Here is a 57261-nt window from a genome sequence, read left to right on the forward strand (position 1 = left end):
TGAAGCTCAGCTGAAACTAGCGCGCGATTTTGATTTACCGGTGATCGTGCATATCCGCCGCAGCCAGGATCAGGTGCTGAAATACCTGCGCAAATGGCGGGTAAAGGGCGGTATCGCTCATGCTTTTAACGGCAGCGAGCAGCAAGCGTATGAATTTATCAAACTGGGTTTTGCCCTCGGTTTTGGTGGCGCCATGACCTACAGCGGCTCCCAACGCATCCGCCGCCTCGCCCAAACTTTACCGCTCGAGCACATCGTGCTCGAAACCGACGCCCCCGACATCCCCCCCAGCTGGCTCACCGGCCCACCGCCAGAGCGTAATGAGCCAGCGCAGCTGCGCGAGATCGCAAATACCCTCGCAGCGCTACGTGCACAATCGGTGTTTGACATTGCTCAGATTCAACACGCAGCAATATTTGGCGCTTTGAATCTCAAGTGTGTGTAGCGTTCGGTAAAAGTTCGCAACTTTCTTTCTCTGAAAGTTGACGTGTATTAAACAAGGTGTTTAAATGCGATCAAACAAAAAGTGTTTAAATATCAATCGGTTAGTAATTAATTATTTACTTATGGAGTATATGATGACTTTGAAAAAAACTGTGCTTGCTGCCGCTTTGTTAGCAGTTTCAACTCTGGCTCAAGCCAAATTGCATGATATTTCAGTGCCACGTGGTTCGTTTGACTGGTGGGATATTCAAGTTGGTAGCGCAGCACAAGCAGGCGCCTACAATATCAACTTTGCACTTACCCCAATCAATGCCCAACAAGGTAATTTTGCTAATCTGGATATCTATACTACAGACGCGAAAGGAACCCGTTATCTGTTTCAGACAGTGAACCTGAACTCAAACACTTTCTCAACTGCGGGCAAGCCTTTCACAATCAATTTGAATGCCCCTGGGAATATTTATTTTGGCGTGCGTGGTGTAGTTGCCGGTTTCCAAGGTTGGAAAGGCACTCTGGATGCAAACGTAGCCCCCGTTCCGGAGCCAGAAACTTATGCGCTGATGGGCCTGGGTCTGGTTGGCTTGCTGGCTGCGCGTCGTCGCAAAATGGCGGCCCAAGCCTAATTTGGCAGACGCCTAATAAAAAAACCGCCCTGTTGGGCGGTTTTTTTATTGCAGCAATCAAGGCAGCCCTCAAAGCACGCTAAACGCCACCATCCCAACCAGCGCACCTGTGCTGCCCAGTATGGTTTCCATTACCGTCCAAGTTTTGAGGGTTTGGACTTCATTGGCGCCGGTGAATTTACCAAATAGCCAGAAGCCCGAATCATTAACGTGGCTCAGTACAATCGAGCCACCGGCAATACAAATCGAGAGCGCGGCCAGTTGGGCGCCGCTAAAACCGGCCAGCTCAATCACTGGCAGCACCAGGCCCACGGTTGTGAGGCAGGCGACGGTGGCCGAGCCTTGAATGACACGCACCGCAGCAGCCAGCACAAAGCAGGCGATGGCAATCGGCAAGCCCGCGCCGATCAGCGCGTTGCCCAGCGCGGGGCCGACGCCTGAATCAACCAGCACTTGCTTGAATACTCCACCAGCACCCGTTACCAGCAGGATAATCCCAGCGGGCTGCAACGCCGCGCTGCAGACTTCCATGACTTTTTCCCGGCTCATACCCCGGCGCAGAGCCAGGCCGTAAATGGCCAGCAAGCAGGCGGCGAGGATGGCGGTGAAGGGGTGGCCAATCAGTTGTAGCCAGGCATAGAGCTGACCATCGGCGGGTACAAAACGCGCCACAATCGTTTTCAGGCCGACCAGCAGCAAGGGGAACAATACCAGCGCCACACTAAAGCCGAATGATGGCAGCTGGCCTTTGCCCAGACTTGGCTCGCTCACCTCGGCAGGAATCGTTAGTGTGACATGGCGGCTAATGAAGTTGCCATACAGCGGCCCGGCCAGCAGCATGCCCGGAATGGCGGCTGCCAAGCCCAGCAAGATCATCCAGCCAAAGTCGGCTTTCATCTGCGAGGCCACCAGCATGGCGGTGGGGCCAGGTAAAAGGAAGGCGGCTGAGGCGGCAACACCGGCAAAGAGTGGAATCGCCAGTTTGACCACATTGCCGCCAGTGCGCCGCGCTACCGCGAAGACGACGCCGATCAGCAACACAATCGCAACATCAAAGAAGAGCGGCAGGGTACAGATCAGGCCGGCAATCCCAAGGGCGACATTGGCGCGGCGCTCGCCAAAATGGTCGAGTAGTTTCACCGCGATCTGATCCAGCGCGCCGGTTTCATGCAAGATTTTGCCAAACATGGCACCCAGCGCCACCACCACCGCCAGAAAGCCTAGCGTGCCGCCCATGCCTTTTTGCATGGTATCGGCAATTTTATCAACCGGCATGCCCGAGAAGATCCCGGCCCCGATCGAGACAATCATCAGTGCCACAAAGGCATGCAGGCGGGCTTTCATCACCAAAAAGAGCAGCAATAGCACCGAGCCCAGCGCGGTAAAAATCAGCGTAAGGGTATCCATGATCAGGCTTCTCCTTGTGCAACAATCGCCGCTTGGGCGGCGGCCACGACTTCAGCTAGCGTGGGCGTGATGTCGATGTGGAGTACATCGGCTTCATCGGCGCCGGGCACTTCCAAGGTGGCAAATTGCGATTCGAGCATGCCGGTTTTCTGGAAATGACCTTGGCGCGCGGCAAGGCGCTCGGCAATTACTTCAAACGGGCCGTGCAGAAAGACAAAGCGCAGATTGGGATTGCCCGCGCGCAATTGATCACGATATTGCTTTTTCAGTGCCGAGCACACAATGAATGACAAAGCATTGGTGCGCTGCATGGCAAAGGCCGCGTCGTTAATCGCCGCCAGCCAAGGCGCGCGATCGGCATCATTCAGCGGCTGGCCAGCCGCCATTTTGTTGATATTGGCACGCGGATGCAGAAAGTCGCCATCGAGCAAGGCGGCTTGCAAATTGTGCGCCAGCTGGGCCGCGACGGCGGATTTACCGCAACCCGAGACCCCCATCAAAACATAAATACGTGGTGAAGACATATCGACCCCCATCGGTTTGTTACCGATAACATGTTATGGGTAACATTCTGCCGTTGCCGATTTGTAGTGGCAATAGGGAGAAGTACATACAAGTAAGAAATCGGTGAAAAATCTGATCTAGCGCAAACTACTATTTGGCATGGCGCGGGGTATTGCTACCAAATCATTTTATTGATTGAATTTGGTGGGTATACAACATGGGGGTATAGGATTAGACGCTACCGCCCATATCCAGCACATAACCCACATCTTGTACTTGGGCGGTAAAAGTTTCACCGTTGATCCGCGCCAAAAGCCGCTCAGCGGCTAGTTCGCCGATTCGGCGGCGTGGGGTAACGATACTGGCCAGCCGCGGTTGCAGGGCCTGGCCAATATCCAGTTGATTAACGCCAGCAATTGCGAGCTCGGTGGGGATCTTGAGGCCTTGTGCTTGGGCCGCCAGCAGGGCGCCGGCGGCGATGTCATCATTGGTGCAAAATAGGCCATCCAGCTGCGGATATTGGCGCTGCGCCTCGCGCAATAATTCGCCCCCCAAGCTAAAACTGGAGGGCCGATCTGTTTGGATAATCTGGCTGGGCAGGCCCGCGGCCTGCATCGCTGCGCGATAGCCTTCGGCGCGCAACTGGGTGCGCGAATCGAGCCGGGCGGCCAGATAGCAGATTTGGCGTTTGCCGGTGGCCAGCATCGCCTGCACCATGGCCTCGGCGGCCGCCCGATGATCGAGGCCAACCGCTTGGTCGATGGGATCGGGCGGCAAATCCATCATTTCCACCACCGGAATACCGGCGACGGCCAGCATCTGGCGCGTACGCTCCAAGTGCTGGGCTTCCGAGAGCAAAATGCCGTCGATGTGAAATGACAATAGCTGCTCAACCTGGCGGGCTTCTTCGGCGGGGTCGTAGCCATAGTGGCCGTACAAAACATGGTAACCCGCCGGCGTGGTGATGGCCTCGATGCCATGCGCTACCGCAGAAAATACCTGGTTGGAAATCGATGGCAGCAGCACGCCGATGGCGCGGCTGCGATCGTTGGCCAGCATTTCCGGTACCCGGCTGGGGATATAACCCAGCTCGGCCATCACCGCGGCAATTCGCTCGGCGGTGGCGGTGGCCACCAGATCGGGCGAGCGCAAATAGCGGCTGATGGTCATTTTGGAGGTGCCGACCCGCTCGGCCACATCCTGCATCGTGGGGCGGCGGCGGGGCTTGTCGCTGGGGTGATTCATCGGCCAGCTCCAGCATGGCGCTGAGCGCAGACTGGGCAGGCTGGATCACGGTGGTATTTCATTTCCTTCCAGCGGGCGCTGCGGGCGTCGTAGAGCTGCAAGCGACCGCGCAGGATTTCGCCGCAACCGCTTAAGAGTTTCAACGCTTCGGCGGCTTGCGCCGTGCCGATAATGCCGACCAGGGGCGCAAAAACGCCAAAAGTCGCGCAGGGGCTATCGCTGTCTTCGCCTTCTTCGGCAAACAGGCAGTGATAGCAGGGCGCATCGGCTTCGTGCAGCGCAAAGGTGGTGAGCTGGCCACTAAATTGCACGGCGGCGCCGGACACGAGCGGTTTGCCCGCCAACACGCAGGCGCGATTCACGGCATGGCGGGTGCTGAAATTGTCACAGCAATCGAGTACCACATCGGCCGCGGCTACCAGCTCAGCCAGCCGCGCAGGCGTGGCGCGCTCGGCGAGCGCGTGCACCTGCACTTGTGGATTGAGCGCGTGCAAGGTTTGCTGAGCCGAATAGGCTTTGTTCTGCCCCACCCGGGCTTCGGTGTGCACGATTTGTCGCTGCAGGTTGGTGAGATCCACCACATCGTCATCCACAATGGTGAGTGTACCCACCCCGGCGCTGGTCAGATACAAGGCCACCGGTGAGCCCAGCCCGCCCGCGCCAATCACCAGCACATGCGCGCTGCAAATACGCTCTTGTCCCTCCACGCCCAGCTCATCGAGCAAAATATGCCGGCTGTAGCGCAACAGGCCTTGATCATCCAGCTCTATGTGGGCCGCGCGGGTAGGGCAAACAGACATGGGTAAGCTCAATCGATGGCAATCTGCGCAGTATACCGCGTGCACTGGCGGGCGGCTTGCGCTGAGTCAGGCTGCCGAGGGAAACCCCGACAAGAAAAGGCCCGCTCTAAGCGGGCTTTGGCGCTGCTGGCCAGTCGGGGCTGGCGGTGTGCGGCGGCTAGAGATAGCGGCGCAGTTCTTCTGGCGTATCGTCGTGATCGCCGTGCGGGTGGTTTTCCCACACTTTGGCGTAGACGTCGCGGCTTTTTACATTGTGTTCGGGGATGTGCTGATTATCGTGATGCACTTCTTCGCTGTAATGCGCGAGCGCCCGCAGAATCTTCTGCAAAATGCTGTTGTCCAGATGAAAGCCCGCCGCTTGCAGGCGCTCTTCCAGATCGACCAGCCGATGCTGGTTCAGATTGTATTGCAGCGAGACTTTATGTTGCTCGGGATGCGCCTGACACTGAATGCCCTCAAGGCGATTGAGCAGGCGCATGGCTTGGCTGGCCTGATCCAGCGGCAGCGCCGTGAATACAATATCCCGATGTTTGATATCGTTAGCGTTGGTTTTCATTTTTCCCCCACTCGATAAGCCTTATCGTCGATTTAGATTAACGCTTTTCGGATTGGTTCGCAGCCTTTTTTTGCACCTGTCGTGCAATGGTGGGCTGCATTGAGCTGAGCTTGGGGGTATATGGCTGGTTCGCTTAATTGGTATGGCTGAAATAAAAACACCCCTGCAGGGTATGCAGGGGTGTGAGTGGGGTGGTGCAGATTACTTGCTAGCTGGTTTATTCAGTAACAGCTGCTGCACTTTCAGTACATTCAGGGCTTGCTGCAACTGATAGTCTGATTTAGACGCCAACTCGCGTGGATTTTCTTCGCTCTCGCTGCTGCTGGCTGCTTTCGTAGCCGGTTTTGGCGTCGCTTTCGGCGCGGCAGCTGGGCTTGGGGTGGCCTTGCCGGCATCTTTGTCGGTCGGGTTATCCAGATGGCGGCCCAGATCCGCTTCGCGCAGGCGGAAGGCATTGTCTTCTTTGCCATTCAGCGTTGCGTCTTCCACCACGATATCCGGGGTGATGCCTTTGGCCTGAATTGAGCGGCCATTTGGCGTGAAGTAGCGAGCGGTGGTGAGCTTGAGCGCGCTCTTGGCATCGATCGGCAGAATCGTCTGCACCGAGCCTTTACCAAAGGTTTGCGTGCCGACGACCAATGCGCGTTTGTGATCTTGCAAGGCGCCAGCCACGATTTCCGACGCCGAGGCCGAGCCGCCATTCACCAGCACCACCAGCGGTACGGTTTTGACTTCTTTCGGGGTGTTTTTGAAATAATCTTTGCCGGCATCGCGCTGATAGAACTGTGGATTGGCCGTTAGGCGGATTTTTGCATCCGGGGTGCGACCCTCGGTGTACACCACCAGTACGTCTTTAGGCAGGAAGGCCGCAGATACACCGACTGCACCATCGAGCAAACCGCCCGGATCATTGCGCAGATCGAGCACCAAGCCTTTCAGCGGCGCTTTGTTTTCCTTGTACAGCTCGTTAATGGCCAGCGCGAGGTTTTCGGTGGTTTTTTCCTGGAATTGGGTCACGCGGATATAGCCATAGCCCGGCTCAGCCAGCTTGGATTTCACGCTTTGGGTTTTGATAATGGCGCGTTTCAGGCTGATCACCAGCGGTTTGGATTCGCCTTTACGCAGAATCGTGAGCGTCACGCTGGTGCCCGGTTTGCCGCGCATATTCGATACCGCTTCGTTCAAGGCCATGCCTTGTACCTGCGCGTCATCGATTTTCATAATGTAATCGCCGGCTTTGATGCCTGCGCGAAAGGCCGGGGTGTCTTCGATCGGCGACACGATGCGCACCAGCCCGTCTTCCATATTCACTTCCAGCCCCAGCCCGCCAAATTCGCCCTGGGTGCTTTCTTTCAGATCTTTGAAGGCTTCTTCATCCAGATAGCTGGAATGTGGATCCAGCCCGGTGACCATGCCTTTAATCGCTTCGTTGATCAGCTTTTTGTCTTCAACGGGTTCGACATAGCTTTGTTTAATCAGGCCAAACACGGTCGAGAAAGCGCGCAGCTCGTCGATCGGCAGTGGATTGCCGCCGGCTTCTTTATTGGCAACGGCGTTATACGACAAACTCAGTACGGCACCGAGGCCGGCACCGGCCGCCAGAAGGCTGATTTTTTGCCAGCGGCTGTATGGCTTGTTGGACATCCCTGTTTTTTCCTGTGGTCTCGGGTTTATTTGGCCCACTGTTGCGGGTCCAGAGGTCGGCTGTTGTAGCGGATTTCAAAGTATACGCCAGATTCTGCCATGCCACCGCTGTTGCCCACGGTAGCAATCACATCGGCGGGTTTGACGCTATCACCCACCCGTTTCAGCAGGCTTTCATTGCCGCCGTACAGGCTCATATAGCCACCGCCATGGTCAATAATCAGCAGATTGCCAAAGCCACGCAGCCAGTCGGCAAACACCACCCGGCCGGTGGCTACCGCGTGCACGGTTTGGCCGTTATTGGCTTTAATCATCACCCCTTTCCAGGTGCCACCTTCACCACGTGGTGCACCAAAGCGGCCAATCACCGTGCCACGGGCGGGTAGGGCCAGCTTGCCCTTGAGTGCGGCGAAATTACTGCCAGCCTGGGCCGGATCAGGTAAGACTTCATTGGTTTTGCCGCTTTCTTCTTTCGGCTCGGGTTCGGGCGTAGGGATCGGTTTGCCGGCGGCTTTGGCGGCTTGCTCTTTCTTGGCTTGGCGCGCAGCGCGTTCGGCTTTGGCCTTGGCTTGCGCCTCGGCACGTTTTTTCGCTTCTTCGCGTTGTTTGGCCAGCTGGCGGGCACGCTCGGCTTCCTGTTGGCGAATGATGGCATTCAGGCGTTCGGTGAGCGCAGTGAGGCGTTTTTCATCGGCCGCCAGCTTTTCAATCTGGTCGCGCTGCACGGCAATCTGCTTAGATAATTTGCTGACCACCGCCTGTTTTTCTTGCTGTTCGTTCACCAGTAGGGCGCGTTGCTGTTGCTTATTGCGGGCAATGTCTTGTAGCTCGGCATTTTTCTGGCGGATTTCTTCGGCCAGCTGGTTAAGCTCGCCAAGCTGGGTTTCCAGCTGCTTGGCCAGTGCCTGTTGCGCACGAGCAAGGTGTTTGTAATAAGTCAGATCACGGCTGACTTGGTTGGGGTCTTTTTGGTTGAGCAGTAGGCGCCAGGCTTCGAGCTGGCCGGTTTTATAGCGACTGGCCAACAGCTGGCCCAGCCGATCTTGGCTGGCGCGGATGTGCGTGCGGGTGCGGGCAATGTCGGCCTCGAGGCGTGCCAGCTCATTGCTGGTGAGCTCGCGCTGTTGGGCTAGCTCACGCAAGACACGATTGGCTTCGGAGATGGCCTGCTCGGAATCTTTGAGCGCATCGGCCGCTTCGCTGCGCGATGACTCATTGGCGGTGAGCTGTTTTTGCAGTTGCTGAATCTGCCCACGCAGGTCTTTCAGCTCGGCCTGTTTGGCCGCACGGTCCTTGACCGCATTCTGGCTGGGGGTTGGGCTCGGCTTAGCCGCCGCGAACCCGAACGGGGTGGCGAGCAAAAAAAACAGCGAAACAAGTAAACGTCGTGGCACCGGTTGATCCGTCAGGGAGGCTACGAGTGCATAACTTTACTTGATTCGCCGTGTTCGCTAAACCCAATTACGACTTTTTACAGGAAATTGATCAGCGATTGACCCGTCATTTCCTCAGGCTGAGACAGACCCATCATCGCCAAGAGCGATGGGGCGATGTCTTTCAGTGCGCCGCCCGGTGACAGGCGGGCTGGACGGCCGATGTAGCAGAACGGCACCAGGTCGGTGGTGTGCTGGGTATGCGCCTGGCCTGATTCTTTATCGAACATCATTTCGCAGTTGCCGTGGTCGGCGGTGATCAGTACTTCACCCCCGGCAGCCAATTGCGCGCTCACCACGCGGCCTACGCACTCATCCAGCGCTTCGACCGCTTTCACCGCTGCGGCGAAAATACCGCTGTGGCCGACCATATCGCCGTTGGCGTAGTTACAAATGATGGCGGCGTATTGCTTGCTGTTGATCGCATCCACCAATTTATCGGTCACTTCTTGCGCTGACATTTCCGGTTTCAGATCGTAAGTTGCTACTTTGGGTGATGGCACCAAGATGCGGTCTTCACCGGCGAATTCTTTTTCTTCACCACCGGAGAGGAAATACGTAACGTGCGGGTATTTCTCGGTTTCGGCGATCCGCAGTTGTTTCAGCCCCAGGCCGGCAATGTATTCACCAAAGCTGTTTTTCACTTTTTCTTTGGTGTAGGCCACTGGATGGCTGTAGGCCGAGCCGTAATCGGTGGCCGAGCAGAAGAAGGCCAGTTGAGGCTGGCGTTGTGGATGCTCAAAACCATTAAAATCGGCTTTGGTCAGCGCAGTGGTGATCTGGCGCGCGCGGTCGGCGCGGAAATTCATAAAGATCACCGCATCGCCATCGGCCATCTGGGTTGGGGTGCCAATCACGGTGGCCGATACAAATTCGTCGTTTTCATCGCGGGCATAGGCGTCTTTCAGGCCTTCCAGCGCTGTGTCGGCGGCGTACAGGCCCACCCCATCAACCAGCAGTTTGTAGGCAGGCTCGACGCGCTCCCAGCGGTTATCGCGATCCATCGCCCAGTAGCGGCCTACGATACCGGCGATTTTGGCGCCATTGGCATCACACACGGTTTGCAGACGTTGCAGATACACTTCGGCGCTGCGCGGTGGGGTATCGCGGCCATCAAGGAAGGCATGCACGCGGATGTCGCTGACACCGGCTTGGGCGGCGGCTTCGATGATGCCGAAAACGTGGTTTTCGTGGCTATGTACGCCACCATCCGACATCAGGCCCATGATGTGCAGGGCTTTGCCATTGGCTTTGGCGGTGTCGATGGCTTGTTTGAACACCGGATTATTGCCGATGGTTTTGTCGGCCACATCACAGTCAATGCGGCTGATATCCTGTTGCACGATGCGGCCGGCGCCGATATTCAGGTGGCCCACTTCCGAATTACCAAACTGGCCAGCCGGCAGACCCACGAATTGCTCAGAGGCATTGATGGTGGTGAAAGGGTACTGGCTAAACAGGCGATCGAAATGGTGTTTGCGGGCGTGCAAAATGGCATTGTCATCTCCGCCGGTGCGGTAGCCAAAGCCGTCAAGAATAAGTAGTAATACCGGAGTAATCTGTTGCGACATGACAAAGTCCTATGGTGATTCGCAGTGACCTTGCTAAAATACTCAGCTGTCTGGTGGTTGCGAATAGATTTCAAACACGGTTAGTATTCTAACTCAAGCGAAGGCAATCTCGCCGCTATTTGGCATTATGCTGATACGGCTCAAGTCTGCCCGCCAACAATACCAATAAAAAGAATTCACGATGATTGATTCGATTGAAGAAATGGATGATGAGCACATCGACCAGGCGTCACGGGCGATGAAAGCGATGTCGCACCCGCTGCGGCTAAAGATTCTGTGTGTGCTGGCTGATCAGGAAGTCAGTGTGCAGGATATTGTGGAGCGGGTGGGTACCACCCAATCCAATATCTCCCAGCATTTGGCGCTGATGCGCGAAAAAGGCGTTTTGCGCACGCGCAAAGACGCTAATCGCGTGTACTACCGGGTGGGCGATATTCGCACGCTGGTGGTGGTGGCGATGATGCGGGATGTATTCTGCGGATTCTAGTATTTCTGCTGGTTTGGCGGGCAATACCCCGCCAGAGTATGCCAAGCGCCCCATGGGGCGCTTTTTCTTTGTCTGCGCTTTAGCCGCGTGCGGCGATTAGCGTGCGTTCAGCAGACGTTTGATCTGCTCTTCGAGTTGCGCGTGGCTGATTTTGCCTAAATGCTGGTGCACCCGCTGGCCTTTGCCATCAAAAAACACGGTAAATGGCAGCCCGCCCATGGCGTTGCCTTGCTGGCGCATCAGCTGCATCGCGCTATCGCCGCCGATCAGAATCGGGTAGTTCACTTTGAGCTGCTTGGCAAACTGCGCCACGGGTTGGGGCTCATCAATCGCGATCCCGATAAACTGAATCTTTCCGGCATATTGTTTTTGTAGCGCCACCATTTCCGGCATTTCCTGCCGGCAGGGGCCGCACCAGGTAGCCCAGTAATTCACGATCACCGGCTTGCCTTGCCATTGCTGCAGGGCCTGGCTTTTGCCTTGCTGGTCGGGTAATTTAAGCGCCCATAGCGGGTCGCTGGCGTAGCTCAGACTGGTTAGCAAACTGGCTGCCAGCCAAAGAGTCAGACGATGAGTGAAACGCATAAGGTGCTCGCTGTATCAGTTTGGCCGGTGGCGCGGCGCCACCCGGCGCGGGGTTAGGGCAGACTGCGCAAAGTGGCCAAGAAGGCGCTTGGGGCTTGAAAACCGATCACCCGGCGCGGCACCTCTTGCCCGGCGCGATCATAAAAAATCAGTGCCGGCGGCCCATAGAGCTTGTAGCGCGCGAGTAGCTCAGCGTCGGCTGGGCTATTGGCGGTGACATCCACGCGGATGAGCTGATAATCAGCCAGCGCCGCTTGCACCTCCGGCTGGCTCAGGGTTTCGCGCTCAAACTCGATGCAGGCCACACACCAGTCGGCATAAAAATCCACCATCACCGGCTTGCCTCGTGCAGCCTGTAGCGCGCGATCGAGCTCGGCGCTGCTGCGCACGGTTTGCATGGTTAAAGCATGAGCGGTGGTGCTGGCGGGCAGATAGGGGCTCCAGAGCGGGCGGGCAATCCAGATTGCCATCGCCAGCATGCCGATGCCGAACACGATTTTCACACCCTGCATCACGCGCCCGGATAGGCGGGGCAACACGGTGGAGCCAAACGCCCCAATTGCCAGCAGCGGCAGGCCCAGCCCTAATGCCATCATGTATAGCGCGCTGCCGCCCAGCAGTAAATCGCCGCTCTGGCCGATATAGGCCAAGGCCGCCGCTAGCGGTGGCGCGATGCAGGGGCCAATAATCAGCGCCGACAGTAGGCCCATCAGCAGCACTGATAGCCATTGCCCACCGGGCAGGCGCATTGAGAGTTCATTCAGGCGGCTTTGCCAGCCCGCTGGCAGCTGCAGGCTAAATAACCCGAACATCGACAAGGCCATCAGCACAAAAAACAGCGCAAACAGCGCAATTACCCATGGCTGCTGCAGGGCCACCACCAGCAAAGTACCGGTGGCTGCCGCTGCCAGCCCGATGGCGGTGTAGGAGATCGCCATCCCCTGCACATAAACGAAGGTGAGGCCAAAGGCATGCCAGCGGCCACGCTGCGGCCCGCCGATCACAATGCCCGACACAATCGGGATCAGCGGATACATGCAGGCGGTGAGCGCCAAGCCAATCCCGGCGAGGAAAAACACCCCCAGCGTGCCCAAAAAACTACCCCCGAAGTAGTCAGGTTCGGGGGCGGTGTCGGAGGGGCTGCTTTGGCCGAAAAGTTGTTTGATGGCTGGGGGCTTACTGCTTTGCCCCGGCTGCAAGACTTGCGTTTGTGGTGGGTAGCAGATGCCTGCTTCGGCGCAACCCTGAAATTTGATATTGAACGGTTGCTGGTCGGCAATTGGCTGATTGCTGCTCACGCGGACAATCAGGGCATTATGAAACACCGCCACTTTGCCAAAGCTGGGGTCGTCTTTGATTTCGCCCTGGGGTATCTGCGTGGAGAGCTGATGGCCATTGGCGCTGATCGAGATACGGTCGCGATAGAGGTAGTACTTGGGCGCAATCGCGAAGCGGATTTCCACCGTGTTGTCGTTAATTTTCACAATCGACGGTTTAAACGCCTGCTCGGGCGGTAAAAAGTCGCTACTGGCTTGGGTGGTGATTGAAATCAGGCCCAAGCAGGCCCATGTCATTAGGGTAAGTAACCAGCGGTGCAGCATCGTTTATTGCGTTTCCTGTGCCAACCATGCGAGATAACTGGCGCTGCCAGCCACGATGGGCAGGGCAATAATCTCGGGGATTTCATAGGGATGATGGGCCAATAGCCAAGCCTCTAGGGCTGGGTAAGCTGCGCGGGTGGTTTTAATCATCAGCGGAACTTCTAGGCTGGTTTCGACACCATCATGCCAGTGGTAGATGGACTTTACCGAAGGCAGTAAGTTCACACAAGCAGCCAGCCGACCGGCTAGCAGGCCCTGCGCCAAAGTGGTGGCGCTGGCCTCGTCGGGGCAATTACACCATACTACCAGCGATTCTGAAGGAGCATTCATGCCGTATTTTATCCTGGCCAGCGTGCTGGCTTATCCGTTTCTGGAAATCATGTCACTGATCTGGCTCGCTGACCAAATCGGCGGGCTGGCAACCTTGTTGGTGGTGCTGGCCAGTTTTGCTGCCGGCGTCCTGATGTTGCGCCACCAGCGCCTAGGCGTGGCCCTGACGCTGATGAATGATCTGCGCAGTGGCCAGATCGGCTGGCATAGCCTACTCAGCGTGGCCCGCTATTATATCGCAGCGGTGCTGCTGATTATTCCAGGTCTGCTGGGGGATGTGATTGCGATTGCGCTGCTGCTGCCGTGGGGCCGGCAAGGTGTGCCGTTTCAAGCGCGCCCGACTGCCGCGCGCGAAGAGGGCGTGATTGATGGCGAATATCGCCGCGTAGATCCGCAAGCTGATCCTCATCAGCGCCGTATTGGTGAGTAAGCCTTATTAGGGCTGCTTTGCAGGGCAATACCCGGTCGGGTATATTTTGAAGTGGTGATGCTGATGGCAATCGGCCGGCCAGCGGCCTCGCCTCCAGTGCTAGCGCTGGCAAGGGAAGGGTGCGCAGTCAACATCTCGTCACCCCGCCGCAATCGGCGCGATCGAAATAAAAAAACCGCAGCCCCGCTGCGGTTTTTGGTTTGACGCTCGGCTGCTTTAGCCGATGATCTGCACGCCTTGCAAGATAATCACTTCCAGCTGGGCGATGACCACATTCAAAATCAGCTGAATCAGCAAAATCAGCACCATCGGTGAAATATCAATCCCGCCAATCGGTGGGATGATTTTCTGAATTGGCCGCAAAAACGGCGCCGTCAGGCCAGTCAGTGTGGGCATCAGCGGGTTGTACGGTGACAACCAGCTCATCAGCACTTGCCCGATCACCGCCGCAAATAGCAGATACAGCGACATTTTGATCAGCTCTAGCGTGGCCGTGAGCCCCAGTGCAATCAGCGAGCCGGCAGCCGAGAAATCAAATGGCCAGGGCGTAATCGCCAACAGCAGCGCATGCATCACCAGCGCCGTTACCCACGCCATGACCAAGCTAGTGCTGTCGTAGCCCTTAAAAGGCGGAATGAGCTTGCGTACGGGCAATACCAGCCAGTTGGTCAGTGCTAGCACAAACTGCCCCAGCGGGTGACGGAACGACACTTGCGCCGCTTGCAGATAAAACCGCGCCAGCAACAGCAGAATCAGAAATTCCAGCAAATTGCGGATCAGAAAATCCAGAATGCCTGTCAGCATAGGTCTCTCCCGGGCTGGGGCTTAGGGCTCGATGTCGCGGCCGAGCTCTTCGCCCAGCTCGCGCGAACGCGCAGCCGCTGCCGCTGCGGCGGCAATAATGGTCGAGCGCACCTGGCTGGTTTCCAGCGCTTTGATCGCCCGCTCGGTGGTGCCGCCTTTGGAGGTCACTTTTTGCTGCAAAGTGCCCGCATCATCGGCGCTATTGAGCGCGAGTTTCACTGCGCCGGCAAAGGTTTGATAGGCGAGTTTGTGTGCGATATCGGGGCTAAAGCCTTGCGCCCGCGCGGCGGCTTGCAGCGCTTCCATAAAATAGAAAATATACGCTGGGCCACTGCCAGAAATGGCGGTAATGCCATCAATCTGGCTTTCTTCCTCAACCCATACCTGTTCGCCAATCGAGGCCAGAATGCGGCTGGTGAGGGCGCGATCAGCTTCGCTCACCGCTTCGCTGGCATACACGCCAGAAATTCCGGCTTGCACCAACGCAGGGGTATTGGGCATCACGCGAATGATTCTGCTGTGTCCCTGCAGGAACCGGGAGAGGGTATCTACGCGAATACCGGCGGCAATCGAGATCACCAAGGCATTGCCCAGATGTGGCAATACTTCGGCGGTCACCGCTTTAAATTGCTGCGGTTTCACTGCAAACAGCACCGCTTCGCTGGCCGGAAAGGCCTCGCCGGGGGGCGAGGTGCTGATGCCGTATTGTTGGGTCAGCTCGGCGCGTTTGCCGGCATCCGGTTCGATGACGTGGATGTCTTGGCTGCTAAAGCCTTGGCTTAACATGCCGCCGATCATGGCGGTGGCCATATTGCCGCCACCGATAAAGGTAATAGTCATTCCGCTTCCTGTGTTGGGTAGTGGCGGGTGCCAAAAATGGCGGTGCCAACCCGAACTAAAGTTGAGCCATGCGCAATCGCCAGATCCATATCGCCCGACATGCCCATCGAAAGGGTGTCCAGCGCGAGGCCGGGCGCTTGCAGCATAAGCTGACATTGTTTCAGCATTTCAAACTGTTTGGCGAGCTTTACTGTATCCAGCGTTGCCTCGGGGATGCACATCAGCCCGCGCAGTTGCACTCGCGGCAACTGACTGATGGCTTGCGCCAGTGGCAGTAATTCCTCGGGGCTGACGCCGGATTTACTGGCCTCCCCAGAGACATTCACCTGCAGGCAAAGTTGCAGTGGCGGCAGCTGCGCCGGGCGCTGCTGGCTCAAGCGTTCGGCAATCTTCAGGCGTTCAATGCTATGTACCCAGGTGGCACATTCGGCCACCATGCGGGTTTTATTGCTTTGCAGCGGGCCGATAAAGTGCCAGATCAGCTCCGGGCAATCGCTGAGCTCGGCGTGTTTTTGCTGTAACTCTTGCGCATAATTTTCACCAAATGCGCGCTGGCCCGCCGCATACAGCGCGCGCACATCGGCGGCGGGAAAGGTTTTACTCACCGCCAATAAAGTGATTTCTGTCGCTTTTCGACCGCAGGCCGTGCTCGCAGCGTCGATCCGGCTCTGTACGCCTTGCCATGCTTCAAATAACGTTGCCATAATGAACAGAATTTTGTCAGGCTCAAACGCCGCTAGCCTAATAAATACGGGCTACGCGGGGCTGTCGCGAATGGATGAGAGGAAGAATTATAAATGGAAATTTCAGAACTCTTAGCGTTTTCAGTTAAGAATAAGGCTTCCGATCTGCATTTATCAGCAGGCTTGCCGCCGATGATTCGTGTGCATGGTGATGTTCGGCGGATTAATTTGCCGCCGATGGATCACAAAGATGTGCACGACATGGTGTACGACATCATGAACGACGGCCAGCGCAAAATTTACGAAGACACGCTGGAGTGTGATTTCTCGTTCGAGATCCCTAATCTCGCGCGTTTCCGGGTGAATGCCTTTGTGCAAAATCGCGGTGCTGGCGCCGTGTTCCGGACGATTCCTTCCAAAGTACTGACGCTGGAAGAGCTCAACGCCCCGAAAGTTTTCCAAGATATCGCCATGAACCCGCGCGGGCTGGTGCTGGTGACCGGCCCCACTGGCTCGGGTAAATCCACCACCCTGGCGGGGATGATTAACTTCATCAACGACAATGAATACGGCCACATTCTGACCGTTGAAGACCCGATCGAGTTTGTGCACCAATCCAAAAAATGTCTGGTCAACCAGCGTGAAGTGGGTCCGCACACCATGTCGTTCTCCAATGCGCTGCGCAGCGCCCTGCGGGAAGACCCGGATGTGATTCTGGTGGGCGAGATGCGCGATCTCGAAACTATTCGCCTGGCACTCACCGCGGCGGAAACCGGCCACTTGGTGTTTGGTACGCTGCACACGAGTTCGGCGGCAAAAACCATCGACCGGGTTGTGGACGTATTCCCGGCGGCGGAAAAAGAAATGGTGCGGGCGATGCTGTCCGAATCATTGCGCGCGGTAATTTCGCAAACGCTGCTAAAAACCAAAGACGGCACCGGCCGGGTGGCGGCGCATGAAATCATGATCGGGATTCCGGCGATTCGTAACCTGATTCGCGAAAACAAAATCGCGCAAATGTATTCGGCGATCCAGACGGGGTCGCAATTTGGCATGCAAACGCTGGATCAGTGCCTGCAAAACCTTGTCCAGCGCAATATTGTTTCGGTGGGCGAAGCGCGCAATAAAGCCGCGATCCCGGATAACTTCAAAGGCTAAGCCCGCTAGGTAGATGCAAGATGGAAAAAGAACAAGCCGCCAAATTTATGCATGACTTGCTGCGCCATATGCGCGCCAAGAATGCATCCGACCTGTTCATCACCGTGGATTTTCCGCCGGCAATGAAAATCGATGGCCGGGTAACGCCAGTCTCCAATCAGCAGCTCAGCGCGCAGCACACCAAAGAGCTGGCGCGGGCGATCATGAATGATCGGCAGGCCGAAGATTTTGAGGCCAATAAAGAGTGTAATTTCGCGATCAGCCCCGGCAATATGGGGCGCTTCCGGGTGAATGCCTTTATGCAGCAAGGCCGGGTCGGCATGGTGCTGCGGACGATTAACTCGGAAATTCCAAAACTGGCTGAGCTTAATCTGCCGCCAGTGCTGGAAGACATCGCCATGACCAAGCGCGGCTTGGTGATTTTTGTCGGCGGTACCGGTTCGGGTAAATCAACTTCGCTGGCAGCGATGATTGGTCACCGCAATGACAATGCTTATGATCACATCATCACGATTGAAGACCCGATCGAATACGTGCATGAGCATAAAAACTCGATCATTACCCAGCGCGAAGTAGGTGTGGATACCGATTCATGGATGGCCGCGCTGAAAAACACCCTGCGCCAAGCCCCCGATGTGATTTTGATCGGTGAGATTCGCGACCGCGAAACCATGGATTACGCCATCGCCTTCGCCGAAACCGGCCACTTGTGTATGGCCACCTTGCACGCCAACTCATCCAATCAGGCGCTGGACCGGATTATCAACTTCTTCCCCGAAGAGCGTCGCCAGCAGCTGTTGATGGATTTGTCGCTGAACTTGAAAGCCTTTGTCTCGCAGCGCTTGATTCCGCATGCCTCGGGCAAAGGCCGGGTGGCGGCGGTAGAGGTCATGCTTAATTCACCACTGATCTCTGAATTGATCTTCAAAGGCGAAGTGCACGAGATCAAAGAAATCATGAAGAAATCGCGTGAGCTGGGCATGCAAACCTTCGATCAGTCGCTGTTTGATCTGTTTGAAGGTGGCCGGATCACTTATGAAGATGCATTGCGCAATGCCGATTCGGTGAATGATTTGCGACTGCAGATCAAGCTGAACGGCTCGGATGCCAAAAAACGCGATGTGCTGTCGGGTCTTGAGCACCTGGACATCGTGAAGTAAACCTAGCGCTGCGGGATCTATGATTTTAACTTCCATGCCACAGTTTGCCCTGCGGGCCGGACTGTGGATTTGGCTGACAGCGGGCCTTGCCCAACCAGCCCTGGCCGCCATGCTTGGTGAGATCCAGGTGCGTTCGGCATTGGGTGACCGCTTTAATGCGGTGGTGACGGTTGCCGCGGCCGATGATGAAGAACTGAGCGCGGCCTGTTTTCGGCTAGTTAGCCCGCAAGATGAGCAAGCCAGCGGTGTATTGCGCCGCGCACGGCTGGTGTACCAATACGAAGCCGGTGGTGGCCGCCTGCTGATTCGCGGCGAAGACACGCTGAACGAGCCGCTGGTAACGCTTGCCATCAAAGTAAAATGCCCCGGTGAAGATGAGCGGGTATTCCAGCGTGATTACCGCATCATGCTCGATCCGCCCGAATACCGGCCCAATTTGCCAGCCATTGGCCAGAGCACGCCGGCTACCAAGCCTGCCACCAGCCGCCGCAAACTGCCGCCGCTGGGCACGGCTTGGCTGAGTGAAGAGGGTGATTCGGTTGCCAAAATCGCCGCCAGCTATTACCCCAATGATAAAGCTCGCCAGCAAGCGCTGGTGGCCGGGATTTACGAGCTAAACCCCGATCTGCCGCAAAGCACGACGGCGCGGCTGACCGGTGACTGGCGTATTCAGCTGCCGCCGGGCGTTAACCTGAGCAAACCTGCTGCCGCGCCAGCGCCGCGCCCGCTTGAAGCGATGCGCTTGGCACCGTTGCCACTCCCGCCCTTGCAGGCCAATCCGCCAGCGGATCGGCTGACGCTGGATGGCGACAACGTACCCGCGCCGAATAATAGCGGCAGTAGCGAATTCCGCCTGCGCCTGTCGATGCCGCAACTGGATACCCAGCGGCAAAATACCCTGACGCCCGAACAAACCCTGCAATTGCGAGAGCAACTGCTTTCGCTCGAGTCGGACGAGCAGGCCGCGCAAATGCTGCAGCTGAAATACCAGATTGCCGATCTGGAAAAACAGCTAGCCCACCTGAAAGCCAAGCCCGCCAGCACCGAGCCGGATGCCGAGGGCGGCAATTCGCCGCTCGGTGATTGGGTTTGGGCGCTACTGGGGCTAGTGTGCGTTCCGGCGCTGTGGCTGGCATGGCGCTATTGGCAAGGCCGGCGGCAAGATGAGCAAGAGCTCTACACGGCTATTCCGATTTCCACCACGTATCTGGCGCAAAACCAATACGAGACTAGCGCGCCACGCCATACCCTCACCTCAGGTGGGCTAGACACGCGTGAAATCGCCACGCCGATTCATCGCGAAGCCCGCGAAGAGTGGCACGATGCCGATATGGATGTCGTGTCGCCCGGCAATGTCACCGAAGAAGCCCAGCTGCTGCTCGATCATGGCCTGGTGCCGCAGGCGATCAATCTGCTAAATCACGAAATCCAGCAATACCCCACTGCGCTGGCGCTGTGGATGAAGCTGTTTGAAATCTTCCAACGCAATGGCCTGGCCGATGAATTTCAGGAAAAAGCCGTAGCTTTCCGCCTGCAATTTTCCAGCGATGGCATGTGGCGCAATGTGCAGGATATGGGCCGCCAGCTCGATCCTTCCAACCCCTTATATCAAAACCTAGAGCCGGCCGAGCCGATGCTGCTGGCCCCGCAAAATCAGCAGCAAGAGCAAGCCTTTGCCAGCGCCATGCAGGCCGCCGGCAGCGCCGCAGTCGCGGACGAAGCGCCTGCACCAACGCTGGATGAGCCCAGCGGCTGGACGTGGGAAGAAGGGCAGGCCAGCCAGCTCGATCGCGATACCATTTTCAACCCCGAGCTGGTGTATCACAGCCCCAGCGAGGGCCTCGCGCTCGATTCGGTGCACGAATCGGCTTTGAGCGAGCTCAGCGCTAGCCCAGTGGCCGAGCAGGCCGACGCCGAAGAAATCGAAATTTCAATCGATGCGGTTGAAACGCTGGATGAAGTGGAGTTGCAGCCGGTTATTGAAGACATCGTCACCCCGCTTGAAGTGGCCGCACCGGTTGCCAGTGCGCCAGCCACCAGCCCCGCCGCCGCGCCGCGGGCCACCAGCAGTGGGTTTAATTCGGACGACCCGGCGCTGAAAGAAATCGCTGAGCTGATCGAAGCCGGCGCCCGCTCGGAAGCCTTTCAGCGGCTGGAGGAAATGCTGTATCGCGGCAGCATGTCGCAGCGGCTGACCGCCAGTAAATGGCTGGATCGACTGTTGTCGGTAGGCGGCTGATCGAGCGTAATTGGCTGTGATGAAAACCCCGCTGCGGCGGGGTTTTTGTTTTGCTGCCTTCTGGCTTAGCGATTGTGGCATGGCCTGCTGGCGCAGGCGGTTTCGTCCGCCGGACGAGCAAGGCGTGACGAAGCTTGGCGCTCTAGCGCCTTAGCGAAGGCCGTGGCCTTAGGCCAGTCGGTCTTACTCCGCCCCTTGCAACCCCCGCGCGCCCGATCACCGCGAAACCCCGTCCGTCCAGCGCTTGGCAAGGCGCGGCAAACTCGCTGCGCGAGCTTGGGTTTTATGCGGCTACGCCGCGATGTTTTGATGCGCGTTCCGCCGCGCGGGCAGGTTGGGGGCTTTACTTGCACCCCACAAAGTCTGCGACTTTGCGGGGACCCCGCGCTTCTCCAAAGCCCCCAACACCCCAAAGGAGCCCCCCGCCTGCGGCCCTCCGGGCTTCCCTCAGTCGGTCGTGAGCCAAACGAAAAGCTGTTTGTCTCACTCCACTCCATCGGCGATGGGCGACAGGGGATTTAAGCCCCAAGCCACACAGCGCGAATATAGCAACTGCATTGGGGTGTTGAGGTATATGCGCCAAACCAAAGTACAGCAATGCCTTCAGCATGATACTGCTGGCAGTATTTACCGCACTGGTGAAGTTGGGGCTGGGTTTCCCGTGTAGCGAAAACCGCGGCGAGGAGGGAGACAAACGGCTTTATCGTTTGGCTCACGACGAAGCAAGGGCAGCGCGGAGCGCTTTTCGCCCGGGGCGCCTTTGGGGTGAAGGGGTATTTGGCGAAGCAAATACCCCTTCCCGTCTGCGCGGCGGAACGCGCATTAAAACATCGCGCCAACGGCGCAAAAAACCTGCTGACTTTAAAGGTTCACGATGGCATGGCCTGCTGGCGCAGGCGGTATACCGGCGGTTTCGCCCGCCGGACGAGCAAGGGGCAGTCTTGCCTTGCCCCTTGCAACCCTAACGCGCCCGATCACCGCGAAACCCCGTCCGTCCAGCGCTCGGCAAGGCGAGGCGGGAACTCGCGTTGCGCTAGCGTCGCAACGCTCAAACAGCCGCATCTTAAAACCTTGCCAACCGCCTCCCGACCGGCGCGGCTCCACGGGCGACTTGTGCTAACCACGCTAGGGGTATATTCACCAAGCCAAATTCCCGCAATGCCTTCAGCACAATACTACTGCCAGTATCTACCGCGCTGGTGAAGCTGGGGCTTGGTTCCCCGTGTAGCGAAAACCGCGGCGAGGAGGGAGACAAATGGCTTTATCGTTTGGCTCACGACGACGCAAGGGCAGCGCGGAGCGCTTTTCGCCCGGGTTGCCTTCTCTTGCTTACTTCTCTTGGCAAAGCAAGAGAAGTAAGTGCCGCGGCGCATAGCCGCCAATCCGTGGTGGATTACAGATTGCAGGCAAATAAAAACCGCCGTGGATGGCGGTTTGGGGGGGGGCTGCAAGCGGCGTAATGCCTTTGGCGATTACTTTCCCTTGCTATTTACAGAATAAAATATCCCTAATCTTGTTGTCCAAGCTTTCACCAGAGGGCAGGTTTGGTCCTGAGATAAATCTTGCAGAGAATTCATCCAGCTTAAATTTTAATTTTCTGGTTTCAGTAAGTGTTCTAGTAGTTCCCAGTGCAGAAGTTGGCCCAAGGTCGTATGTATGTACCGTAATAATATCTTTTCCATTTTCTTCAATAAGTGGTATGTCATCACCAATAATCTCTTCGAATCGCTGATAAACAGGTTCTGGTACGATGAAATATAATCCTTGTGTTACTAAGCTTGATTTCGAGTAGACCAAACTTTTTCTAATTATCTGTGGTATCAATCGCTTGTGAACATTAGCCCAATTTAAGCCATGTTCGGAAGGTGGGATACTCGATTTTTGGTCACGTGCTGCATACCAAGCATCACGATAATTCCCTGTGATATCTATGCTCTGAACTTCAATGCCCACATAGCCTACAAGGGCCCCATCAACAATATGAGCCAAAACCCAATCCATGCTCATTTTGCTTAATTTAACTTCTTTGCCAGAATTCTGGCCGAGCGCTACAACGCATGCCAATGATGCTTCGGGTTTCGTAGCTTCCTTGATGTACTCATCAAAAAGCATAAATTGCACGTCACCAAAAACTTCTGTACTAACTCTTTTGATTGTAGCATAACCATCTGCATAGAGTCTGTTAGGACAGATCACCACATTTTGACCATTATTTGTTACAGAGCATGTTCCGTAACAAATAGTATTGGTGTGGTCATATTTTGAACATGCTTTCCCAATGAAGGGACATGCATTCAATTGCCAAAACTTTCTAGCATTTGGTGTTATGTCTGTTGGGCTAAACCCAAAAACCTCAACTAATGATCGTGTTGTTGAAGCTTGTGCCATTATGAAATCAACCTTTTTATTGTTTCTCCAATTGCTTTAGCCATCAGCGGTGGCACCGCATTTCCTACTTGTTCAAATTGTTCCGTCAAACTGCCAGTAAAAATATAATGGTCAGGGAAACTTTGAATTCGCGCCGCTTCTCTTACAGAAATTGCGCGATCCTGAGTTGGATGAAAGAAACTTCCCCAGTGAGGGTCGCACTTGGTTAGGATGGTTGAGCACAACTCATCTGGGTGAAGTCGTCCGTAGCGTTTTGTATGATCACTTCTTCTTGCTCGTTGCAATCCAGCAGGTAACAATTCATGTGGAATGTCTCTCCAGCTCCCGCCTTGTGGGATGTACTTTAATCGTTCAAGGTTGGCTTTCCCTAGTTTTGCACAACCGTGATTGAAAATTTTCGTTGAGCCTTCACGTAGGATTTTCTGAAATTCTGATTGCGGTGTTTTGGTGTATTCAACATCATCAATCAATTGTCCAAGTGCGAGTTCTGGTAAATCAGAAAGAGCATCCCAAACAGTAGTTTTGTTTTTCAAGTCTTGCGCAAACAATGGTGGTACTTTGATACATAGTTCTCTTGCCCCAGCAAAATTTGCAACTGCTGTTGCATTGTGGGTTGGTTCTGGAAACTCAATCTTTGCACTGTCCCGAAGCGCAATAAAGATGGTTCTAAAGCGCATTTGTGGAACACCATAATGGCCAGCAAAAAGAATTCGATGATCAACGGCATAACCCATGTTTTTTAGATGGGCATAAATTGCCTGCACTGCAGTACCTTTGCCAAGTGAAACAATGCCAGGTACGTTTTCAATCAGAATGGCTTTCGGTTTTAAAATTTCTGCAATTCTTAGGTATTCTTTGAAAAGATGATTTCTTTGATCGTCAAGAGTACGGATTGGAGCATTAATTGAAAAGCCTTGACATGGCGGGCCGCCGGCAATCAGATCTAGCTCGCCCGGTTTTAAACCTGTTAACTTTAATATTTCATGTTCCGATAAATCACGAATATCATTCGTCACAACATGGGTGTTAGGATGATTTTTTGCAAAAGTAGTTGCGTAGGTAGGATGAATGTCTGAGCCGAGAATTGACTGAAAACCAGCCATGTTCAAGCCACAGGTCAAACCGCCAGCCCCTGAGAAAAAATCAACTAATTTCATTATTCTATCCAATTGTAATGATGATCAATTTTTGAAGTCATCATTTTGTTCAATATTCGATTTGTTTTAAATTATTTGCATAAATTGCGCGTGTTGGTATATGTCACTAGCTCAATCTAATAAATGGCCACAACCATATACCCATAAACCAATTACTCCCGCGCTATCCCCAACGTCCTCGCCAAATACAACCCCGTATGACTCGCCTGATTGCGCGCCACTTCTTCCGGCGTGCCGGTGGCGACGATCTGCCCGCCGCCGGCGCCGCCTTCGGGGCCGAGGTCGACGATCCAGTCGGCGGTTTTGATCACGTCCAGATTGTGCTCGATGATCACCACAGTATTGCCGTGGCTAGACAGGCGCTGCACCACTTTTAGCAGCAGGTCGATGTCGTGGAAATGCAGGCCGGTGGTCGGCTCGTCGAGGATGTACAGCGTGCGGCCGGTGTCGCGTTTCGAGAGTTCGAGCGCGAGTTTCACCCGCTGCGCTTCACCGCCCGAGAGCGTGGTGGCGCTTTGGCCGAGGCGGATGTAACCGAGGCCGACGTCGAGCAGCGTTTGCAGTTTGCGCGCCACGGTGGGGACGGCGCTGAAAAATTCCAGCGCGTCTTCCACCGTCATTTCCAGCACTTCGGTGATGTTTTTGCCTTTGTATTGCACTTCCAGCGTTTCGCGGTTGTAGCGCTGGCCGTGGCAGACGTCGCAGGGTACGTACACATCGGGCAAGAAGTGCATTTCGACTTTCAGTACGCCATCGCCCTGACAGGCTTCGCAGCGGCCGCCTTTCACATTGAACGAGAAACGCCCCGGGCCGTAGCCGCGTTCGCGGCTGGAGGGCACGCCGGCAAATAGCTCGCGAATCGGGGTAAACAGGCCGGTGTAGGTGGCTGGATTCGAGCGCGGGGTGCGGCCGATGGGGGACTGATCGACGTTGATGACTTTGTCGAAATGCTCCAGGCCAGTCACTTCACGATACGGCGCGGGCTCGGCGCTGGCGCCGTTGAGGTCGCGCGCGGCAATGGTGTACAGCGTGTCGTTGATCAGCGTGGATTTGCCCGAGCCCGATACGCCGGTGATGCAGACCATCAGGCCCACTGGTAATTCGAGCGTGACGTCTCTCAGATTATTGCCGGTGGCGCCGATCAGGCGCAGCCATTTGTCCGCATCGGGTACGCGGCGCTGCTCGGGCTGGGTGATTTTGCGCTTGCCGGTCATAAATTGGCCGGTGATCGAGTCGGGATTATTAAAGACTTCGTCGGGCGTGCCGCAGGCAATCACTTGCCCGCCGTGTACGCCGGCGCCCGGGCCCATATCCACCAGATAATCGGCGGCGCGCATCGCGTCTTCGTCGTGCTCGACCACGATCACGGTGTTGTCGAGATTGCGCAGGTGTTTCAGCGTGCCAATCAGGCGGTCGTTATCGCGCTGGTGCAGGCCGATGGAGGGCTCATCCAGTACATACATCACGCCGGTGAGGCCAGAGCCAATCTGGCTGGCGAGGCGAATGCGCTGCGCTTCGCCGCCCGACAGGGTATCGGCGCTGCGCTCGAGGCACAGGTAATCCAGCCCCACATTCACCAAGAAGCCCAGCCGCTCGCTGATTTCCTTGATGATTTTTTCGGCGATTTGCGCCTTGCTGCCTTCCAGGTTGAGCGATTGGAAGAAGTGGAGTGTATCGCGCAAGGCCAGCTTGGATAAGGCGTGCAGGGTATTACCCCCCACCTGTACATGGCGGGCTTCTTTGCGCAGGCGCGCGCCGTGGCAAGCCGGGCAGGCTTGGTTATTTTGATATTTGGCCAGCTCTTCGCGCACCGAGGTGGAGTCGGTTTCGCGGTAGCGGCGTTCTAAATTGGGGATAATGCCTTCGAAATTGTGCACGCGCTCAAACTTGCTGCCGCGCTCATTCATATACACAAAGGCGATTTCTTCACGGCCGGAGCCGTGCAGCACGATTTGCTGAATGCGCTCGGGCAAGTCGCTCCAGGCGGTGTCGATATTGAAATCGTAATGCTTGGCCAGGCTGAGCAGCATCTGGAAATAAAACTGGTTGCGCTTATCCCAGCCCTTGATTGCACCGGCGGCGAGGCTGATGTCGGGGTGCGCCACCACGCGTTTCGGATCAAAGAAAGTGCGCTGGCCCAAGCCATCGCAGCTGGGGCAGGCGCCCATCGGGTTATTGAACGAGAACAAGCGCGGCTCGAGCTCGGGCAGGCTGTAGCTACAGACCGGGCAGGCAAATTTGGCCGAGAACCAATGCTCTTGGCCGGAATCCATTTCTACCGCAATGGCGCGGCCATCGGCGTGGCGCAGCGCGGTTTCGAACGACTCAGCCAGGCGCTGCTGCAAATCAGCGCGCACTTTCAGCCGGTCGATCACGACTTCAATACTGTGTTTTTTGTTTTTATCGAGCTTGGGCAGTTCGTCCATCTCGAAGACTTCGCCATCAACGCGAACGCGGACAAAACCTTGCGCGCGTAGCTCGTCAAATAGATCGAGGTTTTCGCCTTTTTTGCCCATCACCACCGGCGCCAGCACCATTAGTTTGGTGTCTTCCGGCAAGGCCAGCACATGATCAACCATCTGGCTGACGGTTTGGCTTTGCAGCGGCTGGCCGTGCTCAGGGCAGTAGGGCGTGCCGACGCGGGCGAACAGCAAACGCAAGTAATCGTGAATTTCAGTGACCGTGCCTACGGTGGAGCGCGGATTATGGCTGGTGGCTTTTTGCTCGATGGAAATCGCGGGCGAGAGGCCCTCGATCAGATCCACATCGGGCTTTTCCATCAGCTGCAAAAATTGCCGCGCATAGGCCGAGAGTGACTCGACATAGCGGCGCTGGCCTTCGGCATACAGCGTATCAAACGCCAGCGAACTTTTGCCCGAGCCCGACAGCCCGGTAATCACCACCAACTTGCCGCGCGGGATATCCAGATTGACGTTTTTCAGGTTGTGCGTGCGGGCACCGCGAATCCGGATGAGGGGCTGGTCAGACGACTGCAAAGCGGGGCGATACATGGGCGTAGTCCGGCGAACATGGAACCAAAGATTGTAGCGCGTTCTCTCGCTACTTGATAGTACATAGTACGATTGTTCACCTTGAGTGCAAGGCCTCCCGGCAGATAAAAAAAGACCAGCCGCGGAATGGGCTGGTCTATCAAGGGTATATGCCCCAAGTTATTTTAGATAAATGCTTTGGGGCTCATACCGGCCGGTGGTATACCAGTTTGGCCGTGTGCGGAATTACCAGCGATAGCTGACGCTGGCGCGCACATCACGGCCGTAGCCAATGGTGCAGAAAGTTTGGCCGCCGCGCTGCACGCTGCACTGGCTGCGATATTCATGATCAAACAGATTGCTCACATTCAGCGCTGCGCGCCATTGTTTGAACTGATAAGCCAGCAAGGCATCGACCACGGTGTAGTTGTCATCCATCGGCTGCTGGCCATTGGCCTGACGTACATCGCCCGGAATATCGCGCACATGGCGCAGGCCGGCGCCAAACTCCCACCCGGCCCAGCTGTATTTACCCCACACCGAGGCATTGTGTTTTGGCACATAGGCCGGGCTGCCGCCGGCTTCGCCCGGGCGATTGCTGCGGGTAACTTCGGCATCGATGAATGCGTAGTTGGCGATCAGATTGAAGTTGGGCAGCACTTCGCCTTTGGCTTCCAGCTCGAGGCCACGGCTGCGGATTTCGCCAGTTTGCACTTCCAGGCGTGGGTTTTCGGCCGACTGGGTGCGCACATTGCGTTTGGTTAGGTCAAAGTAGGAAGCGGTCAAGAGCGCATTCAAGCCCGCTGGCGCGTAGCGCACGCCGGCCTCAAATTGCCGCCCGGTTTCCGGCTGGAACGGTGCGCCGTAGGCATCCACCGCCGTGGTGGTGCTGAGCACCGGCTGGAATGAGGTGGAGAAGCTGGCATACGGGCTTAGGCCACTGGCATGCTGATACACCACCCCGGCGCGGCCGGTAAAGGCTTCGTCGTCGCGGCGGAACGTGCTGCGCTTGAAGGCGTCTTTGGCGGTGAGACGCGCATCGTAGTCGGTGTCGGTTTTCACCCGATCATAGCGGCCACCGAGGCTAAACAGCCAGTTGCCCAGCCGGATCTGATCTTGCAGATACAGGCCGGTTTGCTGCTGCTGGGCGATGTAATGGTCGGTCAGATAGTTGTCTTGCCAGTTGGGCGCGCTATACGCCGGCTGCACCAGATCCAGCGGCGCAACTTTTCCATTCAGGCTGAAAATCCGCAGATTGAGGGTTGAATCGTAGTAATCCACCCCGCTGGTGAGGGTGTGCTGCAGCGCGCCGGTGGCAAACTGGCTTTCCAGGTGCAGATCGCCCGACCACGATTGCTCGTCATCGGGGCGCACCATGCCCAGACGATTGATGCTGCGGCCGTCGCTGGCCAGCCCGCGGTTGCGGATTTCGTAGCGCTGGTTTTCACCATCCATATAACGGGCTTTGGCGCGCAGTGTGAGGCCCGGTTGCAGCTGATGCTCGCCTTCGGCAGTGAGTGACCAGCTTTCTTTATGATGACCCGAGCCGGGGCCGGCGACGTTGAGGCTGCTTTTCGCTGGGCCGGCCTTGGTCTCAAGATAGTAGGGGGCGATAAAGCCGCTGTCATCACGCTGGTATTGCGCCAGTAGCGTGAGCTTGCTGCGCTCGTTCTGCCAGCTGATGGCCGGGGCGACGTACAGGCGATTGTTTTCGAGGTATTCCCACTGGGTATTGGCTTCGCGCGCCAAGGCGGTGAGGCGGAAGAGCGTGCTGCCATCGCTGCTGAGCTGGCCGCCCACATCCACGGCGCCTTGCCACAGCTGATGGCTGCCGGCGGTGAGCTGGACTTCGTTTTGCTGCTGGGCATGCGGGCGCTTGCTCACGGCATTCACAATCCCACCCGGTGCCGATTGGCCGTAGGTGACCGAGGCCGGGCCTTTGATGATTTCCAGCCGCTCTAGCCCATACATTTCCAGATTGGCCATAAAGCCGTTGTGCACATAGCGCATCCCATCGCGATATAGGCCGGCGCCGGTGAGGTTAAAGCCACGCACCACCACATCATCATCGGTGAGCGCCGAATCAAACGGCCGCACCCCGGCGGTGTAGCGGGTGGCTTCACTCACACTTTGTGCCGCCTGATCTTGCAGCTGATCGCGGGTGATAATCGCCACGCCTTGCACGGTTTCGGTGACATCCTGCTCGCTTTTACTTGCCGAGCCGGTCTTGCGCGCGACATAGCCGGCTACCGTGCCAGTGGCGCTTTCGGGGTTGGCTTTTACCTCAACGGTGGGCAAGGTGACGGCGCCAGCCGAGGCCACCACGGCCAGCGGGCGAATACCGGTGACATTCACCACTGGCAGCGTGACCAGCGGGCGGGCGCGCAGGCTGAGATTGCCGTGGCCATCTTCCACGATGTCGAGCTCAGCATCTTGGATTAGTTGTTGCAGGCCGGCGCGCGGCGCTACTTCGCCGTGCAAGCCCGCTGTGGTTTTACCCGCCAGCAAAGCGGCATCAACTGAGAGATGCAGGCCTTGTTGCTGGGCGTAGCGAGTGAGCGCGGGGGCCAAGGGGCCGGCCGGAATATCCACGGGCGCAGCCAGCAGTGGCGCGCCCCAGAGCGCCAAAGTGAGGGCAAGGGGGGTGAAACGCAGATGCATTTTGGTGTTTTCCATCAACAGCGAGAAGATCCTCACTGCGCATGCCAGTGGCCGGCGCGAAAAAGGGCAAGGCCGACCGGGACGAATTGGCTAATGATTTGATCTTTAATTGAAAATAATTCTCGTTACTTTGGCTGCAGCCGATACCACCACGGCCAGCGCACCAGCCGCACCGGCAGCGCCAGCGTGAGGCTGGCCAGCGCCTGCTCGGGCTGATCCAGCGGCAACACCCCCACCACCTGCAACTGCGCCAGCTCGGGCGCGCAATCGATGCGGGCGTGGCTGAAGCGATCCAGCGCCGCACACACGGCGGGTAGCGGCATTTGATACGCCACCAATTGCTGTGTTTGCCAGCCCAGTGGCGCTGCCGCGAGGGCTTGTGGCGGGCCTAGCCCACTGGCGCGTACTGCGCGCTGCTGGCCGGCTTGCACAAGGCCGCGTATACCGGCCAGGGTATCGACTTGTACGCTATGCTCTTCAACGGCTAGCTCGTCATACCCTTCATCATGGCGCAGGCTGAAGCGAGTGCCCAGCGGGGTGTAGCGGGCGTGCGGCGTACTGAGCTGCCACGGTCGCTGGCCGGTGCGCACGCCCACTTCGCCGGCCAGCAGGCGCAGCTGCACTTGGCTTGGGGTTTCGTGGAGCTGAATTTGGGTGGCGCTGGATAAATACAGCTGGCTGTCATCGGCCAGCGTCAGCGGCAAAATCTCACCACGCGCGGTGCGATGCGTGGCTCGGGGCTGCTGCATTTCCCAAATCGGCCACGCGCCCGCACCCAGACCCAGCGCCAGCAGCAGCAGGCGCTGGCTGACTTTGCGCCGGGCGTGGCTAGTCAGCAGGCGGCTGCTGCCAGCGGGCAGGGCGGCCATCTGCTGGGTAATGGCTTCGACCTTGGCCCAGGCCGCCGCATGGGCTGGATCGGCCGCATGCCAGGCGGCCCACTGTGCTTGTTCGGCCGGGCTACAGTGTTCGTCTTGCAGGCGGGCAAACCAGTCGGCCGCTTGCGCCAACACCTGCGAGTGAGGGTCTAGTCGTTGCATGCATCCGCCAGGCTGAGGCAGGCCAGCATCGCGCGGGCCATATGGTTTTTGACGCTGCGTTCACTGATGCCTAATTGCGCAGCAATCTCGCGATAAGTTAGACCATCGAGCTGGCTAAGCAAAAAGGTGTGTCGCACCACGCGCGGCAGGCTGGCCAGGAGGCGATCCACCTGGCAGAGCGCTTCCAATATCAGCTGCTGCGCTTCTACGCTAGGGTGATGTGCATGCGGCAGCTGGCTGAGTTCCGCCAGCCAGGCTTGCTCCAGATCGCGGCGGCGGCAGTGATTGACCAAAATGCCGTGGGCAATGGTGGTGAGCCAGGCGCGCGGCTCGCTGACCTGCTGCAATTCCTGCGCCGATTTGCCCAGCACCCGCACAAAGGTATCGTGCGCCAGATCGGCCGCTTGCGCCGAGCAGCGCAATTTGCGTCGCAGCCATTGGCTCAGCCAGCCATGGTGGGCCTGATACCAGGTGTCGATTAAGGGAGGAGGGGCAGACTGCGGCACGGCTTGCTTAATAATTGATAATCATTATCATCTTATCGCGAGCCGGCACTATGCTGCAAGCATGTTGCGTTCGCCGGCGCAGTTGAGCGGGCATTCAGGTAAAATAGCCCGCCTTGGGAGAATAAATCAGCATGATGAGTCGTTTGGAAATGCGCGCCGCCACCAGCCTGGCGGGGTTGTATGCGCTGCGCATGTTGGGCATGTTCCTGATCTTGCCGGTGTTTGCCGTCTATGCCGGCCAGCTGCCGGGCGGGCAGAACCATGCGCTGGTCGGGCTGGCCTTTGGGGCTTATGGCCTCACGCAAGCTTTATTGCAGCTGCCGTTTGGCATGTGGTCCGATCAGGTGGGCCGCAAAAAAGTCATCTACATCGGTCTGGCGCTGTTTGCGCTGGGCTCGGTGATGTGTGCGCTGGCCGATCATATTGTCTGGCTGATTATCGGCCGCGCGGTGCAGGGGGCTGGCGCGATTTCGGCCGCGGTGACCGCGCTGCTGGCCGATTTAACCCGCGAAGAAAACCGTACCAAGGCGATGGCCATGATTGGCGGCAGTATCGCCACCACCTTTGCTGTATCGCTGGTGGCTGCGCCTAAGCTCGCGGAGTGGATCGGCCTGCCGGGGATCTTTTTGATGACCGCCGTGCTGGCGGTGGCGGCTCTGATCGGGGTGTGGAAAGTCATCCCTAATCCGAGCGTGAGCCGCTTTCACTCCGATGCCGAAGCCAATACCCGCCGCTTGCCGCAAGTGCTGCGCCATCCGCAATTATTGCGGCTGAACTATGGCGTGTTTGCGCTGCATGCGGCGCAAATGGCGATGTTTACCGTGATGCCGCTATTGCTCACGCAGCGCGGTGGCCTGGATGTCGCGCATCACTGGTATGTGTATTTGCCGGTGGTGTTACTGGGCTTTGTGCTGATGGTGCCGGCAATTATTTATGGCGAGAAAAAACATCACCTGAAAGAAGTGTTTCTGTTTGCGATTGTGCTCATGCTGCTGGCCCAGCTGGGCATGACCTTGTGGTTGCCCAGTCTCAGCGCGATTGTGCTGTGGCTGGGGCTGTATTTCATCGCCTTTAATATTCTGGAAGCCACACAGCCGAGCCTGATTTCCAAAATTGCCCCGACCGAAGCCAAAGGCACGGCGATGGGCGTTTACAACACCTGCCAGGCCGCCAGTATGTTTCTGGGCTCGGCGCTGGCTGGCTGGTTATTTCAGCATTTTGGCAGTGCCACGCCGGTGTTTGCGCTGTGCGCCGGCCTGATGGGCTTGTGGCTCATGGTATCGTGGGGGATGCAGCCGCCGCTGCCAGTGAAAACGCAAATGTTCCACATCGGTGAAGACTGGCAGGGCAATCCGGCCGAACTGTCTGCTAAACTAGGCGCCATTGACGGCGTAAAAGAAGCCGTTGTCCTGATTGAAGAACGCGTGGCGCTGCTGAAAGTCTTGCAAGATGGCTGGGATGCAGCAGCGGCACAACAATTGATTGCGGAGACCCATTAAATGGCATCGTTAAACAAAGTACTGCTGATCGGCAACCTCGGTCGCGACCCGGAAACCCGCTTCCTGCCTAGCGGCGGTGCCGTATGCAATTTCTCGATTGCCACCACCGAAAACTGGAAAGACAAAAACACCGGCGCCAAACAGGAAAAAACCGAATGGCACAACATCACCATGTACGGCCGTTTGGCCGAAATCGCCGGTGAATACCTGAAAAAAGGTAGCTCGGTGTATATCGAAGGCCGTCTGCAAACCCGCAAATGGCAAGATAAACAAACCGGCGCGGATCGCTACACCACCGAAATCGTGGCTGACCAAATGCAAATGCTCGGCGGCCGTGGCGGTGTAGGTGGCGGCATGGGCGGTGGCCAGGGTGGCTATGGTGGTGATGATTTCAATCAGGAATACAGCGCCCCTCCCCAACAGCAAGCCCAAGCGCCACGCCAGGCCCCAGCGCAAGCTGCGCGCCCAGCGAAAAGCTTTGATGATTTCGAGGATGATATTCCGTTCTAATGCGCCGTGTTTGCGCTTAGACCGCCAACAAAAAGCCCAGCGTTTGCTGGGCTTTTTGTTGGTCGGTGCGTTAGAGGGCGATTCGCTTTACGCGGCCACCAGCCGGTGTAGCCAGCGCCCGGAGGACATGCGCGCGACCGCGCCGCCAATTTTGAGTAGCTCTTCCAGTAGCATCAGCGCGTAGAGCCAGCTGGCAGGCCAATGCAGCGCCACTGATAACCACCACGCTAGTGGAATAATCAGCAGCCATTGCACGCTAAAGTCCAAACCAAGGCAAAAGCCATTATCGCCACCGCCCCGTAATACGCCGGCCAGTAGCATCATGGCGCAGCTTTTCACCACAAAGCCCAATAGCATCAGCTGAAACAGGATTTCCAGCTCTGCCACCACCGGTTTGGCCAGAGCCGGGTACTGCGCCAGCAGCAAGGGCCAGGCAAGGCCTACGACGAGCATGGTGAGCAGTCCCAAGACCAAACCCAGCCACAATGCCGCCCAGCCTTGTTGCTGGGCGAGGGCTTCATCACCCGCGCCCACGGTGGCACCAATCAAAATCGCCGCGGCGCACGAGAGCCCAATCAGCAAGGCCAACGAAAATGATTCAATGGGGGCGAGGATCGATAGCGCAGCCAGGGTCACCTGGTTTTGCCCACCGACAATGGCAAAAAACACCAGCGCCCCAAGCGCCCATAGCGTGCTATTGGTCGCCAGCTGCAGCGACAGTTGCAGCTGTGTGCGCAGTGCGGCCCAATCCGGCCACTGCCAGAGCGGAAGACGCGCTAGCAAATGGCCGCGCCAGCGCAGATGCAGATACAGCAGGCTGGCTTCAACCACACCACCCAGCGCCGTACCTAGCGCTGCGCCTTTGACCCCCAGTGGTTCGATTCCCCATCCACCAAAAATCAGCCAGGCATTAAGCACTATATTCACCAGTACGCCGATCACCGAATACAGCGTGGCGATGCCCGGTTGCTGCATGGCGCGTAGGCCACTACACAGGGTGCAGGTGTAATTAAAGAGTAAAAGGCTAGGGCCCACGATCTGTAAAAACGCCCCTCCTTCATGCAAGAGGGGCGCCTCGGGGCTGACCAGACCGATGAGCCAGGCCGGGCAAAATACCATCAGCGCCACCAGTGGTAAGGTAAATAGCCATTGCAACCATAGCCCTTGCGCCAGCTGGCGGGGTAGTTCGTCGGCGCCAGTCAGGCCGGCTTGGCGGGCGCCCCAGGCTTGGGCTGCGAGCTGGCCAGCGCCCATGGCGAGGCCCAGCAGGAAAATGGTGACTACAAACAGGATTTTGGTGGCAATCCCCGCGGCGGCGATTTCCGTGGCGCCCAGCCGCCCCAGCATCATGCTATCGATCATGCCCTTGCTGGAAAACATCAGGGTTTGCAAAGTAATGGGCAAAGCCAAGCTCAGCAGGCGCAGATAAAAGCTGCCCTGCCAGCGTTGCAGAATAAAAGTCATGGTTTGGATGTCCAGCTGGGCATCCGGCGCGGTGGCCGGATGCCATCGGTCGGGCGACTTACAGCGCCATGGTTAGCTCGGCATAGTGCGCGGCATTTTTGCGCTCATGGGCCGTGCTGATGCGTTTCACCAGCCGCGCTGGATTGCCCAGCACCACGCAGTAGGGCGGTACGTCTTCGCTCACGACGGCCTGAGCGCCGACAATCGCGCCTTCGCCAATGGTGACGCCTTTCAGAATCGTGGCGCCGGTGCCAATCCAGGCGCCACGGCCAATGCGCACGGGTGCCGAGCGGATTTTCATCGCCTCACCCGGCTGGCCGCGCCCCAGCAGCGGGTGGCCGCTGCTATCCATGATGGTCACCATCGGGCCAAACATCACTTCATCGGCGATTTCAACTCGCTGGTAGGCCACAATGGCCACGCCTTGCAGTACCACCCCGTTGCCGATGCTGATTTGCCCGGGGGCTTCATCGTTGATCTGCACACTGGTGAGCCGCGATGGCTGGGTGTGAAAGGCCGGCAATTGGCCTGATTCCAGATAGCAATTGCGCCCGATGCGGATGCTGCCGGCGAAATCTTCTGCGGCGATCTCGCTGGCAATCAGGCCATGTTGCTGCAAGCGGGCATCGGCCACACGGGTAAAGGCTACGCGTGGCGTGCCTGACACCACGGTGCTGGCGTGAATCTCCACGCCTTGTGCGCTCAACACCGTGTGCGCATCGTGCACGGGTTGCCCTGCGGTTACCGGATCAAACAGGAAAATATTCTGATAGAGGGTGCTCATGCGCTCACCTCGGCGCTGTAGGCAATATCGCGCAGTTGGGGCGATTTTTTAAAGCCTTGTTCGCGGAAAATCTTGATCACTTTATTGAGCGAGTATTTCTGGTCATTCAGATCGCGGCCGTAAAAGCTGGTGGTCCACAGATTGTATTTGGCGTGAATACGCTCGGCGGCGCTGGCGGATTCCTCGCGGTGGTCGGCTACCTCTTTCTCATGCGGCCAATGGAAAGAGCATGCCTCACGTTCCATGGTGAACAGATTGTTGTTGATAAAGAGCCGCACGCCCAGATCAACGTCTTCGCCGCCCCAGCTGGTGAAAGATTCATCAAATAGCCCGGCTTTCAACAATTGCTCGCGCTCGGCCGAGACATGGCAAGTCCAGAAAATATCAAATGGTGCCGGCCAATTGGTGATGTTCTCACCCAGCTCGTCGTATTGGCGTTGGCGAATATCCAGCGCGCCCAAAGCACGTAGCTTGGCAATCGACGCGTCGGCCGATTGAGGGTTGATGAGCTCGCTCATTTGCTTGCTGGTGGCGTGGTCCACTTCAAAGCCATACACATAGCCAATCATCACGGTAGGGTATTGTGCGGCGCGATGTACGTCGTAATGCACTTGCAGGGTGTTGCTGCCCAGCAGGACGCCGGTATCGACATACACCACATATTGCCCCTGTGCGATGGCCGTACCGATATTGCGGGCTTTGCCGGCCCGAAAACCCAAGTCTTCTTGCCAGAAATATTTGATGTTGAGTACGTCGGCGTAGCGATCAACCACTGCCTTGCTGTTATCCGAGCCACCATCGTCAACCACAATCACTTCAAATAGCTCGACCGGTAGCGTTTGCTGGCATAGGGCATCAAGCGTATAGCCCAGCAGGTCGGCACGATTGTAGGTTGGAATCACAACGCTGATTTGTGGGGATGACATGATCTTTCCTTCTGAGTAATGGAGTTAAATTGCGTCTCCTGGGTGCTGCTTGTGCGTCTTGCGCCACGCAGTCTGTATGGCATCGTGTTGCAGCCGCGCAGGGCTGTTGCGATCACTGACGCAAACTTACCAGAAAAAAACAGATCATTTCTATTAAAGTAATGTGTAGTTTTGTTTCTTACAAAGCCTCTGTTTTGCGTAGTAAAAAGTAATTTCGCTACAAATTGACTGTGGGCCGGATCACCTTCACGAGCTGATCCATCCAAAACATGTGAATTCGCTCACAAAATAGGCTGTCGGTGAAAATGTAGTGCGCTCAGCCAGACACCGTGAAATGTGCTGCATTGCAAAATTACTTTTTTTAAAACTTACGGGTAAGTTGTTGTAAATTTGCTGCGCATGCAGCGAAATTGCTTGCGCAAATTCGCGCGGCTTTAACCACAAAAACATTTGCACCCGGCCTCAGGGGTTGCCGAGCAGCGTGGCCCTGTGTGCCGCTGCGCTGATGCGGTAGGCAGTAAAAAACCCCGCTAGGCGGGGTTTGGGGGCGAGATAAGCAAGTCGTTCGCAGTTTGGTTTTAGGGGTATAACGCTGTAGCCATTTATATATATGGCTTGCAATGAAATACCTTAGCCACCTGCGCCAGCGTAGCGCTGCATGCCTGCGCGCCATAGCCACATTAGCGCGACTACGCTGCCGCTGGCGATCAGCAGCATCAGTGGGGCCACTTGCCAGATTGGCTGTTGGCGTAGCAGCACTTGGCATGGCCACCAAACGATGCCGGCCAACGGGAGCAGCATAAACACCTGCCGAGCCAGTTTGGGAAAAAGCTCAAACGGGTAGCGCGACATATCGGTGAGCTTGCCCACGGTGTGAAACACCGGTGAATACTCGCCAAAGAAAAAGCAGCTGGCGATCGCCATCTGGTTGATCGCATTCAGAGTAATCGAGGCCAGCGGCAGCAAGACCACGAGCTGTAGCACAAAACCCAGCGACCACACGCCCGGTAAATGCGCCAGCGCAAAGCCCATAAAGGCCAGCCCCGTTGCGGCTACCACTAAGCCCTGCGGGTGAAAACGCTCCAGCAGCAGCATTTGCAGCGGGTGAATCGGCCGCAGGTAATAGCGCACAAAATTGCCGTTTTTGAGCCAGCTTTCCAGCATATACATCGCATTGCAGCAGCTGCTTTCAAACACATAGGTTAAAAACATAAACCCCTGCATAAAAATCAGCTCATAGCGGTTGTAGCCAGCGATCTCGCCGGCGTTGCCCAGCATCAGATACAAGCTGGCGCCGCTGCTCACCGAGGTGAAAAACATGCCGCACACAATCAGCGCAAAATCGGCCCGGCTTTCGAGTTTAACCTTGCAATCGGCCAGCGCCAGCCGGCGCCAGGCAGTAAAAAATGCACTCATCTCAGGCTCCAAACACTATCAATTTGCGCTGTACCCAGCGCCCGGCGAGCTGGGCCAGCCCCCAGAACACCACTACCCACGCTAGCTGCAGATACAGCGCCTGCGGGCTTGTCAGCTCGCCGGTGAGGTAGCCCACCGGGGTATTAAAGAAATGCGCAAACGGCAGCCAGGTGAGAATGGTCTGGATGGTGGGTGGGAAAAACGCCAGCGGGATCAAGGCGCCGCCCAGAAACTGCACCACCGCATCTTTGCTGGCGGTAATGCCCCATAAATCGGTGGCCAGAAACCCGGCCAGCCCCACCATAAAGCCCAGTGAATACAGCAAGCTAAAACTACACAGCACCGACAGCAGCGCCAGTGGCCAGCTCGCAGGGGTGAGGCTTAGGCCCGACCACAGCAGAAAAACCCCAAACGCCGGCAACATATACAGCGCCTTAGCGCCGGCCACGCCGAGCGAGAGCGCACCATGGCGCAGGGGCAGATTCATCGGTTGTGTGAGCTGGCTGGCTACCTCGCCCGAGCGGATTTCGCGGGCCAGCCGCCAATCGGCGCCGGTGGTGATAATCGCAAACAGCGTTTGTGCCGTAACCACATGCAAAAGCGCGCGGGCAAAACTGAGCCCCGCCCGCTGCGGATCATCCTGATACAGCCCTTGCCACAGCCAATACAGCAACCACATGCCCAGTAAATAGCCCAGGCAAATAATCAGCCGGCCTTTGCGATCGGTGGCGGTTATCCGGCCATTGGCCACGGCCAGCGCCCAACAGGCGCGTAATGTTGCACTCATAGCCGTTCCGCCTTGCTAGTGAGATAAAACCGGTGCAGCAATTCTTCCAGCGATTGCGCGACCGGCTTGATTTCATGAATGGCAAATGGCGCCAGCAGCTGCAGCAGCTCGGCAAAGGGCAGGCTGTCATGCCGGGCCACTTGCAGCCACTCATCCTGAATGCGCACGGCCAGCCCGCTGGGGTGGCCGGCCAAGAGCGCATGGGCCGCCTGTAGATCACCCGCCAGCCGCGCCGCCCACCAGTTGCCATCACCAGCATGCGCCTGAAAGGCCGGCAGGCTGCCATCAAATTTCAGCTGGCCCTGATCGATCAGCAACATGCGCTGGCTGAGTTGCTCGATATCGCCGACATCGTGTGAGGTGATCAGTACCGTGGTGCCGGCTTGCTGATTCAGCCGGCGGATCAGTCCGCGCATCCGCGCTTTCATTTCCAGATCAAGCCCGATGGTCGGTTCATCCAGAAACACCACAGCTGGCGCATGCAAAAAGCTGGCGGCGATTTCGCACAGCATGCGTTGCCCGAGACTGAGCGTGCGCACCGGGCGTAGCCAGAATTCATCCAGCCCGGCTTCGCGGCGAAACAGCATCAGCTGCTGCTGGTACACCGCCTCGGGTACGGCAAACAGGGCCTGCAAAATGCGAAAGGAATCTTGGACCGGCAAATCCCACCACAGCTGGCTGCGCTGGCCAAACACCACGCCGATGTGTTTGACATACTCGCGGCGCTGGCGTTGTGGGTCAAAGCCTGCCACCTGCACGCGGCCGCTGCTGGGGGCCAGAATGCCGGTCAGCATTTTGATGGTGGTGGATTTACCGGCGCCATTGGGGCCCACCAGCGCTACACATTCGCCAGCGGCGATTGTAAAGCTGACATCTTGCACCGAGTGGGTGGTGATCAGCTTGGGGCGCCACAGGCGCTGCAGACGCTCGCGCCAATTTTGCGCTGCCGCAGGGGATTGATAGATCCGGTTCAGTTTTTCAGCCTGGATTAACATTGATTCATTACCAATCTGGAAAGAATATTCGTAATATATGCCCGCGGCGGGTGGGCTGGAATGTTCCGGTGTCCCATCGCCCTTGTTCAATTCTCTCGTGGCCGGGTGGGCCGGATTTGATGGCGGCAATTTATTACGAACGCTTTGATGTGGCTGATGAAGGTGTACCCAGATTGGTGGGCGCGCATGTGTATCACCGCGCGTCTTTTCCGGCCATGCGCCAGCACGGGATTTTTATGTGCGGCGTGGCCACGCCGACCGGTGCCTGTGAAATCGAGCGGGTTCAGGCGCCGTTTCATGTCTTGCTGGTGCCGCTGGCGGGTGAGGCCGAGCTGTTTCAGGGGGACGACATCTGGCCAGTGCGGCCGGGGCAATTTGGCGTGTTGCCGATTGGCGGGCAGCGCGGTTTTCGCCGCGTGGGTGCGGCGCCCATGCCGCATGCCTGGGTGATGCTGCGCGACCATGATCGCTGGAATCCGCTGCAGCGCGATACGCCGTGGGTGGGCGTCACCACCGAGAGCGCGGCGCTGTATGAAGCGGTATCGCTATTTCAGCGCGAGGCGGCGCGGGCCAATCAGGGCGAGAGCGATACGCTGGCCATGCCGGCGCTGGATTTACTCAGCCGCCTATTGCAGCGCATGCTGCGTACCGATGCTGCCGTTGACCCCCGCCTGGCGGCTTTGCAAAGCTGGCGCGCCGCGGTACTGCATGCGCCCGCGCAAGATTGGTCGATCGAGCGTTGCTGTGCGCGGCTCGGGCTGCGGCCGGCGCATTTGCATCGGGTGTGTCAGCAGCATTTTGGCCAGTCTCCAGGGCAGATGGTGTTTGAGCTCAGAATGCGGGCGGCGCGGGAAATGTTGCTGGCCGGGCAGAAGGTGGCGGTGGTTGGGCCGGCGGTGGGTTATTTGGAAGTGGCGAGCTTTTCGCGCCGGTTTCGCCAGCATTATGGCATCGCGCCCAGCGAGCTGCTGAGCGCGATGGCAGGCTGATGAGTTGAGATGGTGATGGGTATATGGCTGTAGGCATTGTTTTTATTTGCGTGTAGCCATATACCTAGACAATTAATGCAGTAGATGCCCCAAGAATAGATAGGCAAAGCCGAAGTAAATAAACACGCCCACCAGATCCATAATCGAGGTGATCAGTGGTGCAGACAGCGTGGCCGGATCGGTGCCGATTTTGCGCGCGCCAAACGGTAGCAAGGCGCCAATCAGCCCGCCGAGCACCGTGCACGCCAGCATGCTCAGGCCCACGGTGAGCAAGATTTCGATCCCGACACCTTTGCTGAAATACGCCAGAATGCATTCCAGCACTGCTACGGTGATCCCCAAGGCTAGCGCCACCGGGAGCTCGCGCAGGATGATAAAGCGGATATCCCGCCATTTCACTTTCAGCTCGCCCAGCGCCATGGCCCGCAGCACCAAGGTGGCCGACTGGCTACCGGCATTGCCGCCCATATCGACAATCGGCGCGATAAAGGCTGCCAGCACAATCGCCTGTGACAAGATTTCTTCCTGCGCGGCAACAAAGGTACTGGTGAGAATGCCAAAGACCGTCAGTATCACCAGCCAGAAGGCCCGCACGCCAAACATGGTGCGCGTGCTGGCTTGCATGATATCCAGATCGGGGCTGGGAGCGAGCTGGGTGCCGCCAAAGCGCACCAGCTGGCTGGCCTGGCGCTCTTCTTCGATTTCCAGCGCGTCATCCACGGTCACAATGCCCACCATCTGATCGGCCTCGTTGCACACCGGCAGGGCCAGCAGATCGTAATGGCGGATCAGTGCGACCGCCTCGCTTTGCGGCCAGCCCACGCGGGCGTAGACCGGCTCGGGGCGCATCAGCTCGGCCAGCGGCGTGCCATCGGCGGCGGCCAGCAGCAGCGGCAAATCGATAGTGCCGCACAGCTTGCCGATGTGATCGAGCACAAACAGCCCCGGCACCGATTCCAGCAGCTGCGCACTGGCGCGCAAATGTTGCCAGGCTTGCGCCGCGGTCATCTCGAGCGTGGCCGCGACAAAACGGCTGGTGGTCACTGCGCCCACCGTGCCTTCGGCATAGGCGGCCAGCTGCAGTAAATCTTGCCGTGCGGCGGGCGTTAGAGCAGGCAATAAGCCGGCCTGCGCCGGTAAATCCAGCCGCTTGAACACATCGGCGCGCTCATCGGGCGGCATTTGCTCAAACAGCGCCACCGCAGCAGGCTGGGGTAGGGCTTTCAGGATGCCATCTTGCGCCAGCGCTGGCAGATGGCTAAACAGCAGCGCGCGCTCGGCGGGGCTTAGGCGCAGCAGTTCGCTGGCTTGTTGCAGTACCGGTTTTTCCTGCAAGGCTCCGGCTAAATCGGAAGGATGGCATTGATGCAGCAGCCAGCTCCATTCTGCTTGGGTCAGGGTTTGGTTGGGTGTAGCCAGTTGGACTAAGAGGTGGGCGCGATTCAGCATGACTCACCTCCTTGCGTGTGACGCAGGCGGCGTAGCCGGCGGGGCCAGCTTAAGGTCGCCAGCAAATGATCGGGATGATGATAGGCGAGCAACCAGCCCGCATTGAAAGCGTGTAGCAACATTGGGGTACTCCTGCTGGCCAGGCATTCCCCGTGGGCGTGCCTAGGCCTAGCGGCAATGAGTCAAATGACTCGATCGAAACAAGATGAGAGAGGGTAGCTGGCGCGCGGCCAGCGGCAGACTCGGATCGGGGTCCATGTTTCCTCCAGGCTGAATGTCAGTCGGTGGGCTAGTTGCGTGCGGTGTACCTACCTTGCGCCCAATGTGCGACGGCCCACCATGGGGCACGACGCAGCAGCCAGCATGCGCGGGGCTTGGGTTCACACCAGAAAATCAGCAGAGCGGGAAAAGGCAGATTGCAGGGAGCAAAATTGCCAGCGCTTGCCATGCCAAGGGGGGCAAGGCAGCGCAGAAAAGCGCGAGTACCTTGCCGATTAAACTGCGGCCAGTGGCCGCCAACTAGGCTGTTCCACAGAAAGTCACTCGGATTGATGATGCCCGGCAGTGTAGCGGCGGGCCGTAGCGAGCAGCAACCGGCAATGTGCCATTGCCGCGCGGTAATTGTGGCTTGCGGGGGCGCTTAATTCACGGCAGGGGCCGGGCAAGGTGGCTGCTGTAGCAGTTGGGCAAACTCGGCCAGTGGCACGGGGCGGCTATACCAATAGCCTTGGCCAAAGCGCACCCCTTGCGCCCGCAGTAGCGCCGCCTGCTGGGCTGTTTCAATGCCCTCGGCCACGATCTCGGCCCCCACGGCCTCGGCAATACTGACGATTTGCGGGATCAGGCTGGCGCGCAGGGTGTCGTCTTCCAGGTCGGCCACGAACGAGCGATCGATTTTCAGAAAATCGGGCGCCAGATATTTGATGGTGCCCAGATTGGAATAGCCGGTACCAAAATCATCGACCGAAATCTGGTAGCCGGCTGCGCGCAACTGTTGCACCTCGGCTTGCAAATGCTCGCTCACGCCGTATTCGGTGACCTCGATATTCAGCTGCCAGCGCGGGTGTTGCCACGGATCGAGTAAGCCGCTGAGCTGGGCATGGCGGATATGCTCGGGGAAGAAATTCAGCGCCACTTTAAATGGACGGCTGGGCGCGGCCGGCAGCAGCGTCGCCAGCTCCGCCAAGGCGCGCTGACTAACCGCCTGATCCAGCGCCCAGCTGAGCCCCTGCGCCTGCACCAGCGGGATCACCTGATCGGGAAAAATGGTGTGTTCGCCATCTTTGAGCCGCATCAGCACTTCGCAGCCAGCGATCTCGCCGCTGGCCAGCTCAACAATCGGCTGATACATGCAGTGAATATGCGCCGGCTGTAGCAGCTGCGGCAGCCGGTAGGCCAGCGTGCCGCGGCGGCGCAAGCTGCGGCTGACCCAGCGGCCACTAATGGCGCCGAGCAATAACGCCAGTGTGGCCAGCAGCGCGCACAGCGCCCAGTTACTACGCCACAGCTCGGCCAGCGAGCGATAGTTCTGCACAAAGAGGCCGGTATTGGGCACATTGCTACCGACGACCAGGCGCTGCTGCGCCCAATCAATTTGCCAGCCCGAGCCCGGCCGGCTCAGTGCGCGCCAGCGCAAGTTCGTGGGCGGTTGTGGGTGTGCCGCCAGCGTCGGGCGCGACCAGATTAGATGGGGGGGCGCGTCGGCGTAGCTGATCCAGACGGCATCCAGCGCCGCGCGTTGGAAAGTTTCAATCGACACATGGCCATCCACCAGCAAGAGCTGCGTGCCGCGCGCAGTGAGGGTGCTATTCACTTGCCCATTGCGGATCGGCAGTGGGTAGTCGTTCCAGATCTGCGTGCCTTGGGCATCAATAAATTGTGCCGGCGGCAATTGCATCGGCGGAGTCAGTTCGCCGTGACTGGTGAGGCAGCGCAGCTGCCGCTGCTCATCCAATAAGCCCACGCTGCGCAGATAGCGAAAATTCAGTAATTGGCTGCGCAAGCGGCTCAGGCTGTCGGCCTGACAGTCGCGCAGCGGCTGGCGGCCAAGGAAGGCAAAGCCGCGCTGCACTTCGCTGGCCACCGTCGTGAGGAGTGCCCCGGCGCTTTGCTGCTGCAGGCTAAGGCGCTGCTGCTCCTGTTGCAGCACACCGGCCAGCGCCAAGAGCAAAATCAGTGCGGCGAGCAGCACGCCGGCCAAACTACCGAGTAAAAGGTGAAAACGCGCAAGCAATAGATTCATGATGGAGATTCGCCGGTGCAGGTTTAGCCGATGCAGGTTGGGCCGATGCAATGATGCCGCGATGGAGCTACCTCATGGTACGCCAGCTCACGCCCGCTGTCAGTTCAATGGCATTTTTACTGAAAGCTAAGGGTGCTATCGCCTGCGGCGGGCGCGCCGTTGTCAGTGCGTCTGCAGATCAACTGGGGGTATACCATTGCAATTTATATTCCAATTTGTTTATGGGCTTATACCTGCATTGGGTATTTGAGTGCATGGCCGACCGTGTACCTAAGCAAGCGCGATCGCTACACGGAAGTTTGCTTCAAATCAAATGGTAATGATTCTCAATAAGTGGTGAAAATGCTAAGATGCCATTCCTTTGTCATCTTTGAGCGTCGCGCACCACAAGTCGCTGCGGCGCATGCAGCATTGCTGCAGGAGTCATCCCATGCCTGCTACCCGTTCGGCCAGCCCCACACCGGCAAGCTATACCGCCGGCTCGACCATTTTGTCGTCTTGGCAGCAGCCGCTGGCGGATGGATGTTGTGTGGCGGCCAGCACTTTGCGCGGCGGGCATGCCCATCGTGCGGATAGCGAGGCGGGGCAGCGGCTGATTGTGCTCTTGCAGGGCGAGCTGACCCTGGGTTTTGGCGAGCGCCGCATTCAGCTGGCGCATTCGGTGGCGCGGGGCGCGGAAGTCTTGCTGGTGAACCTGACCGAAGCCACCGAGTTTGCCCGCGAGATCACCGATTGCACGCTCGAGCGCAAAGTGTGTCTGCATATTCCGGCCGGCTGGCTGGATGCACATGGCCTGCATGGCGCAGGCGAGCAGGAGGCGGCCTTGCAGCAATTTACCCGCCAGCATTTGGCTGTGCGGCAATGGCAGGCCGAGCCGGCCCTGGTGGCGCTGGCGGAGCAACTGTTGGCGGGGGCCAGTGCCTCGCCCCTATTGGCGCGTTTGCAGCGCGAAAGTCTGGCATTTGAATTGCTAGCTATGGCGCTGGGCCAAGTGCAGCCAGCCAGTGCGCCCAGTTTGCCGGCCCATATCAGCCGCCGCCTCGAGGCGGTGCGCGCCTTGCTCGATAGTGGCGCGGCGGATGAGCTAAGCCTGAGTGAGATCGCGGCGCAAGCCTGCATGAGTGTGGCCACGCTGCAGCGACATTTCCGTCGCCAGTTTGGTACCAGCGTGTTTGATTATCTGCGCCAGCAAAAACTCTGGCAGGCCCGCCAGCGGCTGCAGCGCGGCGAAGTCTCGGTGACCCGCGCGGCGCTGGATGCCGGCTACACCTCGCCGGCCAATTTTGCTACCGCCTTTCGCCGCGCCTTTGGCATGGCCCCCAGCGAGTGTCGCGCCGCCTAGCTTTGCGCATTTGCCAAAGCTGATCACGCCCCCCGCAAAAGTCAGCGGCGCCCGCCCACGGCACAATACGCTTACCAGTTGAGTTTGATTATCATTTCTTGCCCTTGGGTGAGAATTTCAGGAATTCAGTCATGCACACCCGCGCTCCATTCCCGCTTCGCCATCTGGCGGCCGCGATTCCCCTCACTTTGGCGCTGCACGCCTACGCGAACGAAACCAGCACCCAGCTGGCCACGGTAGAAGTCACCGCCAGCACGCCGACGCAGGATGACACCTTGCAGCGGCAAACCCTGCTGGATCAGCAAGCCCAGAATCTTAGCGATGTGTTTCAGTCGGATGCCGAGATCAATATCGGCGGCGGTGGCAACCCGATTGCCCAGAAAATGTATATCCGCAGCATGGAAGAATCGCTGCTGAATCTGAGCGTGGATGGCGCGCAGATTAACAGCAAGGTGTATCACCACCAGACGGCGCTGATTCTTGACCCCCAGTTGATCAAGCAAGTGGAAGTCGAAAAAGGTACGGCCGCAGCCAGCGCGGGGCCTGGCGCATTGGGTGGGGCGATACGCTATCAAACTGTGTCGGCGCGCGATCTCTTGCGTCCCGGGCAAACCATCGGCGGTAGCGTCACCGGCAGCGTCTTTAGCAATGATGGCTGGCGCAGCAGCGCCAATGTGTATGGCCAGGCCGGTAATCTGGATGCACTGCTTGCCGCCACCACCATGCGTACCGATGACTATCAGGCCGGCAATGGACAAACGATTGCCAATTCGGGCACCGAGCAGGCCAATTACCTGGCTAAAGTGGGGCTGCAGCTCACACCACAGCAGCGCCTGAGCGCCAGCTTTCAGCGCAGTAGCGATGAAGGCGTGCGCACCGCGCGGGCCAATATGATTGGCTTTGCTCATCCGGTCTTGCCAAACGACCCGATCCCGCAAAGTCTGGCCCGCGATACGGCCACGCTCAATTACAGTGGCCAGCAGTTAGGCTGGATCGACGCCGCCAATGCCACGCTGTATCGCTCCGAAGTCGAGAGCGAGCGCACCAATAAAAAAGGCCGTAGCTGGGGCGAAAGCCTGACCACGCAAGGCGCTGATCTGATGCTCAAGCAAGCGCTGGGCGAGCATCTGCTCAAATACGGACTGAACTGGCGCGAAGAAAAATCCGCCGCCAATCGCATTGCCAATCCGTATGGTCTCACCGGTACGGGGAGCGAATCGATGCGCGTATGGGGTGGTTTTGTGGAAGGCGAGGCGAATTGGGCCAGCCTGACTTTCACCGCCGGCCTGCGTTACGACGATTACAGCTACACCGATAACCACCGCCAAAACTACACCAGCGACGGCGTAAGCCCAAGTGCTGGCGTGCGCTGGCAGGCCACCGATGCGCTGCAGCTGCGCGCCGGTTATGCCAAGGCCTTGCGTGGGGTAGGGCTGAAAGAAGCCTTTATGCTCGATATCGCCCAGTGGAAAAACCTGCCCAAAATCGAGGCTGAAAGCGCGCATAACACCGAGCTGGGCTTTAGCTATCAGCAAGGTGGCCTAAGCCTGGCCGGGAATGTATATCGCCAGATTATCGAGAATTACATCACCACCTTTAGCTGCCCCAGCGCCAAAGGCGGCTGCCGCGGCAATCTGGGCCGCGCCACCATCGATGGCTATGAGCTGAGCGCGCAATACCAGCTGAGTGATTGGCAATTTGGCCTCAGTGTGGCCGATAGCCGCCCCGAGCTGGATGGCCGCAAATTTAACGATGCAGATCTGGGTCTCGGTACCAGCACCGGCCGCACCTGGGTAAGCAAAGTGGGCTACCGCCTGCCGGCGCAGCGACTCGAGCTAGGCTGGATGGGCCGCTATGTCGAGGCGCTGGATTACCTGCCGGTGGGCGGTAAGGCCGAGCAAACCAAGGCTGGCTATGGCGTACACGATCTCTACCTCACGTGGCGGCCACTGGCGAAAGACACGCTGCGCCTGAATCTGACCGTGAAAAACCTGTTCGACAAGCATTACTACGATCAGGCCACTTATGCCTACAACGGCTGGCAAGGCAAGGTGCTGGGCTATCCGGAGCCGGGCCGCGATGTGCGGCTGGAAGCCAGCTGGCAATTCTAATGATTTTTTAAGTTTGCTTGCGCCACCGGCCTGCCCGGTGGCGCTGGCGTTTTGCTAAAGGAATACAAGATGTCGGAGTGGAAGATCTCGCTGTTTCGCCCCGCCGTGCTGGCGGGTTGTCTGTTTAGTAGCCTCAGCGTGGGCGCCTGGGCCGCCAGTGTGACCGATCTGGCCGGGCGCACGGTGGAAATCCCGGCCAAGATCGAGCGGATTATCGTCGGTGAAGGCCGCATGCTGCCGAGCTTGGCGATTTTAGATCGCGAGCTACCCGCGCAGCGCGTGGTGGGCATGCTGGGCGATTTCGAGCAGCTCGACCCGGGCAGCTACGCCCAATACCGGCAGGTGTATCCCAAGCTCGATCAGATCGAGCGCCTGGGGCGTTCCAGCCAAAGCTTTAGCGTGGAAGAAGCCATTGCCCTGCAGCCGCAGTTGGCGATCTTTAGCCTGCGCGGCCACGGCCCTGATGTGAAAGACACCGCTACTTTGCAGCGGCTAAGCAAGGCCGGCGTGACGGTGGTGTATGTGGATTTCACCAAAGATCCGCTCAAAAACACCGAGGCCAGCATCAGGGTATTGGGCCAGGTGCTCGGTAAACAAAAGGCTGCCGAGCAATACCTCGAGTTTTATCGCAGCGAAATGGCCAAAGTGAGCGCGGGCCTCGCTAAGGTGAAACGTAAAACACCGATGTTCCTGGAAAGCCGCGTTGGGCTGGGCAATAGCTGCTGCGAAACGCTCACGCACGGCATGCTCGGGACTTTTGTTAGCGCTGCAGGGGGCGCCAATATCGCCGACCCGCTGGTGCCGGGCGCACACGGCACGGTCAGCCTCGAATTTTTGCTGCAAAGCCAGCCTGAAGTGTATATCGGCACCGGCATCGGCAACCCGATTACCGCCCGCGATCGCAATAGCCCCCGCATTGCGCTGGGTGCCGGCATTGATCGCGCTACCGCGCAGGCCAGCTTGCGCCACGCGCTGACGCGCCCGGGCTTTGCCCAGCTCAAAGCCGTGCAATCGGGCCGCGCGTATGCGATTTCGCATCACTTTAATTACAGCGCGGCTAATGTGGTGGCGGTGCAAGTGCTGGCCAAATGGCTGTATCCGGCCGAATTTGCCCAGCTGAACCCACAGGCCACCTTGCAATCCTTCTTCCAGCGCTTCCAGCCAGTGCCACTGGCCGGCACCTACTGGATTGAGGCCGGCCAATGAAGGCCGAAACTGCCCAAATCGCTGCGGCTGCCTCCGGTACGGGGGCCGGGGCGGGGGAATTAGCCCGCCTGTATCGGCGGCAAAATCACTGGCGCTGGCTCTGCCTGGTGGGGCTGGGCGCGGCTTTGTTGCTCAGTTTGGCGGCCGATCTGGCCACCGGCAGCGCGCGCTATCCGCTGGCCACCGTGCTGGCGGGGCTGTTTGACCCTAGCGGGCTGGATGCCAGCTTGCGCGTGGTGATTTTTGATGTGCGTCTACCTTATGCGCTGATGGCGCTGGTGGTGGGTGGCGCGCTGGGCTTGGGGGGCGCGCAGCTGCAAACCGTGCTGAATAACCCGCTGGCCAGCCCGTTTACGCTGGGCGTCGCGGCGGCGGCCACCTTGGGCGCCTCGCTGGTGATCGTGTTTGAGCATCATTTGCCGCTGGTGCTGCCGCATGAAATCTTGCTGCCAGTCGGGGCTTTTGTGCTGGCGCTGGGCTCCACTGGGCTGATCTTGCTGCTCAGCCGTGCGCATGGCGGCGGCAGCGATACGCTGGTGCTGTTTGGGATTGCGCTGTTGTTCGCGCTGGAAGCCTTGGTGTGGCTGCTGCAATTTCTGGCCGATGCCAATGCGCTGGAGCAGATTGTGTTCTGGTCGATGGGCAATCTGGGCCGCGCTACGCTCACTCATGTGCTGATTGTGGCGGTGGCGCTGCTGTTGGGGCTGATTAGCGCGATGCGCCGCGCCTGGGCGCTAACGCTGCTGCGCAGTGGCCCGCTGCAAGCGGCGAGCCTGGGGGTGCAGGTGGATAAGCTTAGCTGGCGGGTGCTGTTGGAGGTGAGTTTGCTCACCGCTGTGGCGCTGGCTTTTGTGGGCACCATTGGCTTTGTGGGGCTGGTGGGGCCGCACATCGCTCGCCTTTTGGTCGGCGAGCAGCATCGCTACTTTTTGCCGGCCAGTGTGCTGTGTGGCGCGCTGATGCTGTCGCTGGCGTCGCTGGCCAGCAAGGCGCTGGTGCCAGGCTTGGTGATCCCGATCGGTATCGTCACTGCGCTGGTGGGCGTGCCGGTATTGATTGCGCTGATTTTACGGCGGAGGGCCTAGGGTATGAGTCTGCAGATCAATGATTTACAGGTGATCCGGGGGCATACCCGCATTATTGATGGTCTGGATCTGGCGCCCTTGCCGGCCGGTAGTGTTACCGCGCTGATCGGCCCCAATGGCGCGGGCAAATCCACGCTGATTCACGCCATTGCTGGGCTCTTGCCCGCGCGCGGGCAGCTGAGCCTGCATGGCCAGCCGCTGGCCGCGCTGAGCCCGGTGGCGCGCAGCCGGCTGGTGGGCTTATTGCCGCAAACCCTGCCGCAAGCGGCGGGGCTGACGGTGTATGAGTTGCTGCTGGGCGGTTTGCTCACTGGCGGCCTGAGCCGCGCCGAAGCCGAAGCGCGCATCGAGCATTATCTGGCCAGCTTGCAGCTCACCCCGCTGGCGATGCGGCCACTGGCTACTTTGTCGGGCGGGCAACGGCAAATGGTGGCGCTGGCGCAATTGCTGGCGCGTCAGCCGGCTTTGCTGTTGCTGGATGAGCCCAATAGCGCGCTGGATTTGCACTGGCAGCTGGCGTTGGTAGAGGCAATCCGCAACGACGCCCGCGAGCGCGGCAGCATTGCGCTCTTGGCGCTGCACGATCTGAATCTGGCGCTGCGCTGCTGCGAGCGGCTGATTGTGCTGGATGCCGGCCAGTGTGTGGCCGATGGCCCGCCGCTCTCGGTGCTGAGCCCCGCGCTGCTGGCGCAGGTGTATGGCATTCATGGCCGGGTGGAAGCTTGCTCGCAAGGCCGGCCGATTTTTGTGCTCGACCAATTGGTTCGCACCTAACTAAAGGATAAATACCCCATGACCGTAATTACCTCTAGCCAAGTTAATACCGAGCTTGGCAAGCAATACCTCTTTAAACTCTGTAAACATTTCGCCCGCAAGATCCCGGTGGAGTTTAGCGAAACAGAGGGCGTAGCCCAATTTGGCCAGCCTGAGCGCCCGCTGGGGCAGGTGGAATTTAACGCCGACGCCGAGCGCCTGCGCTTTACCGTGCGCGCCACCGATGAAGCCGCCGCCCGGCAGTTGCAGGCGGTCGTGGAAAGCCACCTGCAACTGATGCGCAAAGCCGAAAACCCAGCGCTGGATTGGCAGCCCGTGGCGGGGTAAAGCGGGCGATGGGCTTGCTTGAGCTTATTTGAGTAGCAGCGCTTTATTCAGGCGTTTGAATTGGCCGGCATAGAGCGAGTCGTTAAACTGCAGGGTAAAGCTATCGGCTTCTACTTTGGTGATGCGGATCGGTAGCTGGCGATATGCCCGCCAAATCAGTACCAATAGCACCCCGGGCAATAAAGTTATGATCAGCATACTGATCGAGGTGCCGGGTCCATTACTGCTATGGCCAAATAAGCTCAGCAAGCCGCCAATCAACAGAACAGGCCCGAGCAATAAAGACAGCGGGCCGAGAATAAATGCCATCCAGCGCAGCACGCTCACGCCAAGAGTTTTGCGGGTGAGCAAATTGGCAAATGATAAGCCTTTGGCATGCTCAGCGCAGACAGGGTAATTGAGTTCGAGCAATTCGCCGGTCATGGTGACGCCATTAAAGCCAGCGATATGCCCACCGCTCGCGTTGGCGGCGGTGAGGGCGTCATCGCTGCGGCAGCGCGCGCAGCACCGTGGCCATTGCACTTCGCCTGTGTTGAGAATTTTGTACTTTTGCCCCATTTGCCGCTCCCAGTTTGCTTTTTGTGTAAGCGCAAACTGTGCCTGATGAGGCTGGTGGCGTCGATGGTGGAGGCTCAGGCCGCGAAGAATGCGGTCAAAACTACAACAGTCATTCTTCGGGCTGACAGATCAAGAAACTGACATTACCAATTCAACGGCAGGCCCTTGATGGTTTCCAGCAGCTGTTGCGCCACTTGCTGATGATCGGCGAGGTTGGGGTGCCACTGGCAGGCGGTAAGCTGCATCGGGTCGAGGTCGAGGTAGTGCAGGCGGGTATTGCCCGCCGCTTGCTCGGCCGCGAGCACGGCTTGCACGTTGGGGCGTTGCTGGTCATCCGGCCAGAGTTTCATCGCCAGCATAATGATCTGCGGCTGGCCATAGCGGCTGTTGAGCTCTTTGATCAGCTGGCGATAGGCGGCTTGAAAATCGGTGGCGCGTTGGGCAGTGCTGCGCTTTTCACCCGGGTTGACCGGGGTAGAAAAATCGTTAATCCCCAGCCCAATCACCACCAGCTGCGGTTTCCAGCCGGTTTCGGCGGCGCTGCCCGGCGTGCTACCAGGCTCGGTGTGCAGGCGGCGGGCGTAGAAAGTGCGGAAATCCCGATCGGGCAGATTGCCATTCCAGTTGCGAATCAGCCCCATGCCCGACATGGCATTGGTTTGCCATTGTGCGTTCAGGCTGCGGGCAACTTTGACCGCAAAGCCTTGGGTAATGTCGGTACCCGCGGCAATGGCGCTGTCGGGGCAATCGCGGCGGGTGGTGAGATTGGCCAGCGCGGCGGTGAATGAGTCACCAATAAATTCGATTTGCCGGCTAGGCGCCGCCGGTGCTGGCAGCCATTGACCTTGCTCCAGCGTAAAGCCATACACCTGGCCGACGTATTCGGGGGTTTCATTACGGCGAATCAGCGCCACAGTGTGCTCACCAGCGGTTAAATCGCGCAGCCATACCGTGCGTTTGCCGCGAGCAGGCTCGATTTGCAGCTTGGGCTGGCCGTCGATTTCCACTACGTAATAGCTCGATTCGTCTTTTAGCACCACGCCCACTGCGCTGCCTTTAAAGCGCGCACTCAGCGTCACGCCGGGCCAGGTGGTTTGATAGGCATCGCCGCTTTTTTGCCAGCGGCCGACGAGGGTATAGCTGGGGGTGTCGGGATTCGTTGGCGTTGCGGCTGGGGCCGCCTGAGTATGTAGGGCCAGGCTGCTGAGCGCGGCCAGCGCGAGGGCGCGAGTGGGGTGCATGGGTCATCCTCCTTGGTATTGTGCGTCGATTGTACGGCGCGGGAGGAGGCGCGTCCTTGTCGGAATCTGGCTTGGGATTTGTCCGAATCTTGCCTTGGCGATTTGGCTGCATGCGGCGGGTGTGATTTAGCAAAAATCTAAAGGGGTATATGCTTGCAGGCTTTATAAGTAAAGGCTTGTAGGGAAATACCCAAAAGAGTATGCCCCGGCGGGGCCGGGGCATCAGCGGTGACGAGCGCTAAAGGGCGAATCAGAATAAATCAAATACCAGTACTTCGGCTTGCTGACCGTGTTGCAAGCTCAACTGTGCTTCCTGCGTGAGCATGGCCGCATCACCGGCCTGCAAGACCACGCCATTCACTTCCAGCTGGCCGCGCGCCACATGCACATATTGCTTGCGCCCGGCGGGTAGCGCTTGCACCAGCGCTTCATCGCCATCAAATAGGCCGACATACAGACGTACATCCTGATGAATCAGTACCGAGCCTTGTTCGGCATCGGGGCTGACTACCAGCCGCAGCTGGCCGCGTTTTTCCGCTTCGGCAAAGATCTTTTCTTCGTATGAAGGTGCAATGCCTTTCACGCCCGGCATAATCCAGATCTGCAGCAGATGCGTCTCTTCGCTCTGGCTGGGGTTGAATTCACTGTGGCGCACGCCAGTGCCGGCGCTCATGCGCTGCACATTGCCCGGGCGGATAATCGAGCCATTGCCCATGCTATCGCGGTGCTCGATCGCCCCAGCCAGCACATAGGTAATGATTTCCATATCCTGATGCGGATGCATGCCAAAGCCCATGCCGGGGGCGATGCGGTCATCGTTGATCACCCGCAAAGCGCCAAAATGCATATGCGCCGGATCATAGTATTCGGCAAACGAGAAGCTGAAGTGTGAATCCAGCCAGCCGTGGTTGGCATGGCCGCGTTCGTCCGCTTTGCGTAGGGTAATCATCGTGAGCTCCTTCAATTCATTTGAATGGTGTATGCCATAATAAGCTTGCCCTTGGGCCATTGATAGCCAAAAGATCTGCCCAAATCATTCAAAAAATCGGAATAAGCCCCATGCTGCGTTTAAGTCTGGAAGCCCTCGAAATTCTCGACGCGATTGCCCGCCGTGGCAGCTTTGCCGCCGCCGCCGAGGAAGTCCACCGTGTGCCCTCTGCCGTTACCTATATGGTGCGCAAGCTCGAAGACGATATGGGCGTGCAGATTTTTGATCGCAGCGGCCATCGCGCCCAGCTCACGGCCGCCGGGCAAGAGCTGCTGAACGAAGGGCGGCATTTGCTGCGCGCCGCCAATGAGCTGGAATGCCGGATCAAACGTGTGGCCACCGGCTGGGAAACCGAGCTGGGCATTGCCGTGGATACCATTATTCCGCTGGAGCTGCTGTACCCGCTGCTGCGCGAGTTTGATGCGCTGCAATCGGGCACCCGCATCCGGTTTTTGCATGAAGCACTGGGCGGCACTTGGGAAGCGCTGCTGGATCGGCGCGCCGATATTGTGATTGGCGCCATCGCGCAAGGGCCGGCGGGTGGCGGGTATTCCACCCATATGTTGGGCGATTTTCGCTCGGTCTTTGTGATTTCGCCGCAGCATCCGCTGGCCGAGAGCCCAGAGCCGCTGGCCCCGCAAACCATTATGCAACACCGCGCGGTGGTGATACCCGATAGCGCCCGCCAGCTCACCAAGCATTCCTTCAATATTTTATCCGGGCAGGAAATGCTGCACGTGCCCGATATGCGGCAAAAAACCCTCGCCCAAGTCGCCGCCTTGGGCTGCGGCTATTTACCGCTGGCCTGGGCCAAACCGTATCTCGCCAGCGGCGAGCTCATCACCAAAGCCGTAGCCGAAGTACAGCCGCATGTGCGGCTTTGCCACGCCTGGCGCAGCCAGGACGCCGGCCAAGCGCTGAAATGGTGGGTTGATGCCCTCACTAGCGATCAGACAATTCGCCAATGGTTGCAGGCGGGCTGATGGCTTCATCGGTTCAAGGTGGGCAGCAGGCCATGCCCTAATTATTCGTGCAGACTATCCGCCGCCACATACACCCAGGCTTCACCACCGGTGCTCAGTGCTGCGGCGACGCGGCGGTAGGCGTCGACTTCGTAGCGGTCGGCGTGGGCGAGCTCGGCGTCGCTGATTTCAAATACTGTGCCACTCACTTGGGCGGTGGGGTCGCCGGTGTAGCGCACAATCGGGTGGTGAGTTTTGCCGCTGGTGCTGACAACTTCTGGATCATCAATCGCCACCATAGTCTGGCTGTAGCCCACAATCGCGCTGGCTTGGCCGCTGAGTATTCGGCCAAAGGTGGCCAGCTGCACATTCTCTTGCTGCAAAGTGCCATAGGAAAACAATCTGGGCATATTGGGCTCGCTCTCGGTAGGGTGAGGCCAATTTAGCTTTGGCCGCAGGAAGCGACAAGTGACAGTCGGCAGGGGTACAGTTTTGGTAGGGGTATAAGCAAAGAGCCATTGCATGGCAATGGCTCTGGGGCAATACATATGTGGGTATGTCGGGCGCTGTTTAGTGTGATGGGTGGCTGACCGAGTGCAGTAGTTTGTCGGTGTAGGCCAGCGCCGCGGCGGAAATCAGGAAGGCCAGATGGATAATCACCTGCCATTTCATTTGTGATTCGGGCAGCTGGCCGGCATTGATGAAGGTTTGCAGCAGGTGAATCGATGAAATACTGATAATCGCCATGCTAAGTTTAACTTTCAGTACGGTGGCGTTCACATGATCGAGCCACTCGGGCTGATCGGGGTGGCGATCGATACGCAGACGGGAAACGAACGTCTCGTAGCCGCCGACGGTGACCATCAGCAGCAGATTGGCAATCATCACCACATCAATCAGGCCCAGCACGGCCAACATAATCTGGGTTTCGCTCAGCGAGCCGAGATTGAGCATCATGCTGGTGAGGCCGGCCAGAAATTTGTAGGCATACACCCCTTGCACCACGATCAGGCCCAGATAGATCGGCAATTGCAGCCAGCGGCTACCAAAAATAATTTTGCCCAGCAGCGGGGTGGCTTGATTGGTCTCTTGTTCTTGCATGCAAGGCGTCCTCGTGATTCTGATTGCGGCCCGTATTGTCGCCTTTGGCGGCGGCTGGCGGCAAGCGCAGGCAGAAAAAAACCCCTGCCTTAGCAGGGGTCAGGCTGCGGACAAAATGGGGGAACAATCTTTTTCAAGTCTCGGCCAAGCCGAGCCTAGGAAATAAAGGCGTTTAACCTGCAGTCTTGATGTTCTATTCCCACCCCTTCCGGCCCCTCCTTGAGGGGCCCTCGCTTCGCGAGTGGGGTTTGTCAGTAGTCTGAACCCCTGCCTAAGCAGGGGTTGTAGGGAGAGGCAGCTTATTTGCTGGCTTCAACCTGAATGCGCAGTGTGACTTCATCACCCACGGCTGGTACATAGGCTTTCATGCCAAAGTCGCTGCGTTTGATGGTGGCCACCGCATCTGCACCGCAAGCTGGTTTTTTGCTCATTGGGTGTGGCGCGCATTTGAAATTAGTGACGTTCAGGGTCAGTGGTTTGGTCACGCCCAGCAGGGTGAAATCGCCGCTCACGCTCACCAGTTTGTCGCCTTCAAATTTGAAGTTATTGCTTTTGAAGGTCATGGCTGGGAATTTGCTCACGTTGAAGAAATCTTCGCCCTTCAGGTGGTTGTCACGCGCTTCCCAGCCGGTGCGCAGGCTAGCGGCATCAATGCTGATGTCGGCGCTGCCGGTTTTTTTTGCGGTATCCAGGGTGATGGTGCCGCTGGTTTTTTCGAAATTACCGCGCTGGGTTGAGTAGCCCAGGTGGTTGATTTCAAAACTAGCATAGGTGTGTGATGGGTCGATTTTATAGGTATCGGCCGCTTGTGCACCAATAGCTGCTACCGACAGTACAGACGCCAAAATCAGTTGTTTCATGAGTAATACTCCTAGTGGGTATGAGTTGAAATGCTTTTATTTGCCTGCTTTACCGGTCAATACCAGCTTATATTTCACGGCAACTTCGTTTGCTACCGTGCCGGTGTCGGCCCAGGCGCCATCACCGAGTTTGTAATTTAGTCGCAGCAGCGGCACATGGCCTTCCAGTACCAATTCAGCGCCTTGCTGTTTGGCGGTCATTTGGCCGACCACTTCTTTGGTAATGCCTTTGATGTTTAAAGTGCCTTTGGTTTCAAATTTGCCCCCGCCCAGTGCTTTGACACTGGTGGCGGTAAAGGTGGCTTTCGGGTTGGTTGCCACATCAAACCAGGCTTTCTTTTTCGCCTCGGCATTGCCAT

The 57261-nt window shown here is 58.0% G+C and carries 53 protein-coding genes (2 of these 53 running past the window's edge); 17 read left to right on the forward strand and 36 right to left on the reverse strand.

Annotated elements, in window-relative coordinates:
• Positions 1–445, forward strand: partial view of a TatD family hydrolase gene (locus QV747_RS10520; protein ID WP_273430841.1) — the 3' portion only. Its footprint begins 338 nt before the window's first position; the window shows 445 of its 783 coding nt (coding positions 339–783); its start codon lies off the left edge, out of view; its stop codon occupies positions 443–445.
• A 133-nt stretch (positions 446–578) separates the two neighbouring features.
• Positions 579–1067, forward strand: a complete 489-nt coding sequence (locus tag QV747_RS10525; RefSeq protein WP_273430839.1) for an FxDxF family PEP-CTERM protein — start codon at positions 579–581, stop codon at positions 1065–1067.
• Between the two features lie 69 nt (positions 1068–1136).
• Here QV747_RS10525 and gntU read toward each other — a convergent pair whose 3' ends face one another.
• From gntU to gpmI, 8 genes are all read right to left on the reverse strand, one after another.
• Positions 1137–2474 carry a gluconate transporter gene (gene gntU / locus QV747_RS10530; RefSeq protein ID WP_273430837.1) on the reverse strand — a complete coding sequence of 446 codons (1338 nt, stop codon included), beginning with the start codon at positions 2472–2474 and terminating at the stop codon, positions 1137–1139.
• A gap of 2 nt (positions 2475–2476) precedes the next feature.
• Positions 2477–2998 carry a gluconokinase gene (gene gntK, locus QV747_RS10535; RefSeq protein ID WP_273430835.1) on the reverse strand — a complete coding sequence of 174 codons (522 nt, stop codon included), beginning with the start codon at positions 2996–2998 and terminating at the stop codon, positions 2477–2479.
• Between the two features lie 211 nt (positions 2999–3209).
• Positions 3210–4223, reverse strand: a complete 1014-nt coding sequence (locus tag QV747_RS10540; RefSeq protein WP_273430833.1) for a substrate-binding domain-containing protein — start codon at positions 4221–4223, stop codon at positions 3210–3212.
• A complete protein-coding gene (locus QV747_RS10545; RefSeq protein ID WP_273430831.1) occupies positions 4220–5023 on the reverse strand; it encodes a HesA/MoeB/ThiF family protein in 804 nt (267 codons plus the stop codon). Before QV747_RS10545 ends, QV747_RS10540 begins: the two co-directional genes overlap by 4 nt.
• Before the next feature lie 157 nt (positions 5024–5180).
• Positions 5181–5579 carry a hypothetical protein gene (locus QV747_RS10550; RefSeq protein WP_273430829.1) on the reverse strand — a complete coding sequence of 133 codons (399 nt, stop codon included), beginning with the start codon at positions 5577–5579 and terminating at the stop codon, positions 5181–5183.
• A 201-nt stretch (positions 5580–5780) separates the two neighbouring features.
• Positions 5781–7223 carry a S41 family peptidase gene (locus QV747_RS10555; protein WP_273430828.1) on the reverse strand — a complete coding sequence of 481 codons (1443 nt, stop codon included), beginning with the start codon at positions 7221–7223 and terminating at the stop codon, positions 5781–5783.
• A gap of 26 nt (positions 7224–7249) precedes the next feature.
• Complete coding sequence (locus QV747_RS10560; protein ID WP_273430826.1) at positions 7250–8617, reverse strand: murein hydrolase activator EnvC; 1368 nt, start codon at positions 8615–8617, stop codon at positions 7250–7252.
• A 77-nt stretch (positions 8618–8694) separates the two neighbouring features.
• On the reverse strand, positions 8695–10227 hold the full coding sequence (gene gpmI / locus QV747_RS10565) for a 2,3-bisphosphoglycerate-independent phosphoglycerate mutase (protein WP_028448494.1): 1533 nt from the start codon (positions 10225–10227) through the stop codon (positions 8695–8697).
• Positions 10228–10408: 181 nt separating this feature from the next.
• Between gpmI and QV747_RS10570 the strand changes: the two genes are divergently transcribed.
• Positions 10409–10714 (forward strand): metalloregulator ArsR/SmtB family transcription factor, encoded by a 306-nt coding sequence (locus tag QV747_RS10570; RefSeq protein WP_034618574.1) that lies wholly within the window; start codon positions 10409–10411, stop codon positions 10712–10714.
• Between the two features lie 96 nt (positions 10715–10810).
• On the opposite strand, the gene QV747_RS10575 is transcribed toward QV747_RS10570, so the two are convergent.
• The 3 genes from QV747_RS10575 to cutA are packed head-to-tail and all read right to left on the reverse strand — an operon-like array spanning position 10811 to position 13230.
• Positions 10811–11299 (reverse strand): TlpA disulfide reductase family protein, encoded by a 489-nt coding sequence (locus QV747_RS10575; protein ID WP_273430823.1) that lies wholly within the window; start codon positions 11297–11299, stop codon positions 10811–10813.
• 53 nt (positions 11300–11352) lie between these two features.
• Positions 11353–12873 carry a protein-disulfide reductase DsbD gene (gene dsbD, locus QV747_RS10580; protein WP_273430821.1) on the reverse strand — a complete coding sequence of 507 codons (1521 nt, stop codon included), beginning with the start codon at positions 12871–12873 and terminating at the stop codon, positions 11353–11355.
• A 30-nt stretch (positions 12874–12903) separates the two neighbouring features.
• Complete coding sequence (gene cutA / locus QV747_RS10585) at positions 12904–13230, reverse strand: divalent-cation tolerance protein CutA (RefSeq protein ID WP_028448498.1); 327 nt, start codon at positions 13228–13230, stop codon at positions 12904–12906.
• On the opposite strand from cutA, the gene QV747_RS10590 reads away from it, so the two are divergent.
• A complete protein-coding gene (locus tag QV747_RS10590; protein ID WP_047394605.1) occupies positions 13229–13660 on the forward strand; it encodes an FxsA family protein in 432 nt (143 codons plus the stop codon). The genes cutA and QV747_RS10590 overlap by 2 nt on opposite strands.
• 216 nt (positions 13661–13876) lie before the next feature.
• Here the strand turns inward: QV747_RS10590 and QV747_RS10595 are convergent, their stop codons facing one another.
• Genes QV747_RS10595 through QV747_RS10605 form a run of 3 tightly spaced genes read right to left on the reverse strand, consistent with a single transcriptional unit; the run spans position 13877 to position 16008 of the window.
• Entirely contained in the window at positions 13877–14464 is a 588-nt protein-coding gene (locus QV747_RS10595) for a YggT family protein (protein WP_028448499.1), read from the reverse strand.
• Positions 14465–14485: 21 nt separating this feature from the next.
• Entirely contained in the window at positions 14486–15304 is an 819-nt protein-coding gene (proC, locus tag QV747_RS10600) for a pyrroline-5-carboxylate reductase (RefSeq protein WP_273430817.1), read from the reverse strand.
• Positions 15301–16008 carry a YggS family pyridoxal phosphate-dependent enzyme gene (locus QV747_RS10605; protein WP_273430815.1) on the reverse strand — a complete coding sequence of 236 codons (708 nt, stop codon included), beginning with the start codon at positions 16006–16008 and terminating at the stop codon, positions 15301–15303. The genes proC and QV747_RS10605 overlap by 4 nt, the downstream gene beginning before the upstream one ends.
• A gap of 93 nt (positions 16009–16101) precedes the next feature.
• Here QV747_RS10605 and QV747_RS10610 point away from each other — a divergent pair, with 93 nt between their 5' ends.
• Genes QV747_RS10610 through QV747_RS10620 form a run of 3 tightly spaced genes read left to right on the forward strand, consistent with a single transcriptional unit; the run spans position 16102 to position 20544 of the window.
• On the forward strand, positions 16102–17145 hold the full coding sequence (locus tag QV747_RS10610; RefSeq protein WP_028448502.1) for a type IV pilus twitching motility protein PilT: 1044 nt from the start codon (positions 16102–16104) through the stop codon (positions 17143–17145).
• A gap of 20 nt (positions 17146–17165) precedes the next feature.
• Positions 17166–18305, forward strand: a complete 1140-nt coding sequence (locus QV747_RS10615; protein ID WP_047394594.1) for a PilT/PilU family type 4a pilus ATPase — start codon at positions 17166–17168, stop codon at positions 18303–18305.
• A 19-nt stretch (positions 18306–18324) separates the two neighbouring features.
• The gene (locus tag QV747_RS10620) at positions 18325–20544 is read left to right on the forward strand and encodes a FimV family protein (protein WP_273430812.1); all 2220 of its coding nucleotides are present in this window, start codon (positions 18325–18327) and stop codon (positions 20542–20544) included.
• A gap of 1485 nt (positions 20545–22029) precedes the next feature.
• Here the strand turns inward: QV747_RS10620 and QV747_RS10625 are convergent.
• From QV747_RS10625 to QV747_RS10650, 6 genes are all read right to left on the reverse strand, one after another.
• The gene (locus tag QV747_RS10625) at positions 22030–22932 is read right to left on the reverse strand and encodes a NotI family restriction endonuclease (RefSeq protein ID WP_273430810.1); all 903 of its coding nucleotides are present in this window, start codon (positions 22930–22932) and stop codon (positions 22030–22032) included.
• Positions 22932–24089: a DNA cytosine methyltransferase gene (locus tag QV747_RS10630; RefSeq protein WP_273430808.1), complete on the reverse strand. Its 1158-nt coding sequence runs from the start codon at positions 24087–24089 to the stop codon at positions 22932–22934. The genes QV747_RS10625 and QV747_RS10630 overlap by 1 nt, the downstream gene beginning before the upstream one ends.
• Positions 24090–24241: 152 nt before the next feature.
• Positions 24242–27100 (reverse strand): excinuclease ABC subunit UvrA, encoded by a 2859-nt coding sequence (gene uvrA, locus QV747_RS10635; RefSeq protein ID WP_273430806.1) that lies wholly within the window; start codon positions 27098–27100, stop codon positions 24242–24244.
• Between the two features lie 225 nt (positions 27101–27325).
• Entirely contained in the window at positions 27326–29740 is a 2415-nt protein-coding gene (locus tag QV747_RS10640; RefSeq protein WP_273430804.1) for a TonB-dependent siderophore receptor, read from the reverse strand.
• A gap of 125 nt (positions 29741–29865) precedes the next feature.
• The gene (locus QV747_RS10645) at positions 29866–30780 is read right to left on the reverse strand and encodes a DUF4880 domain-containing protein (protein WP_273430802.1); all 915 of its coding nucleotides are present in this window, start codon (positions 30778–30780) and stop codon (positions 29866–29868) included.
• Positions 30768–31286: a sigma-70 family RNA polymerase sigma factor gene (locus QV747_RS10650; RefSeq protein WP_047394577.1), complete on the reverse strand. Its 519-nt coding sequence runs from the start codon at positions 31284–31286 to the stop codon at positions 30768–30770. The genes QV747_RS10645 and QV747_RS10650 overlap by 13 nt, the downstream gene beginning before the upstream one ends.
• Before the next feature lie 134 nt (positions 31287–31420).
• On the opposite strand from QV747_RS10650, the gene QV747_RS10655 reads away from it, so the two are divergent.
• Together QV747_RS10655 and ssb are read left to right on the forward strand one after the other, a co-directional pair.
• Positions 31421–32785, forward strand: coding sequence for an MFS transporter (locus tag QV747_RS10655; RefSeq protein ID WP_273430878.1), 1365 nt, complete (start codon positions 31421–31423; stop codon positions 32783–32785).
• Entirely contained in the window at positions 32786–33295 is a 510-nt protein-coding gene (gene ssb, locus QV747_RS10660; protein ID WP_047394574.1) for a single-stranded DNA-binding protein, read from the forward strand.
• A gap of 87 nt (positions 33296–33382) precedes the next feature.
• Here the strand turns inward: ssb and QV747_RS10665 are convergent, their stop codons facing one another.
• The 6 genes from QV747_RS10665 to QV747_RS10690 all read right to left on the reverse strand — a co-directional run bounded on the left by QV747_RS10665 (position 33383) and on the right by QV747_RS10690 (position 39667).
• A complete protein-coding gene (locus tag QV747_RS10665) occupies positions 33383–34759 on the reverse strand; it encodes an MATE family efflux transporter (RefSeq protein ID WP_273430799.1) in 1377 nt (458 codons plus the stop codon).
• A 58-nt stretch (positions 34760–34817) separates the two neighbouring features.
• Complete coding sequence (locus QV747_RS10670) at positions 34818–35543, reverse strand: DapH/DapD/GlmU-related protein (RefSeq protein WP_273430798.1); 726 nt, start codon at positions 35541–35543, stop codon at positions 34818–34820.
• Positions 35540–36469 (reverse strand): glycosyltransferase, encoded by a 930-nt coding sequence (locus QV747_RS10675; RefSeq protein WP_273430796.1) that lies wholly within the window; start codon positions 36467–36469, stop codon positions 35540–35542. Before QV747_RS10675 ends, QV747_RS10670 begins: the two co-directional genes overlap by 4 nt.
• Positions 36470–37099: 630 nt before the next feature.
• Positions 37100–37885, reverse strand: coding sequence for an ABC-2 family transporter protein (locus QV747_RS10680; RefSeq protein ID WP_273430794.1), 786 nt, complete (start codon positions 37883–37885; stop codon positions 37100–37102).
• A 1-nt stretch (position 37886) separates the two neighbouring features.
• Positions 37887–38672, reverse strand: coding sequence for an ABC-2 family transporter protein (locus QV747_RS10685; protein ID WP_273430793.1), 786 nt, complete (start codon positions 38670–38672; stop codon positions 37887–37889).
• Positions 38669–39667, reverse strand: a complete 999-nt coding sequence (locus QV747_RS10690) for an ATP-binding cassette domain-containing protein (RefSeq protein ID WP_273430792.1) — start codon at positions 39665–39667, stop codon at positions 38669–38671. The genes QV747_RS10685 and QV747_RS10690 overlap by 4 nt, the downstream gene beginning before the upstream one ends.
• Positions 39668–39735: 68 nt before the next feature.
• Here QV747_RS10690 and QV747_RS10695 point away from each other — a divergent pair, with 68 nt between their 5' ends.
• Positions 39736–40656 carry an AraC family transcriptional regulator gene (locus QV747_RS10695; protein WP_273430790.1) on the forward strand — a complete coding sequence of 307 codons (921 nt, stop codon included), beginning with the start codon at positions 39736–39738 and terminating at the stop codon, positions 40654–40656.
• A 72-nt stretch (positions 40657–40728) separates the two neighbouring features.
• On the opposite strand, the gene mgtE is transcribed toward QV747_RS10695, so the two are convergent.
• The 3 genes from mgtE to QV747_RS10710 all read right to left on the reverse strand — a co-directional run bounded on the left by mgtE (position 40729) and on the right by QV747_RS10710 (position 44347).
• On the reverse strand, positions 40729–42105 hold the full coding sequence (mgtE, locus tag QV747_RS10700) for a magnesium transporter (RefSeq protein ID WP_273430788.1): 1377 nt from the start codon (positions 42103–42105) through the stop codon (positions 40729–40731).
• On the reverse strand, positions 42099–42227 hold the full coding sequence (locus tag QV747_RS10705; RefSeq protein ID WP_255350784.1) for a hypothetical protein: 129 nt from the start codon (positions 42225–42227) through the stop codon (positions 42099–42101). Before QV747_RS10705 ends, mgtE begins: the two co-directional genes overlap by 7 nt.
• Positions 42228–42745: 518 nt before the next feature.
• Entirely contained in the window at positions 42746–44347 is a 1602-nt protein-coding gene (locus QV747_RS10710; protein ID WP_273430787.1) for an EAL domain-containing protein, read from the reverse strand.
• A 430-nt stretch (positions 44348–44777) separates the two neighbouring features.
• Between QV747_RS10710 and QV747_RS10715 the strand changes: the two genes are divergently transcribed.
• The 6 genes from QV747_RS10715 (at position 44778) to QV747_RS10740 (ending at position 51192) form a co-directional block, all read left to right on the forward strand.
• Positions 44778–45689 carry an AraC family transcriptional regulator gene (locus QV747_RS10715; RefSeq protein WP_273430785.1) on the forward strand — a complete coding sequence of 304 codons (912 nt, stop codon included), beginning with the start codon at positions 44778–44780 and terminating at the stop codon, positions 45687–45689.
• A 131-nt stretch (positions 45690–45820) separates the two neighbouring features.
• Positions 45821–47800, forward strand: a complete 1980-nt coding sequence (locus QV747_RS10720; protein WP_273430783.1) for a TonB-dependent receptor domain-containing protein — start codon at positions 45821–45823, stop codon at positions 47798–47800.
• A gap of 69 nt (positions 47801–47869) precedes the next feature.
• The gene (locus tag QV747_RS10725; RefSeq protein ID WP_273430781.1) at positions 47870–49006 is read left to right on the forward strand and encodes an ABC transporter substrate-binding protein; all 1137 of its coding nucleotides are present in this window, start codon (positions 47870–47872) and stop codon (positions 49004–49006) included.
• Complete coding sequence (locus QV747_RS10730; protein ID WP_273430779.1) at positions 49003–50091, forward strand: iron ABC transporter permease; 1089 nt, start codon at positions 49003–49005, stop codon at positions 50089–50091. Before QV747_RS10725 ends, QV747_RS10730 begins: the two co-directional genes overlap by 4 nt.
• A 3-nt stretch (positions 50092–50094) precedes the next feature.
• Complete coding sequence (locus QV747_RS10735; RefSeq protein WP_273430778.1) at positions 50095–50865, forward strand: ABC transporter ATP-binding protein; 771 nt, start codon at positions 50095–50097, stop codon at positions 50863–50865.
• A gap of 18 nt (positions 50866–50883) precedes the next feature.
• Positions 50884–51192, forward strand: a complete 309-nt coding sequence (locus QV747_RS10740) for a DUF2218 domain-containing protein (protein WP_273430776.1) — start codon at positions 50884–50886, stop codon at positions 51190–51192.
• A 24-nt stretch (positions 51193–51216) separates the two neighbouring features.
• Here the strand turns inward: QV747_RS10740 and QV747_RS10745 are convergent, their stop codons facing one another.
• The 3 genes from QV747_RS10745 to QV747_RS10755 all read right to left on the reverse strand — a co-directional run bounded on the left by QV747_RS10745 (position 51217) and on the right by QV747_RS10755 (position 53940).
• Positions 51217–51750 (reverse strand): hypothetical protein, encoded by a 534-nt coding sequence (locus QV747_RS10745; RefSeq protein WP_273430774.1) that lies wholly within the window; start codon positions 51748–51750, stop codon positions 51217–51219.
• A gap of 143 nt (positions 51751–51893) precedes the next feature.
• On the reverse strand, positions 51894–52991 hold the full coding sequence (locus tag QV747_RS10750) for an SGNH/GDSL hydrolase family protein (protein WP_273430772.1): 1098 nt from the start codon (positions 52989–52991) through the stop codon (positions 51894–51896).
• A 250-nt stretch (positions 52992–53241) separates the two neighbouring features.
• Positions 53242–53940 (reverse strand): pirin family protein, encoded by a 699-nt coding sequence (locus tag QV747_RS10755; RefSeq protein ID WP_273430770.1) that lies wholly within the window; start codon positions 53938–53940, stop codon positions 53242–53244.
• Between the two features lie 110 nt (positions 53941–54050).
• On the opposite strand from QV747_RS10755, the gene QV747_RS10760 reads away from it, so the two are divergent.
• On the forward strand, positions 54051–54962 hold the full coding sequence (locus QV747_RS10760; RefSeq protein WP_273430767.1) for a LysR family transcriptional regulator: 912 nt from the start codon (positions 54051–54053) through the stop codon (positions 54960–54962).
• 41 nt (positions 54963–55003) lie between these two features.
• Here the strand turns inward: QV747_RS10760 and QV747_RS10765 are convergent, their stop codons facing one another.
• The 4 genes from QV747_RS10765 to QV747_RS10780 all read right to left on the reverse strand — a co-directional run.
• On the reverse strand, positions 55004–55351 hold the full coding sequence (locus QV747_RS10765) for a gamma-glutamylcyclotransferase family protein (protein WP_273430766.1): 348 nt from the start codon (positions 55349–55351) through the stop codon (positions 55004–55006).
• 160 nt (positions 55352–55511) lie between these two features.
• Positions 55512–56042, reverse strand: coding sequence for a TIGR00645 family protein (locus QV747_RS10770; protein WP_028448526.1), 531 nt, complete (start codon positions 56040–56042; stop codon positions 55512–55514).
• Between the two features lie 299 nt (positions 56043–56341).
• Positions 56342–56902 (reverse strand): YceI family protein, encoded by a 561-nt coding sequence (locus QV747_RS10775; protein ID WP_028448527.1) that lies wholly within the window; start codon positions 56900–56902, stop codon positions 56342–56344.
• Between the two features lie 36 nt (positions 56903–56938).
• Positions 56939–57261: the 3' portion of a YceI family protein gene (locus QV747_RS10780; protein WP_273430763.1), read on the reverse strand. It continues 238 nt past the right edge of the window; the window shows 323 of its 561 coding nt (coding positions 239–561); its start codon lies beyond the right edge, outside the window; the stop codon is at positions 56939–56941.

Source organism: uncultured Chitinibacter sp., assembly GCF_945957625.1.
Taxonomy (GTDB): domain Bacteria; phylum Pseudomonadota; class Gammaproteobacteria; order Burkholderiales; family Chitinibacteraceae; genus Chitinibacter; species Chitinibacter tainanensis.

Coding starts and splice junctions, on each gene's coding strand:
- QV747_RS10725 (WP_273430781.1), top strand. CDS start 47,870: ATGTCGGAGTGGAAGATCTCGCTGTTTCGCCCCGCCGTGCTGGCGGGT.
- QV747_RS10570 (WP_034618574.1), top strand. CDS start 10,409: ATGATTGATTCGATTGAAGAAATGGATGATGAGCACATCGACCAGGCG.
- gntK (WP_273430835.1), bottom strand. CDS start 2,998: ATGTCTTCACCACGTATTTATGTTTTGATGGGGGTCTCGGGTTGCGGT.
- QV747_RS10685 (WP_273430793.1), bottom strand. CDS start 38,672: ATGAGTGCAACATTACGCGCCTGTTGGGCGCTGGCCGTGGCCAATGGC.
- QV747_RS10525 (WP_273430839.1), top strand. CDS start 579: ATGACTTTGAAAAAAACTGTGCTTGCTGCCGCTTTGTTAGCAGTTTCA.
- QV747_RS10590 (WP_047394605.1), top strand. CDS start 13,229: ATGCCGTATTTTATCCTGGCCAGCGTGCTGGCTTATCCGTTTCTGGAA.
- QV747_RS10670 (WP_273430798.1), bottom strand. CDS start 35,543: ATGAGCACCCTCTATCAGAATATTTTCCTGTTTGATCCGGTAACCGCA.
- QV747_RS10770 (WP_028448526.1), bottom strand. CDS start 56,042: ATGCAAGAACAAGAGACCAATCAAGCCACCCCGCTGCTGGGCAAAATT.
- QV747_RS10750 (WP_273430772.1), bottom strand. CDS start 52,991: ATGCACCCCACTCGCGCCCTCGCGCTGGCCGCGCTCAGCAGCCTGGCC.
- QV747_RS10645 (WP_273430802.1), bottom strand. CDS start 30,780: ATGCAACGACTAGACCCTCACTCGCAGGTGTTGGCGCAAGCGGCCGAC.
- QV747_RS10545 (WP_273430831.1), bottom strand. CDS start 5,023: ATGTCTGTTTGCCCTACCCGCGCGGCCCACATAGAGCTGGATGATCAA.
- QV747_RS10625 (WP_273430810.1), bottom strand. CDS start 22,932: ATGGCACAAGCTTCAACAACACGATCATTAGTTGAGGTTTTTGGGTTT.
- QV747_RS10615 (WP_047394594.1), top strand. CDS start 17,166: ATGGAAAAAGAACAAGCCGCCAAATTTATGCATGACTTGCTGCGCCAT.
- QV747_RS10550 (WP_273430829.1), bottom strand. CDS start 5,579: ATGAAAACCAACGCTAACGATATCAAACATCGGGATATTGTATTCACG.
- QV747_RS10665 (WP_273430799.1), bottom strand. CDS start 34,759: ATGACTTTTATTCTGCAACGCTGGCAGGGCAGCTTTTATCTGCGCCTG.
- dsbD (WP_273430821.1), bottom strand. CDS start 12,873: ATGACATGGGCCTGCTTGGGCCTGATTTCAATCACCACCCAAGCCAGT.
- cutA (WP_028448498.1), bottom strand. CDS start 13,230: ATGAATGCTCCTTCAGAATCGCTGGTAGTATGGTGTAATTGCCCCGAC.
- QV747_RS10575 (WP_273430823.1), bottom strand. CDS start 11,299: ATGCGTTTCACTCATCGTCTGACTCTTTGGCTGGCAGCCAGTTTGCTA.
- QV747_RS10605 (WP_273430815.1), bottom strand. CDS start 16,008: ATGGCAACGTTATTTGAAGCATGGCAAGGCGTACAGAGCCGGATCGAC.
- QV747_RS10735 (WP_273430778.1), top strand. CDS start 50,095: ATGAGTCTGCAGATCAATGATTTACAGGTGATCCGGGGGCATACCCGC.
- QV747_RS10610 (WP_028448502.1), top strand. CDS start 16,102: ATGGAAATTTCAGAACTCTTAGCGTTTTCAGTTAAGAATAAGGCTTCC.
- QV747_RS10595 (WP_028448499.1), bottom strand. CDS start 14,464: ATGCTGACAGGCATTCTGGATTTTCTGATCCGCAATTTGCTGGAATTT.
- QV747_RS10680 (WP_273430794.1), bottom strand. CDS start 37,885: ATGAGTGCATTTTTTACTGCCTGGCGCCGGCTGGCGCTGGCCGATTGC.
- QV747_RS10775 (WP_028448527.1), bottom strand. CDS start 56,902: ATGAAACAACTGATTTTGGCGTCTGTACTGTCGGTAGCAGCTATTGGT.
- QV747_RS10765 (WP_273430766.1), bottom strand. CDS start 55,351: ATGCCCAGATTGTTTTCCTATGGCACTTTGCAGCAAGAGAATGTGCAG.
- gntU (WP_273430837.1), bottom strand. CDS start 2,474: ATGGATACCCTTACGCTGATTTTTACCGCGCTGGGCTCGGTGCTATTG.
- QV747_RS10690 (WP_273430792.1), bottom strand. CDS start 39,667: ATGTTAATCCAGGCTGAAAAACTGAACCGGATCTATCAATCCCCTGCG.
- uvrA (WP_273430806.1), bottom strand. CDS start 27,100: ATGTATCGCCCCGCTTTGCAGTCGTCTGACCAGCCCCTCATCCGGATT.
- QV747_RS10655 (WP_273430878.1), top strand. CDS start 31,421: ATGAGTCGTTTGGAAATGCGCGCCGCCACCAGCCTGGCGGGGTTGTAT.
- QV747_RS10755 (WP_273430770.1), bottom strand. CDS start 53,940: ATGATTACCCTACGCAAAGCGGACGAACGCGGCCATGCCAACCACGGC.
- mgtE (WP_273430788.1), bottom strand. CDS start 42,105: ATGCTGAATCGCGCCCACCTCTTAGTCCAACTGGCTACACCCAACCAA.
- QV747_RS10710 (WP_273430787.1), bottom strand. CDS start 44,347: ATGAATCTATTGCTTGCGCGTTTTCACCTTTTACTCGGTAGTTTGGCC.
- gpmI (WP_028448494.1), bottom strand. CDS start 10,227: ATGTCGCAACAGATTACTCCGGTATTACTACTTATTCTTGACGGCTTT.
- QV747_RS10720 (WP_273430783.1), top strand. CDS start 45,821: ATGCACACCCGCGCTCCATTCCCGCTTCGCCATCTGGCGGCCGCGATT.
- QV747_RS10675 (WP_273430796.1), bottom strand. CDS start 36,469: ATGTCATCCCCACAAATCAGCGTTGTGATTCCAACCTACAATCGTGCC.
- QV747_RS10705 (WP_255350784.1), bottom strand. CDS start 42,227: ATGTTGCTACACGCTTTCAATGCGGGCTGGTTGCTCGCCTATCATCAT.
- QV747_RS10730 (WP_273430779.1), top strand. CDS start 49,003: ATGAAGGCCGAAACTGCCCAAATCGCTGCGGCTGCCTCCGGTACGGGG.
- QV747_RS10745 (WP_273430774.1), bottom strand. CDS start 51,750: ATGGGGCAAAAGTACAAAATTCTCAACACAGGCGAAGTGCAATGGCCA.
- QV747_RS10740 (WP_273430776.1), top strand. CDS start 50,884: ATGACCGTAATTACCTCTAGCCAAGTTAATACCGAGCTTGGCAAGCAA.
- QV747_RS10540 (WP_273430833.1), bottom strand. CDS start 4,223: ATGAATCACCCCAGCGACAAGCCCCGCCGCCGCCCCACGATGCAGGAT.
- QV747_RS10715 (WP_273430785.1), top strand. CDS start 44,778: ATGCCTGCTACCCGTTCGGCCAGCCCCACACCGGCAAGCTATACCGCC.
- proC (WP_273430817.1), bottom strand. CDS start 15,304: ATGACTATTACCTTTATCGGTGGCGGCAATATGGCCACCGCCATGATC.
- QV747_RS10620 (WP_273430812.1), top strand. CDS start 18,325: ATGATTTTAACTTCCATGCCACAGTTTGCCCTGCGGGCCGGACTGTGG.
- ssb (WP_047394574.1), top strand. CDS start 32,786: ATGGCATCGTTAAACAAAGTACTGCTGATCGGCAACCTCGGTCGCGAC.
- QV747_RS10760 (WP_273430767.1), top strand. CDS start 54,051: ATGCTGCGTTTAAGTCTGGAAGCCCTCGAAATTCTCGACGCGATTGCC.
- QV747_RS10555 (WP_273430828.1), bottom strand. CDS start 7,223: ATGTCCAACAAGCCATACAGCCGCTGGCAAAAAATCAGCCTTCTGGCG.
- QV747_RS10630 (WP_273430808.1), bottom strand. CDS start 24,089: ATGAAATTAGTTGATTTTTTCTCAGGGGCTGGCGGTTTGACCTGTGGC.
- QV747_RS10640 (WP_273430804.1), bottom strand. CDS start 29,740: ATGCATCTGCGTTTCACCCCCCTTGCCCTCACTTTGGCGCTCTGGGGC.